Source organism: Halomonas smyrnensis AAD6 (genome assembly GCF_000265245.1).
In the GTDB taxonomy this organism is placed as follows: Bacteria; Pseudomonadota; Gammaproteobacteria; order Pseudomonadales; family Halomonadaceae; genus Halomonas; species Halomonas smyrnensis.
In genome coordinates this window covers 1-55,909 of sequence record NZ_AJKS02000017.1, presented here as the reverse complement: position 1 = coordinate 55,909, position 55,909 = coordinate 1, and the positions used below count along the sequence as shown (strand labels likewise).

Sequence of the window (55,909 nt, the reverse complement as noted above, 5' to 3'; positions counted from 1 at the left end):
AGCCGATGTCGCGATAGCCGGCGTTGGTCTCGGCCATCTTCTGCTTGACGATGTCGGCCTTGAGGGTCGCCGCCAGGTGGATGGCCTGGCCGGTGAGGTCGGCGGCGGTGTGGTAGTCCTGGCCCTCGTGCTTGAAGGCCGGGTTGCGCAGGTAGGCCCACAGCACCGTGACCATGCCCAGCTCGTGGGCGCGCTCGAAGGCCTGGCTGATCTCGCCGATCTGGCGGCGGCTCTCGGGCGAGCCGAAGTAGATGGTCGCCCCCACCGCCGCACAGCCCATCTCGAAGGCCTGCTCGACCTGGGCAAACAGCGTCTGGTCGTAGACCGCCGGATAGGTCAGCGTCTCGTTGTGGTTGAGCTTGAGCAGCATCGGGATCTTGTGCGCGTACTGGCGCGCCACCGAGGACAGCCCGCCCAGGGTCGAGGCCACGGCGTTGCAGCCGCCCTCGATGGCCAGCTCGACGATGTTGGCCGGGTCGAAGTAGAGCGGGTTGGGCGCGAAGGAGGCACCGGCGGAGTGCTCGATGCCCTGGTCCACCGGCAGGATGCTCAGGTAACCGGTGCCGCCGAGCCGCCCCTGGTCGAACAGGGCCTGCATGTTGCGCAGCACGTGGGGCCGGCGGTCGCCGTGGGCCATGACCCGATCGACGAAGTCCGGGCCCGGTGCGTGGATCGACGCGGCCGGAATGCCGCGGCACTGGTGGGTCAGCAGGCTGTCCGCCTCGTCGCCGAGGTGTTGGGCTATGTTGGTCATCGCCGCTTTCGCTCCTTGATGGCTGGTTGTCGGGGGAGTTCGCGAGTCCCTCCCTAGCCTAGAGCAAGCGACGCGCGGCGACAGCCCGTCCACGACACGAAAGGGCCGCCGTCTCGGCGACCCCGAACCCGACTTGTCGTCGCCTCCCGCCAGCGCCTGGCGCGAGACGGCGACGGATCTCACGACGCCAGCGGCGATTCCTCGTAGGTCGGATAGTCGATGTAGCCAACGTCCGTGCCGCCGTACATGGTGGCCGGGTCGACCTCGTTCAGCGGCCATCCCCGACGCAGGCGCGCCGGCAGGTCGGGATTGGCGATGAAGGGCCGGCCGAAGGCGAACAGGTCGCCATGGCCCTGCTCCCGCATCCATGTCGCCTTCTCCGGCGTGTAGCGGCCGGCGTAGAGCAGGCGGCCGGAAAAGGCGGCGCGCGCCTCGCGGTAGAAGGCGTCCGGCAGATCCGGGGCCCTGTCCCAGTCCGCCTCGGCGATGGAGACGTAGGCCACGCCGGCCTGCTCCAGCCGCTCGATGGCCGCGATATAGGTGGCCTGCGGATCGCCCTCGACCAGCCCCAGATAGACGCGATCCTCGTCGGTGCTCTCGAACAGCGGCGAGAAGCGCACGCCCAGGCGCTCGGCGCCGACCACGCCGGCAACCGCCTCGACGATCTCTTCCAGGAAGCGCAGGCGATTGGCCAGGCTGCCGCCGTAGCGGTCGGTGCGGACGTTGGTGTGCTCGGAGATGAACTGGTTCACCAGATAGCCGTTGGCGCAGTGCAGCTCGACGCCGTCAAAGCCGGCCGCCATGGCGTTGCGCGCCGCCTGGGCGTAGAGCGCGACGAGCTCCTCCACCTCCGCCGTGGTGAGCGCCCGGGGCTCGCTCGGCTCGGCCAGCTCGCCCTCGCCCGGCCCGGTCTCGACGAACACCTTGACCGCTTCGGCGCGGATCGCCGAGGGCGCGATCGGCGCCTCGCCTCCCGGCTGCAGCGAGCGATGCGACACCCGCCCGACGTGCCACAGCTGGCAGAAGATCACGCCGCCCTTGGCGTGCACGGCGTCGGTCACCGCCTTCCAGCCCTCGATCTGCGCCTGCGAGTGAATGCCCGGCGTCCAGGCATAGCCCTGGCCCCGTGGCTCGATCTGGGTGCCCTCGGTGATCATGAAGCCGGCACCGGCGCGCTGGGCGTAGTAGCGCGCCATCCAGTCGTTCGGCACGTTGCCGGGCTGGCTGCTGCGTGAGCGCGTCAGCGGCGGCATCACGATGCGGTTCGGCAGGGTAAAGGGGCCCAGGCGGACCGTCTCGAACAGTGGGGCGTGCTGCGTATCCATTCCAACCTCCTGGCGTCTTGTCGACTCGATTCGGGTTGGGAGCTTAGGGACGCACGGATACCATTAGAAACAAAGGTTTCTTGTAAAGGCTACCAATATGAATGGTATCAACCGCCTCGACGTGAAGCAGATGCGGGTGCTCGAGGCGCTGCTGCGCGAGCGCAACCTGTCCCGGGTCGCCGCCGACATGGGGCTGACCCAGCAGGCCATCAGCGAGCAGCTGCGCAAGCTGCGGGCGCTGTTCGACGACCGGCTGTTCCTGCGCCAGGGCAACGCCATGACCGCCACGCCGCTGGCCCTCGAGCTAGGCGAGAAGGTCAGCCGGATCCTGCGCGACATCGATGCCCTGCTGACGCCCGCCGACTTCACCCCGGCGACCTACGAGGGCGTGGTGACGATCAGCGCCACCGACTATGCCAGCCAGGCGATCCTGCCCGACTTCCTGCGCCGGGTGCGGCACCAGACCCCCTCGCTGAGGCTGATCGTGAAGAACGTCCGCACCGACCAGGTCGAGCGCCAGCTGATGACCGGCGAGCTGGATCTAGCGCTGTCGTTCCCGGACTTCCTGCCCCCCAGCCTGCCTTATCTCACGCTGTTCGAGGATCGCCACATCTGCGTGGCCAGCCCCTGCTCGCCACTGCACGGACGGACCCTCGACATCGCCGAGATCGCGGCGCTGCCTCAGCTGGTGATCTCGCCCTCGCGGGCGGACCTCAAGGGCTCCCACGACCAGTGGTTCGCCCGCCAGGGGCTCGAGCGCCACATCGTGATGTCGGTGCCGAGCTTCAAGGCGGCGCCGGACGTCCTCTACACCACTGACCTGATCGCCTTCTATCCAGCCAGCCTGCTGCCCAATCCCAAGGTGGCACCGCTCGAGGTCGACTTCGCCACGCCGACCTTCGAAGCGGCGGTGGCCTGGCATCCGCGCACCCAGAACAGCACCATCCACCGCTGGATGATCGAGCTGTTGAGCCGCCCGGCGTCCGATGCCGACGCACAGCCCCCCGGCGAACGTTCGGCGGATTTCCCCCCGCCGCTCTGGCATGATGACGCCTGAGCAAGAACATCAGTCAGGGAGAACGAGGTGATCGCAGTGCTGCGCGGGTTTCTGTGGCTCACGGGGGTATGGCTGGCCGGCGAGACGCTGGTCGTGCTGCTCGACCTGCCGGTCTCGGCCGGGGTGGTGGGCATGCTGCTGATGACCGCCCTGCTGATGTTGCGCATCGGCCGGTTCGATGACATCGCCGCCGCCGGCCAGCCGCTGATCGGTCTGCTGGCGATGCTGATCATGCCCGGCGTGGTGGGGGTGTTCTTCGTCGCCGACGACTTCGCCGGCCAGTGGCTGGCCGTCGCGGTGTCGCTGGTGGTCGGTACCCTGGCCAGCGTGCTGACCACCCTGCTGCTGATGCGCCGCTGCATGCCCGCCGAGCCCGGGACGGACGCGACGCCGGGGTCCCGCTCATGAGCGACGCCCTGATGGCGGTACGCGAGGCGCTGCTGGCCACTCCGCTGTCAACCATCGCCCTGACGCTGGCCGCCTATCTCGCCGCCCTGTGGGCCGTCGAGCGCCTGGGACGCCCCAGCTGGTGCCCGGCGGTGCTGCTGGCCGCGGTGCTGGTCGCCGCCACGCTGTGGGGGCTGTCCATCGACGTCGCCGACTACCGGCGCGGCGCCGACTGGCTGATGCTGCTGCTCGGCCCGGCCACGGTGGCGCTCGGGGTGCCCCTCTACCAGCAGCTGCCCCACATCCGCGCGCTGTGGAAGCCGCTGGCGCTGAGCCTGCCCCCGGCGGCGGCCCTGGCCTCGTGCTATTCGCTGGCGCTGGCCTGGGCGCTGGGCGCCAGCCCCGAGGTGCTGGCCTCGCTGGCGCCCAAGTCGGTGACCGCGCCGATCGCGCTCGGCATCGTCGAGGGGCTCGGCGGCTCGGTGCCGCTGCTGATGGGCGGGCTGCTGCTCACCGGGGTGATGGCGACCCTGGCGGTCAGCCTGCTGGCCCCGGCGCTGGGCATTCGCGACCACCGCATCCTCGGCTTCGCCCTGGGGGTCAACGGCCATGCCATCGGCACCGTGCGCGCCTTCGAGCTGAGCCCCGCCGCCGGCGCCTTCGCGTCGCTGGGCATGAGCCTGACCGGCATCCTCACCGCCCTGTGCCTGCCGCTGGCCTGGCGACTGCTGGGCCTCTAGACGCCTCCTTCGCCAGTGGGCGACTTTCGTCGCATACGCGTGCGAGGCCGGCGCTGGCGCGCATCTCCCGGGCGCCCCGACCGGCGACGACGATCGCGAAATAGGCTAGAATCGCCGCCTCTCGCCCACCGGACTCGGGAGCCTCGGACAGGCCATGGCCCTACGCATCGCCATCAACGGTTACGGCCGCATCGGCCAGTGCGTGCTGCGCGCGCTCGTCGAGCGTGACATGCCGGAGCTCGAGGTAGTGGCCCTCAACGAGCTGTCCGGGCTCGACACCATCGCCTACCTGACCCGCTTCGACACCACTCACGGCCGCTTCCCCGGCAGCGTGGAGGTCGACGGCGAGCAGCTGGTGATCGACGGCCACCCGATCCGGGTGCTCTCCGAGGCCGATCCGGCCGCCCTGCCCTGGGCCGAGCTCGAGATCGACCTGGTGCTGGAATGCTCCGGCAGCTTCAAGGAACGCGACATCGCCGAGGCCCACCTGGCCGCCGGCGCCGCGCGCCTGCTGTTCTCCCAGCCCGCCGAGAGCGACGTCGATGCCACCATCGTCAGCGGCATCAACGACGCCGACCTGACGCCCGCATGTCGGGTGATCTCCGCCGCCTCCTGCACCACCAACTGCCTGGTGCCGGTGCTGACGGTGCTCGACGAGGCGCTGGGCCTCGACCACGGCGTCACCACCACCATTCACTCGGCGATGAACGACCAGCCGGTGATCGACGCCTATCACCAGACCGACCTGCGCCTGACGCGCTCGGCGATGCACTCCATCGTGCCGGTGGACACCGGCCTTGCCCGCGGCATCAACCGCCTGATGCCGCACCTGGCCGACCGTTTCGAGTGCCTGCACGTGCGGGTGCCGACCATCAACGTCTCGGCCATGGACCTGGCGCTCTCGGTGCGCACCGATACCGACGCCGAGACGGTCAACGCCCTGCTGCGCGAGGCCAGCGCCCGGCGGCTCGCCGGGCTGCTCGGCTACACCGAAACGCCCATGGCCTCGGTCGACTTCAACCACGATCCGCGCTCCGGTATCGTGGACGCCACCCAGACCCGGGTGGCCGGCGGCCGCCTGATCAAGATGCTGTGCTGGTTCGACAACGAGTGGGGCTTCGCCAATCGCATGCTCGACGTTGCCGGCCGCATCGCCCGACTGGGCCCGGTGCCACCCTCCGATGCCTGAGACCCCTTCGGCTTTCCCAGACGAGGAATCTGCTTCCATGAACGTGCGCAAGATGACCGACCTCGACCTCGACGGCCAGCGAGTGCTGATCCGCGAGGACCTGAACGTGCCCGTCAAGAACGGCCAGGTGACCAGCGACGCCCGTCTGCGGGCCGCCCTGCCGACCATCCAGGCGGCGCTCGAGGCCGGCGGCAAGGTGATGCTGATGAGCCACCTGGGCCGTCCCACCGAGGGCGAGCCGGCCGAGGAATTCTCGCTGGCGCCGGTGGCCGAGCATCTGGCCGGCCTGCTCGGGCGCCCGGTGCGCCTGGTCGAGGACTATCTGGAGACGGCACCCGCCTTCGAGGCCGGCGAGGTCGTGCTGCTGGAGAACGTGCGCTTCAACCAGGGCGAGAAGAAGGACGACGAGGCCCTGTCCCGGGCCTACGCCGCACTGTGCGACGTCTACGTGATGGATGCCTTCGGCACCGCCCACCGCGCCCAGGCCTCGACCCACGGCGTGGCGCGCTTCGCCCCCGCCGCCTGCGCCGGCCCGCTGCTGGCCCGGGAGCTCGAGGCGCTGGAGAAGGCCCTGGCCACCCCGAAGCGCCCGATGACCGCCATCGTCGGCGGCTCCAAGGTCTCCACCAAGCTCGAGGTGCTCAACGCGCTGTCCGAGAAGTGCGACCGCATCATCGTCGGCGGCGGCATCGCCAACACCTTCATCGCCGCGGCCGGCTACAACGTCGGCAAGTCGCTGCACGAGGCCGACCTGGTCGAGGCCGCCAAGGCGCTGATGGACAAGGTCGAGATCCCGCTGCCCAGCGACGTGGTGGTGGCCACCGAGTTCTCCGAGCACGCCTCCGCGGTGACCAAGCCGGTCGACCAGGTGGGCGATGACGAGATGATCCTCGACATCGGCCCGGAGACCGCCGCCCGGCTCGGCGAGCAGCTCAAGGCCGCCGGCACCATCCTGTGGAACGGCCCGGTCGGCGTGTTCGAGATCGACCAGTTCGGCCATGGCACCGAGGCGCTGTCCTACGCCATCGCCGAGAGCGACGGCTTCTCCATCGCCGGCGGCGGCGACACTCTGGCGGCCATCGACAAGTACGGCATCGCCGAGCGGGTCTCCTACATCTCCACCGGCGGCGGCGCCTTCCTCGAGTACGTCGAGGGCAAGGTGCTGCCGGCGGTCGCGGCCCTCGAAGCCGCCGCCGAATAATCACGAACACTGCGACGCAGGCGGCGCGGCGCGCCGCCTCACACAACAAAGGGTGACTTCATGGCACTGATCAGCATGCGCCAGATGCTGGACCACGCCGCCGAGCACGGCTACGGCATCCCGGCCTTCAACGTCAACAACCTCGAGCAGATGCGCGCCATCATGGAAGCCGCCGACGAGACCGATTCCCCGGTGATCGTCCAGGCCTCCGCCGGCGCCCGCAAGTATGCCGGCGCACCCTTCCTGCGCCACCTGATCCTGGCCGCCGTCGAGGAATTCCCGCACATCCCGGTGGTCATGCACCAGGACCACGGCACCAGCCCCGCGGTGTGCCAGCGCTCCATCCAGCTGGGCTTCTCCTCGGTGATGATGGACGGCTCGCTCGGCACCGACGGCAAGACCCCGACCAGCTACGACTACAACGTCGACGTCACCCGTCGCACCGTCGAGATGGCCCACGCCTGCGGCGTCTCCGTCGAGGGCGAGCTGGGCTGCCTGGGTAGCCTGGAGACCGGCATGGCCGGCGAGGAAGACGGCGTCGGCGCCGAGGGCAAGCTCGATCACGACCAGCTGCTGACCGACCCGGAAGAGGCCGCCGCCTTCGTCAAGGCGACCCAGGTGGACGCCCTGGCGATCGCCATCGGCACCAGCCACGGCGCCTACAAGTTCACCCAGCCGCCCACCGGCGACACCCTCTCCATCCAGCGCATCAAGGAGATCCATGCCCGCATCCCCGAGACCCACTTGGTGATGCACGGCTCCTCCTCCGTGCCCCAGGAGTGGCTCGAGGTGATCAACGAGTTCGGCGGCGCCATCCCCGAGACCTACGGCGTGCCGGTCGAGGAGATCGTCGAGGGCATCAAGCACGGCGTGCGCAAGGTCAACATCGACACCGACCTGCGCCTGGCCTCCACCGGCGCGGTGCGTCGCTTCCTGGCCGAGAACCCGGCCGAGTTCGACCCGCGCAAGTTCCTCAAGGTCAGCACCGCGGCCATGAAGGAGGTCTGCAAGGCCCGCTACGAGGCCTTCGGCACCGCCGGCCAGGCCAGCAAGATCAAGCCGATCAACCTGGAAGAGATGTTCCTGCGCTACGAGCGCGGCGAACTGGACCCGCGCGTCAAGTAAGCGTCCCCGCCCCGCCGGCCTCCGTGCCGGCGGGCGTCATGCGAGCCCCGCCATGCACAACCTGTGGATTCCCGTGGCCGCCATCCTGCTCGTCGCCGGCCTGATCTTCGGCGGCCAGTGGATGGCCGACAACGACCGCGACGACCGGATCGCCGAGCGTATCGCCGAGCGCCTCGAGGCCCAGGACGACGTCGGGCTCGAGCGCCTGCTCGAGGTGAACAAGGGCTACGGCCTGTGCGGCGACGCCGTGCGCGCCGAGCGCCCCGTCCTGCCGTTCTACTACCACACCGTCACCGAGCAGCTGGCACTGGGCGCCGACGCCCCGGCCTACCGCGAGAACTGCGGCCGCCACGCCGCGCCCTGAGACGCGCGACCGCCGGTCTCGGCCTCACCCTGACGTGTCTGCCTAGAGATAGCGCGCCCGGAAGTGCCACTCTCCGGGGCCGATATCGTTATGGATCGCCGCCACGATATCGGGGTCGAGGGCCGGGTCGTCCAGGTCATAGAGGCCGCACTGCGCCAGCGCCTGGCGCGGGGTGACCGTGTCGGCGATGCGCTCGTAGACCACCCGCACGCCGCAGGGCATGCGCTCGCTGCTGTCGGCCACGCCCAGCTTGAGCCCGCTGAGACGCGAGACGTGACTCTTGAAGCTGGGGAAGAGGATGGTCTGGGTCATCTCGTGGCCGTTGAGCGACTCGTGGTCGGCCAGGAACAGGCGATCGGTCAGCAGCAGCGCCACGCCCTGGTAGCGGTTGTGCCAGTGGCGACCGCCGGCGCGGGGCGGCATGCGTTCGGTGCGCTGGTAGAGCACGTCCTCGCCGCGCCGCTCGAGGCAGACCAGGGTGCACAGCACCTGGCCGGGCCGCGACATGGCCAGGTAATACTCGTGGTAGCAGCCGAGATAGCGCGACATGCCCTGACGCCCCTGCTCGAGCAGCGCGGCGGGCAGCCCCAGCGACGGCGCTCGCTCGGGCGCCTCGCCGTCCGGCGTCGGCTGCAGCCGCACCAGCGAGCGGAACTCGTCGTGGGGCAGCAGGATTTCGTGCACCTCGACGCCGAAGAAGTCGCAGATGCGGCGCATGGTGTTGTTGGCGGGCTTGTAGCGGCCGCTGAGGTAGCGGTTGAACTGCGCCCGGTTGATGTCGAGCCGACGGCACACTTCGGCGATGGAGCGGTAGTAGCTGCACAGCAGCCGGAGGTTGGCCGCGAAGTCGTCATGCATGTCGGTGGGTTCCTCTGAGGCGCTCGCCCCGAAATGGTGCAGCCTGGTGCACTGGGTGCGGCGCATGGTGCGCCAGGGCGCACCATAGCGTCAAATCCCATCGCGCTTTGAGCCTGCTTAAATCCCACGCACCGCGAATAATGCCAAAAAGGAGACTTCTCGATGTTGGCTTTCCTCAACGACCTGCTATGGGGCAAGGTCCTGATCGTGCTGCTGATCGCCGTGGGCATCGGCTTCACCGTGGCCTCGCGCTTCGTGCAGTTCCGCTACTTCGGCCGCATGTTCCGCATCCTGGGCGCCAGCCAGGCCTTCAAGAAGGACAAGCACGGCCACCTGAGCTCCTTCCAGGCGCTGGTGCTGTCGGTGGCCGGCCGGGTCGGCGGCGGCAACATCGCCGGCGTCGCCGTGGCCATCACCCTGGGCGGCCCCGGCGCGGTGTTCTGGATGTGGGTCGTCGGCCTGATGGGGATGGCCACCAGCTTCCTCGAGTGCACCCTGGCGCAGACCTACAAGACCGCCGAGGGCGACGGCACCTATCGCGGCGGCCCGGCCTACTACATCTCCCGCGGCCTCGGCCGCCGGTGGAACTGGCTGGCCGGCATCTACTCGGCGCTGCTGCTGGTGACCTTCGGCTTCGCCTTCACCGCCCTGCAGTCCTATTCCGTGGCCACCTCCTTCGGCGATGCCTTCGGCGTGCCGGTGCTCTACAGCGGTCTCGGCCTGGCGCTGCTCGTTGGCCTGATCATCTTCGGCGGCATCAAGCGCATCGCCCGCATCTCCGAGTTCCTGGTGCCGATCATGGCCGGCGGCTATCTGCTGATCGCGCTGGTGGTGCTGGCCCTGAACATCACCCAGATCCCCGACGTGATCGCGCTGATCGTGAAGAGCGCCTTCGGCCTCGAGCCGGCCGTCGGCGGCGGCATCGGCGCGGCCATCATGATGGGCCTCAAGCGCGGCCTGTTCTCCAATGAGGCCGGCCTCGGCAGCGCGCCCAACGTGGCGGCCGTGGCCTACGTGCCGCACCCGGCCAACCAGGGCATCGTGCAGGCCTTCTCGGTGTTCATCGACACCGTGATCATCTGCTCCGCCACCGCCTTCGTGATCCTGCTGAGCGGCGTCTATGAAACGGGCGCCGGCGTCGACGTGGCGGGCATCGCCCTGACCCAGGCCGCCCTGGCCGACCACGTCGGCGAATGGGGCCGCACCTTCGTCAGCATCGCGCTGCTGCTGTTCGCCTTCAGCACCATCCTCTACAACTACTATCTGGGCGAGAACAGCCTGAACTTCTTCAGCCGCCGCAATCAGGGCCTGTTCAATGCCTTCCGCGTGACCATCGTGCTGCTGGTCTGCTGGGGCGCCACCACCGACCTGGGCACCGCGTTCGGCTTCGCCGACGTGACCATGGGCCTGCTGGCGGTGGCCAACCTGATCGCCCTGATCATGCTGTTCAAGCCGGGCCTGCGCATCCTGCGCGACTTCGACGGCCAGATGCGCAATGGCATCGAGCAGCCGGTGTTCAACGCCAAGGATCACCCGGAGATGGACCTGGATCCCAAGTCCTGGGAGCTCGAACCCGAAGACCTCGAGCGCGCCCACCGGGCGCTCGGCAACACCCCGGCCGGCGCCAGGGAATAATGCCCCGCGGCACCCGCCTGCCGGCTTCCCGGTAGCCCTCCGGCCCCGCCTGACCAGGCGGGGCCGGCTCGTTTCCGCCCCGTGAACGGCGCGGGTCGAGCGAGCGACATCCTTCGACACGCGGCTCGCTAACAGGGCGCCGCCCGGCGAGACCGGAGCCGGCATCCGGCCCCAGCGGGGCGAGGACAACGTCGAGATCAACGGCGTCGCGCCTGCCCGTCGCCGGGGCCCCGACTCACCGGGGCCCCCAGGCTAGTCCTTCAGGTGCTCCAGGGCGCGCCGGGGACGACGACGCTCGCCACGGCGGCGCTCCTCATCGCCCAGGCGGTTGCCGACCACCCGGGCCATCCCGACCAGGGCGCCGCTCGCCATGCCCCAGGCCAGGGCCTCCCGCCAGTGCGTGTCGCGACGCCCCGGATTCTCCGGCGGGGCCGCGCCGGCCGTCTTGCGGTAGGCCTCCCTGGCGGTGTGCCGGGTCAACAGGCTGGCGCCGATGACGGCCGTGTAGCCGGCCATCGACCAGAGCATTTTCCGTTTCATGACTTGACTGCCTCCGGTGGTACGCTGTGGACTAGCGGTCCCGTGCCGCCCCTCCTGAGTATCATGGCAGGGCGACGCCAGCATAGCCCACCCCTCTCGGCAGGAGCCGACATGCCCGACACCCTCAGCCCACCGCCGCCAGGCACCCGGCGACCGGCGTCGCGACGGCCCCGGACACCATCCCCCACGACGAGGGCCTTTCCTTGCTGGCAGATCTGACCCTCGGCAGCGCCGTCGTCCTGTTTCTCGGCTGCACCCTGGTGATCGGCGTGGCCGGCACGCGGCTGACGCACATCGTCGACGACCTGGCCGACCGTACCGGCCTCGGCGAGGCCATCGCCGGCGCCGTGCTGCTGGGCATGGCCACCTCGCTGTCGGGGCTGGTGCTATCGGTCTCGGCGGCGCTGGCCGATCGCCCCACCCTGGCGATGAGCAACGCCCTGGGCGGCATCGCCGTGCAGACGCTGTTCCTGACCATCGCCGACCTGACCCACCGCCGCGCCAACCTGGAGCATGCCGCCGCCTCCATCGGCAACCTGATGCAGGGCGGCCTGCTGCTGTGCCTGCTGGCGCTGGTACTGGTGGGCCGCTTCGCCCCGGAGTGGACGCTGTGGCAGGTGCATCCGATCACGCCGCTGATCGTGATCGGCTACCTGTTCGGGCTGCGGCTGGCCGATCGCACCCGGACTCGCCCCATGTGGCAGCCGGCCCAGACCCGGGAGACCACGCCGGACGTGCCGGACGATCAGGCGCAGACCCGCTCGGCGCGGCGGCTATGGCTGAGCTTCGCGGGGCTGGCGCTGGTGCTCGGCGCCAGCGGCTGGCTGCTGGAGGGCGTGGCCTCGGTGATCGCCGAGGACACCGGCCTCGGCCAGTCGGTGGTGGGCGTGTTGATGACCGCGGTGGTCACCTCGCTGCCCGAACTGGTCACCTCGGTGGCGGCGGTGCGCCGCGGCGCGCTGACCCTGGCCGTGGCCGGCATCATCGGCGGCAACGCCTTCGACACCCTGTTCGTGGCCGCCTCGGACATGGCCTACCGCGGCGGCTCGATCTACCACGCCATGCCCGACGGCGTGGCGCTGTGGGTGGCGATCTCGCTGCTGATGACCGCCATCCTGATGGTCGGCATGATCCATCGCGAGCGCCTGGGGCCCGGCCGCATCGGCTTCGAGAGCCTGGCCATCGCCGGCTGCTATCTGGCCGGGGCGGCGATGCTGGTGATGGCGCCGGGCTGATTCCGCCCGCTACGGGACGAATGTGCAGCAAAGATTGAATTGAAAAACACTGTTCACAAAGTCGCGGAAATGGTCTTAAACTAAAGGTGTACGCTGCCGATATGACACAATAGCGTTAAAGCCGAATGACACGCCCGCGAGGTTACCGGTGATGGCCCGCCCCCTCTGCCTACTCTTCGATTGCGATGGCACCCTGGTCGACAGCGAGCCCCTGCTCGCTGCCGAGATGGAAACCAGCCTGACCGCCGCCGGCCTGCCCTTCCAGGCCAGCGACTACGTCGGCGAGTTCCGCGGCGCCCGCTTCCGTCATATCGTCGCCGAACTGGAGAGCCGCCACGGCGCCGTCGACCCGGACCGCCTCGAGGTGCTGGAGCGCGACATGCGCGCCAACCTCAACCGCCGCCTGGCCACCGACCTGTTGCCGATCACCGGCGCCGCCGAGGCGCTGGTCGCCCTGTCCGGCCACCCCATGGGCGTGGTCTCCAACGGGCCGATCAACAAGATCCGCACCTCGCTGCTGGCCACCAATCTCGAGCCGGTTTTCGGCGATCACCTGTTCAGCGCCTACGAGGCGCAGTGCTGGAAGCCCGACCCCTGCCTGTATCGCCACGCCGGTGCCATGCTGGGCTACGCCCCCGAGGACTGCGTGGCCATCGATGACGCCCTGGTCGGCGTCCAGGCGGCGCTGAACGCCGGCATGACGGTGATCCATCTCAACCGCTTCCCCGACGCCGAAGAGACGCCGGAGGGCGCCATCATGATCACCAGCATGTTCCAGCTGCCCACCGTGATCGCCCGCCTGGAACACGACCGCCAGCGCTCGCTGTCGCGGGCCTGAGACGCACCTCTCTACCATGGTCTAATCGCGTCGGACTTGTCATGTCACGAGGCCTGCCACTAACGTTGGGAACGTTCCCATTTTTCCTGGTGCCTCTTCATGACCGCTCCAACACGCCGAACCGGCGCCACCATCCTGGAAGTCGCCCGCGACGCCGGCGTCTCCAAGACCAGCGTCTCCCGCTATTTCGGCGATGAGCGCAGCCGGCTGTCGCCCGACCTGCAGCGGCGCATCGCCGCCAGCGCCGGCCGGCTCGGCTATCGGCCCAACCGGATCGCGCGCGGGCTCAAGGGCGGGCAGTCGGGGCTGATCGGCATGCTGGTCGCCGACATCCGCAACCCCTTCTCGGTGGCGGTGATGCACGGAATCGAGCAGGCCTGTCGCGCCCACGGCTTCTCGCTGATGGTCTGCAATACCGACAACGACCCCGTTCAGGAGCGCGATCATCTGGCGCTGCTGGCGTCATACCGTGTCGAAGGGCTGGTGCTCAACGTCGCCGGCCACCCCGGCGAGGAGCTCGCGGCCCTGGCCGATCGGGACACGCCGCTGGTGCTGCTCGACCGCTCGCTGGGCGAGCTCGAGGCGGACATGGTCGGGCTCGACAACGACCGTGCCATCGACGCGGCCCTGGACCACCTGCACGGCCAGGGCTACGGCGAGCTGCTGTACGTCAGCGAGCCGCCGGAACGGGCCAGCTCGCGCCAGCGCCGCCTGGAGCGCTTCCGCGCGCGGCTCGACGCCGAAGGGCTGACGGGTGATGCCTGCTGCCTGCCGCTCGACGACACCCCGGCCCTGGAGCACGCCATCGCCGACTTCCTCGACCGCCCGGCCACCGCCCCCAGGGCCCTGTTGTGCGCCAACGGCAACGTCACCCTGGCGGTCATGCGCGTGCTGCAGGCCCGCGGCGACACCCTCGGCACCACCGGCCTGATGGGCATCGACGAACTCGACTGGTGCGGCCTGGTCGGCCCCGGCATCACCACCCTCGCCCAGCCCACCGAGGCGATCGGCCGGGCCGCCATGGACAGCCTGCTGGAGCGCCTGACCGATACCCGGCGCCCGCCTCGGCAGGTGCGTTTCTCGCCGACCCTGATCGCCCGCGGCTCGACCCGCCGCTGACACCAAGGAGACCTTCCACGTGACCGACTCCCCCGCACCCACTGCTCACCCGAGGATGGGAACGTTACCATCCGCCTTTCGGGCACATCCCGACATGCCATCCGTGCTGGTAGCCACCTCGGCCTTCGGCCATCGCATGATCGCCGAGCAGGGGCAGGCCGCCATGCTGCCCTGCCTGAGTGACGCTGGTGCCGACGGCGTCGAGATCCGACGAGAGCTGCTTCCGGAAGACTTCGATGACTTCGACGCGCTGGGGCGCGCCTGCAACGAACATGGGCTGACCGTGGTCTATTCTGCCGCCGACGAGCTCTGGTCGGGCGATATGCTCTCGCCGAGCCTGCCGGCACGGCTGGACGAGGCCGCGGCCCTTGGCGCCGTGGCGATCAAGCTGTCGCTGGGCCGCTATACCGGCACCACAACCGACACCTGGCAGCGCCTGTCGGCGCTGATCGCCGACAGCCCGGTCGCCTGGGTCATGGTGGAAAACGATCAGACCCGCGATGGCGGCATCGTCGCCCCGCTGCTGGCCTGCCTGGAAGATGCCGCAGGCGCCGGCTGCCCGCTCCACATGACCTTCGACATCGGCAACTGGCACTGGACCGGCGACGATCCTGTCCTGGCCGCCGACCGGCTGGGACGCTTCGTCGCCTACGTCCACTGCAAGGGGATCGTCTTCGAGCAGGGGCGTCCCCATGCCAGCGTGCCGGATCTTGCCGAGATGCAGGCCTGGCAGCAGCTGATGTCGCATTTCCCTCGTGGCGTGCCCCGGGCCATCGAATACCCACTGCAAGCCCCCGAGCTCACGGGCTTCGTGCGCGAGCAGCTGGAACGCCTGCGCGCCCTCTGACCCTCACTGGACATTTCCTGCCACATGACTGGAGAGCCTCGCATGTCGACACCCCAAGCCGCTCCCGAGATCCTCGCCTTCGGCGAGGCCATGACACTCTTCGTCGCCGAGGCCGCCGGCGAGCTGGCCGAGGTCGAGACCTTCCGGCGCCGCATCGCCGGCGCGGACACCAACGTCGCCATCGGCCTCGCCCGCCTCGGGTTTCACGTCGGCTGGCTGAGCCGGGTCGGCGACGACGCCTTCGGCCACTACATCCGTCGCACCCTGGAGGCCGAAGGCCTGGACTGCCGCCACCTGACACCCACGCCGGACGCCGCCACCGGGCTGGTGTTCAAGGAACGCGCCGAAGACGGCGCCGACCCCCACGTGGAGTACTTCCGGCGCGGCAGCGCCGCCAGCCGCCTGGGCCCGGACGATGCAAACGCGGTCGACTTCGCCGCCGCCCGCCACCTGCACGCCACCGGCATTCCCCCGGCGCTCTCGGCGAGCTGCCGCGAACTGACCTGGCACATGCTCGAGCGAGCGCGACAGGCCGGCGCCAGCATCTCCTTCGACCCCAACCTGCGCCCCTCGCTGTGGGCCAGCGAGGCCGAGATGCGCGACACCCTGAACGCCATGGCCGGCCATGCCGACTGGGTGCTGCCCGGCCTGGCCGAGGGGCAGCGGCTGACCGGACTGGAGACGCCCCACGATATCGCCGGCTTCTACCTCGATCGGGGCGCCCGGGCGGTCATCATCAAGCTGGGGCCTGAAGGCAGCTACTATCGCGGCAGCTTGGCCGGCAGCGACGAACAGTACAGCGTCCCCGGCGTCGACGTGCGCGAGGTCATCGACACCGTGGGCGCCGGCGATGGCTTCGCCGTCGGGGTGATCAGCGCCCTTCTCGATGGACGTTCCCCCCGCGAGGCACTGCAGCGCGGCAACCTGATCGGCGCCCTCGCCGTACAGGTGCCCGGCGACATGGAGGGGCTCCCCCATCGCGAGCGCCTGTCCACGCTCGAATCCGCATCGCTTACCACGACCTGAGGAGATTCCCATGCAGAAACGTATCGTCGTCTATCGCCGCCTGCCCGAGGCGCTGCTGGCCGAACTGAAGCGCGACTTCCATGTGGATGACTTCGGTCATCTCGAGAACTTCGAGGATCCGGCCTTTCGCGCCGCCCTGAAGGAAGCGCACGGGCTGGTCGGCGCCAGCCAGAAGATCACCCCCGAGATCCTCGACGCCGCGCCTCACCTGGAGGCCATCGCCAGCGTTTCGGTGGGCGTCGACAATTATCCGGTGGACGAGCTGACCCGGCGGGGCATCCTGCTGTGCAACACGCCGGACGTGCTGACCGAGACCACCGCCGACACCGGTTTCCTGCTGATCATGGCCACCGCACGCCGCGCCGTGGAGCTGGCCGATTTCGTGCGCCGCGGCGAGTGGCAGGCCAGCCTCGGCGCATCGCACTTCGGCAGCGACGTTCACGGCAAGACACTGGGCATGGTCGGCATGGGCCGTATCGGCGCCGCCATCGCCCGGCGCGGCGCCCTGGGCTTCGGCATGCGTATCCTCTATTCCAACGCCTCACCGAAGCCGGCGCTGGAAGAAGAACTGGGGGCCCGGCGCCGCGGGCTGGACGAGCTGCTCGGCGAGGCCGATTTCGTCTGCGTCACCGTCCCCCTTAGCCCCGAGACCGAGCGGCTGATCGGCCAGCGCGAGCTCGGTCTGATGCGCGATTCGGCCATCTTCGTCAACATCGCCCGCGGCGGGGTGGTCGACGAGGCGGCCCTGATCGAGGCGCTGGACGCCGGCAGGATCCGCGCCGCCGGGCTGGACGTCTTCGAGCGGGAACCGCTGCCGGCGGACTCGCCGTTGCCCCACATGGCCAACGTGGTGGCGCTGCCGCACATCGGCTCGGCCACCCATGAGACGCGCCACGCCATGGCCCGGCGCGCGGTGGACAACATCCGCCTGGCCCTCTCCGGCGAGCGCCCCCTCAGCCCCGTCAATGAAGACGCCCGGCCACTCTGACGCGTCATGTCTCCGTCGCCGGCCGCTCTTCGACGAAAGACGAGTTGGTGACGGACGCCTCATCCTCTAGATTTAGACCAATCCAAAAACAGCACTCCAGGGTCACCATGACGTCGAAGCGCCGCTCATCCGCCACTCACCGTGAATCCAGCGTGACGCTGCAGGACATTGCCGCCCACGCCGGCGTGTCGCGCTCCACGGTGTCGCTGGTGCTGCGCGGCAGCTCGCTGGTGGCCGAGCCGACCCGGCTCAAGGTGCAGGCCTCGATCAAGGCGCTGGGATACGTCTACAACCGCGGCGCCGCGGCGCTGCGCGGCCGCCGCACCTCCACGCTGGGCGTCGTGGTCTATGACATCGCCAACCCCTTCTTTGGCGCCATGGTCGCCGGCATCGACAACGCGCTCAGCCGCGAGGGATACGTCTCCTTCCTGGCCAACAGCGAGGATTCACCGAGGCGTCAGGAACGCTTCCTTGAACGCATGCGGGAGCATGCCGTCGACGGCATCCTGCTGTGTCCGGCCGAGGGAACCGATCCCACGCTGATCGACACGCTGAACGCGTGGGGCATGCCCTGTATCCAGATACTGCGCCACATCGGCGAGACGCCATTCGACTATGCCGGCCCCGACTTCCACCTCGGCGTCTGCCAGGCCGTCGACCACCTGGTAGGCCTCGGCCACGAACGCATCGCCTTCCTCGGCGGCCATGCCGAGCATTCGGCGACACGAGAGCGCTGGGAAGGCTATTGCGACTCGCTGGCCCGCCATGGCCTGGACTACAAGAGATTGCTGCGGGCTACCGTGACCCGTCGCGACGGCTTCGCGCTGATCCAGCAGCTGATGAGCGAGCCGACACCGCCGACGGCGGTGGTCTGCCACAACGACATGGTCGCCTTCGGCGCCATGTTCGGGCTCAAGCGACTGGGCCTGACCCCGGGCACCGACTGCGCCGTGATCGGCATCGACGACGTCGAGGAAGCCGAGCTGGTCGACCCGGCGCTGACCAGTGTGGCGACGCATCCCTATGCCATCGGCGAGGAGGCCGCACGGCTCGCGCTTCGCCGCATCCACGATCCCAAGGGAGCCCCGGAACAGGTGGTCCTGTCGCCGCGGCTTCAGGTGCGAGGATCCTGTGGCGCCCGGCTACAGCCTCGCACCGCCTCGGCACAGGCCGCTTCAGGCCAGATGCCATAACCCACGCCACTCACTTCTGCCGCGCTCAGGCGGCGACAACAACAATGAGGTCTTCACATGCGTCAAAAATGGATCGATCCAAAAACGCTCGGCCACATGACTTGCCACCTGATGGCCGGTGCCGCGCTGGCGGCCACGATGGGGCTGGCGAGCACCGCCCAGGCCTATGATCTGCGCTTCGGCCATGGGGGCACCGAGGACACCGCCTACCAGCTGGGCGCCGAGAAGTTTCAGGAGCTGCTCACCGAGAAGACCGACGGCGATCTCGGCGTACAGATCATGGGGAACTCGGTCCTCGGTCACGAGACCGAGATGTTCGAGCAGCAGATGGCCGGCGCGCTGGACATGTCGATCATCAACCCCGGCCTGATCACCGACTTTTCCTCCACCGCCAACGTGTTCTCGATCCCCTTCCTGTATCGCGACGTGCAGCACTGGCAAACGGTGCTCGACGGCGAGGTGGGTCGCGAGATCGCCGACCGCATCACCGACGAGACCGGCGTGAAGGTGCTGGCCTTCTTCGGCGGCGGCAAGCGCCAGATCGTCAGCATCCGCCCCCTCGAGAGCCTCGATGACCTGGAAGGCATGAAGCTGCGCACCAATCCGACCAAGCCGCTGATCGCCGCCTGGTCGGCCCTGGGCGCAGAACCCACGGTAATGGCCTGGAAGGAAATCTACACCGGCCTCCAGCTGGGCGCGATCGACGGCCTGCTCAACGAGGCCGAATGGATCCACCGCATGCGCTTCCACGAGGTCGCACCGCATATCGGCCTTTCTCAGCACGACATCACCGTGCGCCTGCTCACCATGTCCGAGATGACCTGGGAACGCCTGGATGACGAGCAGCAGCAGGCCGTGATGGCCGCCGCCCAGGAGGCCGCCGGCTACGCCCGCCAGATCCAGCTGGACCAGGACGCCGAGGCGCTGGACCAGCTGGTCGAGGAAGGCGCTACCCTGCACGAGCTCGATCGCGAGCACATGCAAGCCATCGTCAAGGAGCCGCTGGCAGACGTGATCGACGACATGGGCCTGACGGACCTGTATCGGAAGATCATCGACGCCAGCTAAGCCGATCGGGGACCCGACGGGTCCCCGTCTCTCCGAGACCTCGAGGACAGCCTCATGACGACTCTCCTGCACGGCCTCTCTCGGATGAACCGTCTGCTGGAACGCCTGTTACACCTGGTGTTGCTGGCCCTGCTGTTCGGCTTCATCACACTGATCATCTATCAGATCGTCAGCCGCAACCTCCCCCTGCTGCCGCGCCTCTACTGGACAGAAGAATTCAGCCGCTTCGCCTTCCAGTGGATGGTCATGCTGGGAACCGCCATCGGCGTCCTGCACGCCGACCACTTCGTGCTCGAGGCCTTCCCCCGCGGCTCCAGACTCGACCGGGTGACGCGCTGGCTCCGCGATCTGGCCTGTCTTACCGTCGGCGTGATCTTCGTCGTTCACGGCAAGGACTTCGCCCTCTCCGGGCTGCGTCGCAGTGCCACCGCCTCGGGGCTGTCGATGATCTACGTCTATTCGGCGTTCACCGTCTGCGGCGTTCTGATCGTGCTGTTCAGCGCCCAACGCCTGCTGCACGCCATCCTGCATGGCATGCCCCGCATGGAGGCCGCGCTCAACACGCCCAACGAAGTGGAGGAAGCCCTGCAGGCCGGCGACCACCAAGACGTTTCCCTGGGCGAGCCGGCGCCCGCCCAACCGGCCGACAGGAGGACCACCTCATGATGCCCATGGAATGGATCGATCTCCTGCCCTGGCTGCTGTTTACGCTGCTCGGGGTCCTGATCGTGGCCGGGGTGCCCATCGCCATGGCCCTGGTGCTGACGGCGGTCGGCATGATCCTGCTCGACCCACGCCTCACCTACTGGGTGATGTTCCAGCGCATGTACAACGGCATGGATTCCTTCGTGCTGTTGGCCGTGCCACTGTTCCTGCTGGCGGGCAACCTGATGAATGCCGCCCGTATCACCGACCGACTGATCACTCTCTGCATGCGCCTCGTCGGCCATATGCAGGGTGCCCTGGCACACGTCAACGTGATGGTCAGCATGCTGTTCGCCGGCGTTTCCGGCTCTTCCACCGCCGACAGCGCCGGCGTCGGCACCGTGCTGATTCCAGCGATGAAGCGCGAGGGCTATCCGGTCAACTTCGCCGTGGCGGTGACCGCCGCCTCTTCGGTGATGGGCATCATCATCCCGCCGTCGATCAACATGATCGTCTGGGGCGCCCTGACCAACACCTCCATCGCCGGCCTGTTCCTCGGCGGCATCCTGCCCGGGGTGATCATCGGCGTGGCCCAGCTGGCCCTCAACATGGGCTACGTACGCCGCTACAAGGTGCCGGTCAGGAAACGCGCCTCGCTGTCGGAACTGATGAGCTCCGGCAAGGACGGCCTGCTGGCGGCCGGCATTCCGGTGGTGATCATCGGCGGCATCACCCTGGGCCTGGTGACGCCGACCGAAGCCGCCGTCATTGCCGTGCTCTACGCCCTGGCGCTGGGCTTCCTGGTGTACCGTGAGCTCGATCTGCGCCAGGTGATCAATGCCTCGACCGACACCGTACGGCTGTGCTCGCTATCGCTGTTCAGCCTGGTCGGCGCGGCCATCTTCGGCTATCTGATCAGCTTCTATCAGATCCCTCCCAAGCTGATGGCCGGGGTAGAGATCACCGATCCGGTGACCCTGCTGCTGATCATGACCGCCGTGATGCTGATCATCGGCACCTTCATGGACTCACTGCCGGCGATGGCCATCATGGCACCGATCTTCCAGCCCCTGGCCATGCAGGCCGGCGTACATCCGGTGCAGTTCGGCGTGATCGGTGTAATGGCCCTGGGGCTGGGACTGATCACACCGCCCTACGGCCTGTGCCTGATGATCTCGGCCAAGATCGGTGGCATCCCGCTGCTCAAGGCCCTGGCCACCACCCTGCTCTACCTGGCCATCATGCTCGGCGTGATCGTCCTGCTGATCTTCTACCCCGAGCTGATCCTGGCGATTCCCCGCCTGATCACGCCGGACTTCGTATGAGCACGTCGCGGCTCCCCGAGGAGCCGCCTCCCTATCCCTGATAGACTTCCAGTCTTCCACGCCCCTACGCCACCACGAGGACACCATGACCGCTCCGCTCTGCCTGCTCTTCGACTCCGATGGCACCCTGGTCGACAGCGAGATCCTGCTGGCCGAGGTGATGGCGGAGATCCTGTCCCGCCACGGCCTGCCCTTCACCGCCCGCCAGTACATGGACGACTTCCGCGGCGTGCGCTTCCTGTCCATCGTGCAGGCGATGGAGGCCCGCCACGGCGCCCTCGACGACGCTCGCCGACAGGCGATGGAGGACGAGATGCGCGCACGGATGGAGGCACGCATGCGCGCGGAGCTGACCGCGATCGACGGCATGCCCGCGGCGCTTGAGGCCCTCGCCGACCATCCCCGCGCGGTGGTCTCCAACGGCCCGGAGCGCAAGATCCGCTGCGCCATGGAAAGCACCGGGCTCGGCCACCATTTCGGCGACCGCCTGTTCAGCGCCTACACCCTGGGCGTGTGGAAGCCCGACCCGGCCCTCTATCTCAAGGCCGCCGAGGCCATGGGCCATGCGCCCGAACACTGCGTGGTGATCGACGATGCGGCGGTGGGCGTGGCGGCCGGCCTGGAGGCCGGCATGCGGGTGGTGCACCTGAACCGCTTTCCCGGGGAGGAAACGACGCCCGAAGGCGCCGTGTCCATCGGTCATGCCGGCGAGCTGCCGGCGGCGATCGCCCGACTGAGCCGCTGACCGACCGACGCATCGACCGCCGCCGCCGGGCCTCGTATCATCTGAGGCCCGCTTGCATTGCCGAGGAGGCCCCATGGCATCCCTTCAGGACCAGCTGCGTGGCCTGGTCTACTCCACCGAACACGGCGACACCTGCCCCGAGTGCCGCCAGCCCGTCGACGACTGCCGCTGCGACGAACTCGCCGAGGACGCGCGCCTCGCCGGCCTGGACGGCATCGTGCGCCTGCGGCGCGAGACCAAGGGCCGCAAGGGCAAGGGCGTGACCCTGATCGAGGGCGTGCCGCTCAAGGCCGACGAGCTCAAGACCCTGACCAAGGAGCTCAAGAAGCGCTGCGGCACCGGCGGCGCGTTGAAGGACGGCGTGATCGAGATCCAGGGCGACCAGCGCGACCTGCTCAAGGGCGAGCTGGAAAAGAGAGGCTTCAAGGTCAAGCTGGCCGGCGGCTAGCGTCGTCCAGCCGCTCGATCAGCGCGGCCAGCCCGGCCTCGGCGCCGGCCGCCACCTTGAGCGTGTAGAGGTCGTCGGCGCGGGTCCGCCCGAGGTTGAGGCAGGCCAGCGGCTTGCCGGCCCGGGCGGCCTCTCGGGCGAAGCGAAAGCCCGAATAGACCATCAGCGACGACCCCACCACCAGCAGCCCGTCGGCGTCGTCCAGCAGCGCGAAGGCCTCGTCGACCCGGGCGCGCGGCACGCTGTCGCCGAAGAACACCACGTCCGGCTTCCAGATGCCGTCACCGCAGCGCGTGCAGTCCGGCACCCGGAAATCCGTGAAGTCCGCCTCCAGATCGGCGTCGCCGTCCGGGCCGGCCCTGGCGCCGGTGTCGAGCCAGTCGGGATTGCGGCTGGCCAGCTCGGCGTGCAGGTCATGGCGCATGCGCGTCGCCCCGCAGCCCATGCAGCGCACCAGGTTGGCGCGACCGTGCAGCTCGATCACCCGCCGCGATCCGGCGCGGCGATGCAGGCCGTCGACGTTCTGGGTGATGATGCCGGCCACCCGCCCCTCGGCCTCGAGCCGGGCCAGGGCGCGATGGGCCTCGTTGGGGCGCGCCTCCTGCAGGGTGCGAAAGCCGATCAGCGCCCGCGCCCAGTAGCGCTGGCGCGCCGCCCGACTGCCCATGAACACGCCGTGCTGCATCGGCGGCGAGCGCTTCCAGTCGCCGCTGTCGTCGCGATAGTCGGGGATGCCGCTGGCGGTGCTGATCCCGGCCCCGGTCAGCACCGCCAGGCGCGGCGTGTTCGCCACGAAGGCCGCCAGGGCATCGAGATCGGCCCCCGACGGCGCCGGATGATCGCTCATGTCACTCCTCGCTTCTCGGCGTATCGCGCCGAGCATGGCCCCCGGGCGTCACGCTGTCTACAATGGCCAGGATCTCCCACGGGCAAGGAATCCCGATGGCCTGGCTGGAATACCTGATTCCCCTCATCTTCCTGTTTCCCCTGGCGGCGACCGCGGTGATCGTGGTCGGGCTGCGCAACCTGCATGACGCCCGGGTCAGCTCGCCGTTCGACGCCCATCCGCTGCGCGAACCGGGCCAGTCGCTGCGCGACCGCCTCGACCGCGCCTTCGCCGGGCTGTTCCTCAACGGCGCGCTGGGGCCGATCGTGATCATGGCGCCGCTGGTCTACGGCATGGGCCGCATGCTGCTGGCGAGCGAGCAGAACTGGGTCGAGTGGACCCTCTATGGCGCCCTCTCCACGCTGCTGGTGCTGGTGTTCTGCTTCCGGCTGATCCGCGACTTCCAGCGCATCCGCCGCCTCAAGCTGGGGCTGGCCTGCGAGCTGGCGGTGGGCCAGGAGCTCGAGCGGCTGATCCGCCCCGAGTCGCATCCCTACTTCGTGTTCCACGACGTGCCCGGCGAGGGCGATACCCTCGATCATGTGGCGGTCACGCCCCACGGCGTGTTTGCCATCGAGACCTGGGCGCGCAGCCCGGCGGTGAAGCCCTCCGGCGAGGAGGACAACCGCGTCACGGTCGAGCGCGCCCGCCTGCGCTTCCCGGGCTGGATCGAGCGGCGCCCGCTGCGCGACACCCGCCGCGCGGCGCGCTGGCTGTCCGACTGGCTGGAGGGCGAACTGGGCCATCCGGTGCCGGTGCAGGGCGTGCTGGCCCTGCCCGGCTGGCGGATCGAGCATCCCGAGGCCGCCGACGACCTGCTGGTGGTCAGCGGCGACGCCCTGGCCGACCGGCTGCCCGAACAGCGCCTGGACGCACTCGACGAGGCCGCCCACGAGGCGGTGATCGCCGCCATCCATCGCCGCGCCCCGCACTGATCACCGGCGAGGCTTCCGGGCTATCCGTCGACGTCGGCGATGCTGACCCGCGTCGCACAGCGCCCGCGGCCGAGCCGCACCAGGCTGTCGGCGGCCGGAAAGCGCTCGAGCGCCTCGGCGTCGATGCCGATCCTCACCTCGGTCAGCAGCCGGTTGCCGCGTCCGCGGCACTCCAGCCGCAGCGCCCGCCCCGTGCCCTCGCCGAAGGCCGCCTCGAAGGCGTCGATCAGGGCGTTGCGCCCCACCACGCCGCCGCGATGCAGCGCCACGAAGTCGCCGAAGGCGCTGTCGTTGACCGCCTCGAGCAGCTCGAGGGAAGTGGAAAACAGCGCCTCGGCGGGCAGCGCCAGACAGGCCGCGTGCTTGGCGTACTGGTAGCGATCCAGGCAGCTCGCGCGCCCCGGCATGGCGCGGTCCAGCCGGCTCGCCAGGGGCTCGGGCAGCGCCAGCGGCGCGTGGGCGCGGCAGAAGCCGCCGTCCGGCCGCGGCGTTTCCAGGAAGCAGCCCTGCCGCCACCAGTCGCGGCGCGTCACGCCGCGCTCGCGGAGATCATCGGGCAGCGAGGCCCACAGCCCGTGCAGCACGAAGCCGTCCTCGGCCCCGCGTCGCAGCCGGGCCTCCCGGCACTCCCGCGGCGGCCGCGAACGGCTGGCGCAGAAGCCGGGGTGCCAGGTCAGTGCCAGGGTGTAATGATCGACCCCTTCCCGCGCCAGTGGCGATGACGCCAAGGCCGGCAGGGCCGAGGCCACGGCCAGCCAGCCGCCCACCAGTCCCAGCAGCAGCGCCCTCTTCGGCCGCCAATACGATCTCGATCGCTTCACCGTCGCGCGCTCCTCATCGTCATGCCTCCCTCAGGGACGCCCGGGGGGCCAATAACGCTTGCCAGAACCATGAAGTCGGATAATAATTCGCCGCCTTCGCAGGAGATACCCTTTTCACCACCATGAAACTCATCACGTTCGATGTTTTTCGCACCCTGGGCATTCCCGGCGTGCGCTATATCAAGCCGGAACGCATGTACGACCACCTGGAGGAGATCCGCCAGGCGGACTGGCTGCTGTTTCCCGAGTACTGGCAGGTCAATGCCCTGGTCTACGGCCTCGGCGCGCGCATCTTCCCGAGTCTCGCCAGCTATCACCTGGGCCATGACAAGGTCCAGCAGACCCGGGCCTTCCTGGCGCTGTGCCCCGAGCACGTGCCGCCCACCGAGATCCGCGGCACCTCCCGCGCCGTCCTGGACCGGGTCGAGGCGCGCTTCGGCTACCCCTTCATCGCCAAGCGCATCAAGAGCGCCATGGGCGAGGGCGTGCGGCTGATCGCCTCCCGCCGGGATCTCGACGACCACGTCGCCGAGGAGCCGGTGCTGTATGCCCAGGCGCGGCTGCCGATCGACCGCGACCTGCGCATCGTGCTGGTCGGCGGCGAGGTGATCGCCGCCTACTGGCGGGTCACCCCGCTCGAGGGCTACCGCGCCAACGTCAGCCAGGGCGGGCGCATCGACCACGCGGCGATTCCCGAGGCGGCCATCGACCTGGCCCGCCGCCTGGCCCGCGAGCTCGACATCGACCACGCCGGCTTCGACATCGCCATGGTCGACGGCCATCCCTACGTCTTCGAGTTCAACCGCCTGTTCGGCAACCAGGGCATCGCCGACAGCAGCCGGCGCATCGGCGCCGCCATCCGCCGGGTCATCGGCCTCGACGACGACGATCGCGATCCGGACGGCGAGCCGCCGCTGCAGCTGACGGCCTAGGCAGCAGCCCCCGCCGCTCAGTCGCCCCTCAGCCGCCCGCCCATCTCCTGGGCCAGATCCACCGCGTAGTGGTCGGTCATGCCGCCGATGAAGTCGAGCATGCGCCGGTAGCTGTCGTAGAGCGACCAGGAAGGCCGCGGGGTGTTCTCGCCGATCAGCGCCAGCACCCGCTGGTGCTTGAAGGTCGAGGAACCGGTGTGATGCAGCTCGTGGGCGGCGCCGATAAAGGCCTCCAAAAGAATCCCCAGGGTCGTATACGCGCCGATCTCCAGCTTGGCCTTGCGCTCGTTGCGGAAGATGCGCTCCCGCGCCAGCTGCTTGGCCGTCTTCACGCCCCAGTCCAGGTCCGGGTGACACAGCTCGAGCAGATCGTGACGCAGCCGGCCGCCGAGCAGCTCGGCCTCGTGCTGGACGAACGCCCCGGCCACCTCGGTCACCGCGCGCTCCATGGCCGCCCCGCGCAGCGCGGCGATCCGCCGCCGCTGGGACACGCCCTCCTCGCGCATGGTCGCGAAGTCGCCGGGCTCGCCGCCGGCGATCTGGGTCAGGATGCCGGCCACCTCGTCGAAGCCGAGGATGCCCATCTCCAGGCCGTCCTCCAGGTCGAGCAGCGCGTAGCAGATGTCGTCGGCGGCCTCGACCAGCCAGGCCAGCGGATGCCGGCTCCAGCGGTTCTCGCCCTGGGGCAGGAGCCCCAGCCGATCGGCCACCTCGGTCAGCAGATGCGCCTCGCTCTGGTAGCAGCCGAACTTGCCGGCACTGCCGCCGTGCTCGACGGTCCAGGGGTACTTGAGCAGGGTGCCCAGCGTCGCCGCGGTCAGGCGCATGCCGCCGCGGAACTGGTTGTATTCGATCTGGGTGACGATGCGGAAGCCCTGGGCATTGCCCTCGTAGGTCAGCAGGTCGGCGCGCTCGGCGTCGGACAGCCCCTCCAGCAGGCCGCTGCCGTCGCTCTCGGCGCGCTTGAACCAGTCGCGGATGGCGTACTCGCCGGCGTGACCGAAGGGCGGGTTGCCGATGTCGTGGCCCAGGCAGGCGGCCTGGACGATCACCCCGAGATCGGCCGGCGTGATGTCCTCGGGCAGCCGGTGGCGCAGCCCCTCGCCGACGCTCATGCCCAGCGAGCGGCCGACGCAGCCGACCTCCAGCGAGTGGGTCAGGCGGGTGTGGATATGATCGTTGTCGGTCAGCGGGTGCACCTGGGTCTTGCGCCCCAGGCGGCGGAAGGAGCCGGCGAAGACGATGCGGTCGTGGTCCTTGTGGAAGGGGCTGCGGCCGATCTCGTCGCGGGACGTGCCGCGCCGGTCGTGGAGCCGGGCGGGGTCGAGCAGCCGCTCCCAGGTCATCTGTGTCATGGGCGTTCCTCCTTGAGGGTTCCATTCTGGCACCGCCGCGCGCCGCTTTGCCATCGCGGGGCGATGCGGGAGGCCTGGCACCGCGCCCTACCGCTTCCGTCGTATTTCGTTGGCTAACAAAACACCATAGAATCCCCCGTCTGAACCGCGTCAGACAGAAAAAAGACCACCCACGCCGCCTCTCATTCAGCAGTAAACGCCAGCATATGGCGTCGTGGACTCCCGCCGGGCGCGGTTGGCAATGCACAAGCAATAAGGCAGACGCTTCATGACCTCCACCTCCGACGCCACGACCTCCCGACGGGATCGCGGCTTCTTCGGCCATCCGCGCCCGCTGGGGCCGCTGTTCTTCACCGAGATGTGGGAGCGCTTCTCCTACTACGGCATCCGCCCGCTGCTGGTGCTGTTCATGGCCGCCAGCCTGCTCGACGGCGGTCTGGGCTTCGATGAGAAGACCGCCTCGGCCATCGTCGGCCTCTACGCCGGTGCCATCTATCTGGCCGCCCTGCCCGGCGGCTGGCTGGCCGACAACTGGCTCGGCCAGCGCCGGGCGGTGTGGTACGGCTCGGTGCTGATCGCCCTGGGCCACCTGGCCATCGCGCTGTCGGCGCTGCTCGGGGCGCCGGCCTTCTTCGTCGGCCTGATCCTGATCGTGCTCGGCTCGGGGCTGTTCAAGACCTGCATCTCGGTGATGGTCGGCGGCCTCTATGACGACGGCGACGTGCGCCGCGACGGCGGCTTCGCCATCTTCTACATGGGCATCAACCTGGGGGCGCTGCTGGCGCCGCTGATCAGCGGCGTGATGCTGGAACACGGGGGCTGGCACTGGGGCTTCGGCATCGGCGGGCTCGGCATGCTGGCGGCGCTGCTGATCTTCCGCCTGTGGGCGGTGCCGTCCATGCAGCGCGCCGACCGCGAGCGCGGCCGCGAGGCGAGCTGGGATGCCCCGGCCCAAAGCCGCCGCCACGTCGGAAGCTGGGTCGCCGGCTTCATGGCGCTGATCGCCGGGCTGGTGGCCCTGAGCGCCACCGGCGTCATCCACATCGACGCCCGCGCCCTGGCCGAGGCCATGACCTCGGTGCTGATCGTGGTGGCGATCGGCTTCTATGCCTACCTGATGCTGTTCAACGGCCTGAACGGCGACGAACGCGCCCGGGTCACGGTGTGCTTCGTGCTGATCGTGGCCGCGGCCTTCTTCTGGGCCGCCTTCGAGCAGCAGCCCACCTCCTACAACCTGTTCGCCCAGAACTACACCGACCGCGGGCTGTTCGGCTGGGAGATTCCCACCGTCTGGTTCCAGTCGCTGAACCCCATCTTCATCGTGCTGCTCGGCCCGCTGTTCGGCTGGCTGTGGCCGGCGCTGGGGCGCCGCCGCCTGGAGCCCGGCAGCCCGATGAAGTTCGTGCTCGGCCTGCTGCTGGCCGCCGCCGGCTTCGGCCTGATGGTGCTGGCCGCCCAGCGGGTGCTGAGCGGCCCCGGGCTGGTCTCGCCGCTGTGGATCATCGCCAGCATGCTGATGCTGACGCTGGGCGAGCTGTGCCTAAGCCCGGTGGGCCTCTCCACCATGTCCGGCCTGTCGCCGCGGCGCACCCAGGGCCAGCTGATGGGGCTGTGGTTCACCGGCTCGGCGCTCGGCAACCTGGTGGCCGGCCTGATCGGCGGCCACGTCAATCCCGAGGAGGTCCAGCAGCTGCCCGAGCTGTTCGGCCGCTCGGCCATCGCCCTGGTGATCTTCGCCGCGGTGCTGCTGTTGCTCGTGCCGGTGTTCAAGCGCATGCTCGGACACCACCGCCTCATCGACCCGACCGCCGTCCATCGCGCGGACGCCACCGACCCGCAAGGAGCCTGAGCATGACCTCTTCCAGTGCCGCCACCGCACGCCAACGTCTCGACGCCCTGCGCGAGGTCATGCGCGAGCACGCCATCGATGCCTGGTGGCTGCCCTCCTCCGACCCGCACAACTCCGAATACCTGCCCGAGCACTGGGCCGGCCGCGCCTGGCTGTCCGGCTTCGACGGCTCGGTGGGCACCCTGGTGGTGACCCAGCATGCCGCCGGCGTGTGGGTCGACAGCCGCTACTGGGTGCAGGCCGAGGAGCAGCTGGCCGGCAGCGGCATCGCGCTGATGAAGCTCATGCCCGGCCAGGCCGACGCGCCGATGCGCTGGCTGGCCGAGCGGCTCGACGAGGGCGCCACCCTCGGCTTCGACGCCGACGTGATGTCGCTGGCCAGCGTGCGCCGGCTCGAGGATCATCTGACCCCGGCGGGCGTTCGCCTGCGCGGCGACGTCGACCTGCTCGACGCCATCTGGCCCGAGCGTCCGGCGCTGCCCGAGGCACCGCTCTACGCCCATCCGGCGGCCTATCTCGACGAGACCCGCGGCCAGCGCCTGGCCCGGGTACGCGAGGCCATGGCCGAGCACGACGCCGACTGGCACCCCATCTCGACCCTGGACGACATCGCCTGGCTGACCCAGCTGCGCGGCGCCGACGTCGAGTTCAACCCGGTGTTCCTCGCCCACCTGCTGGTGGGCCGCGACAGCGCCACGCTGTTCGTCGCCCCGGGCAAGCTCGACGACGAGCTCACGGCGGCGCTGGCCGAGGACGGCATCGCGGTGGCCGACTACGCCGACTGGCCACGCCGGCTCGGCGAACTGCCGGCCGACGCCCGGGTGCTGATCGACCCGGCCAAGCTGACCCTGGGCACCCGCGAGGCGCTGCCGGAAGGCGTGGCGCTGGCCGAGGCCTACCAGCCCAGCACCCTGGCCAAGGGCCGCAAGAGCGACGCCGACCTGGCCCACGTGCGCGAGGCCATGGAGGAAGACGGCGCGGCCCTGTGCGAGTTCTTCGCCTGGCTCGAGGCCGCGCTCGAGCGCGGCGAGACGGTCACCGAGCTGACCGTGGACGAGAAGCTCACCGCCGCCCGCGCCCGCCGCCCCGGCTTCGTCAGCCGCAGCTTCGGCACCATCGCCGCCTACAACGCCAACGGTGCGCTGCCGCACTACCACGCCACGCCGGAGGCCCACGCCACCATCGAGGGCGACGGCCTGCTGCTGATCGACTCCGGCGGGCAGTACCACGGCGGCACCACCGACATCACCCGGGTAGTGCCGGTGGGCAACATCACCGACGCCCACCGCGAGGACTACACCCGGGTGCTCAAGGGCACCATCGCCCTGTCCCGGGCGCACTTCCCGCGCGGCATCCCCTCGCCGCACCTGGACGCCATCGCCCGCGCCCCGCTGTGGGCCAGCGGCCGCGACTACGGCCACGGCACCGGCCACGGCGTGGGCTACTTCCTCAATGTCCACGAGGGCCCGCAGGTGATCGCCTGGTACGCCCCGGCCGCACCGCACACCGCCATGCAGCCGGGGATGATCACCTCCATCGAGCCCGGCGTGTACCGCCCGGGCCAATGGGGCATCCGCATCGAGAACCTGGCCGCCAACCGCCCCGCCGAGGCGAGCGAGTTCGGCGATTTCCTGCGCTTCGAGACGCTGACCCTGTGCCCCATCGACGCTCGCCCCATCGACGTCGGCCTGCTCGACCCCGCCGAGGCCGATTGGCTCGACGCCTATCACGCCGAGGTCCGCAGCCGGCTCGCGCCGAAGCTCGAGGGCGAGGCCCTGGCCTGGCTCGAGCAACGCACCCAACCGCTCGAGCGCGGCTGAGCGGAAGCGGCTTTCCCGAAGCCGAAACGGGAGAAGGGCGCCCCGCGGGGCGCCCTTCTTCGTGATTCCTCACTCTTTACCTCTGACTCCTAGCACCTCGCACTTAGCACCTAATCCTCCGCCATCTCCGGCAGCAGGGTCTTGAGCTTGCCGGCCCTTGAGAGWGCGSGTRTTGYGCCCCCWGCCCAAGGGCTCGGCGRCTCAGTCCTCCGCCATCTCCGGCAGCAGSGTCTTGAGCTTGCCGGCSCTCGAGAGAGSGCGTATTGCGCCCCCAGCCCARSGGCTCGGCGRCTCAGTCCTCCRCCATCTCCGGCAGCAGCGTCTTGAGCTTGCCGGCCCTTGAGAGTGCGCGTATTGCGCCCCCAGCCCAAGGGCTCGGCGGCTCAGTCCTCCGCCATCTCCGGCAGCAGCGTCTTGAGCTTGCGGGTCAGCGTATTGCGCCCCCAGCCCAGCAGCTCGGCGGCCTCGCCCTTGCGCCCGCCGGTGTGCTTGAGCGCGGTCTCGATCAGGATCTTCTCGAAGTCCGGCACGGCTTCTTCCAGCAGGTGGGTGTGGCCGGCGGCGAGCGCCCGGTCGGCCCAGTCGCGGAAGGCAAGGCGCCAGTCGCCGGCGGCGCCGCCCTCGTCGGCCTCGCGCAGCTCCGGCGGCAGGTCCTCGACCAGCACCTCGCGGCCCGAGGCCATCACCGTCAGCCAGCGGCAGGTGTTCTCCAGCTGGCGCACGTTGCCCGGCCAGGCCAGCCGCGTCAGGTGGGCCTCGGCCTCCGGCGTCAGCACCTTGACGTCGGTGGCGAGCTCCTTGGCGGCCTCGGCCAGGAAGTGGCGCGCCAGGCGCGGGATGTCCTCGCGGCGGTCGGCGAGCTTGGGCAGGTGGACGCGGATCACGTTGAGGCGGTGGAACAGGTCCTCGCGGAAGCGGCCGTCCTCGACCAGGCCCTCCAGGTTCTGGTGGGTGGCGGCGATGATGCGCACGTCGACCTTCACCGAGGTGTGGCCGCCGACGCGGTAGAACTCGCCGTCGGCCAGCACCCGCAGCAGGCGGGTCTGGGTCTCGGCCGGCATGTCGCCGATCTCGTCGAGGAACAGGGTGCCGCCGTCGGCCTGCTCGAAGCGCCCCTGGCGCTGGGCCGTGGCGCCGGTGAAGGCGCCCTTCTCGTGGCCGAACAGCTCGGATTCGATCAGGTCGCGGGGAATCGCCGCCATGTTCAGGGCGATGAACGGCTTGCCGCCGCGCGGGCTGTGCTGATGCAGCGCCTGGGCGACCCGCTCCTTGCCGGTGCCGGACTCGCCGTTGATCAGCACCGTGATGTGCGACTGCGACAGCCGGCCGATGGCGCGGAACACCTCCTGCATGGCCGGCGCCTCACCGATGATCTCGGTGTCCAGCCCCTCGGGCGCACTGACCGGGCGCTGGCGCTCGCGGGCGTGGGCCACGGCGCGGCGCACCAGCGCCAGGGCCTCGTCGACGTCGAACGGCTTGGGCAGGTACTCGAAGGCGCCGCCCTGGTAGGAGGCCACCGCGCTGTCGAGGTCGGAGTGGGCGGTCATCACGATCACCGGCAGCTCCGGATGCGCCTCGCGTACCTTCGCCATCAGGTCCAGGCCGTCCAGGCCCGGCATGCGGATGTCGGTGACCAGCACGTCGGGCGGATCCTCGAGCAGCCGCTCGAGGATCCGGTCGGCACGCTCGACGCTCTCGACCTCGAGGTCGGGCTGGGCCAGAGCGCGCTCCAGCACCCAGCGAATGGCGCGATCGTCATCGACGATCATGACGCGTGCGGCTTCAGTCATGGGATGTCTCCAGCGGTATCAGCAGTCGGAATTCGGTCTGGCCCGGCCGGGAGTCGCACTCGATCAGCCCCTGGTGACGGTGCAGGACCGACTGGGCGATCGACAGCCCCAGGCCACTGCCCTCGGCGCGGCCGGACACCATGGGGTAGAACAGCGTCTCCTTGAGCTCCTCGGGGATGCCGGGACCGTTGTCGATGAGGCTCACCTGGCAGACCAGGCGATGGCGCTCGGCGCCCAGGGTGAACTGGCGACGCGCGCGGGTCTTGAGCACCAGGGTGGGCCCCTCGGTCCCGGCCTCGGTCATCGCCTGCACGGCGTTGCGCGCCACGTTGAGGATGGCCTGGATCAGCTGGGACTCGTCGCCCATCAGATCGGGCAGGCTGGGGTCGTAGTCGCGGGTGAACGTCACCTCGGGATGCTCCACCGCCACCAGGGCGCGGACCCGCTCCAGCACCTTGTGGATGTTGAGCGGCTCGTGACGATTGAGGCGATGCGGGCCGAGCATGGCGTCCACCAGGTCGCGCAGCCGGTCGGCCTCCTCGACGATGATATGGGTGAACTCGGTGAGCCGGGAGTCGCCCAGGTCACGCTCCAGCAGCTGGGCGGCGCCGCGGATCCCGCCCAGCGGATTCTTGACCTCATGGGCGAGCCCGCGCGCCAGCACCTTGATCGTCTCCTGGCGGGTCTGCAGCGCCTCCTCGCGGGAGATGCGCAGCAGCCGGTCGCGGGGCTCCAGCTCCATCAGCAGCTCGTCCGCCGACAGCGGGGTGACGGTGTAGTCCACCGTCAGCGCGTCGCCGGTGGGCAGGGTCAGGCGCGCCTCGCGCTGGGTATAGGGATGGAACTCGTCGCGGGCCTTGGCCAGCAGCTCGCCGATGTCGTCCTCCGAGTTCACCAGCCCCGGCAGCGGCTGGCCGATCACCCGCGAGCGGCTCAACGCCAGCAAGGCCTCCGCCGCCGGATTCATCCAGCGCAGCCGCAGCTGGCCGTCCAGCAGCAGCACGGCGGTGGTGAGGTGTTCCATCAGGCGTTGATACATTGGTGCATTCCCGGCAGCGGAGTGGAGGGGCGCCTCCCTCAAGTTCTGCAAGAAGCGCGCCACTTTGGGGAAGACGACATGGCGTCGCCTCCCGGCTGATCCGACATGGGGATCATGCACCATGGTAGTGCACCAAGCTGGTGCACGCACTGCGAGGTCGCGCTTACTCCCGCTCGGGCGCCTTCCGAAGGTGCGCGCGCGGGTCGTGATGCGCTCGCCATGCCTCATGGTCGCGCCGGCGGCGATCGTCCCGGGGCGGACGGTCGCCGCGCAACGCCTCGGCATGGCGGAAGGCGCTGCCCTCGCTCACCCGGTCGGCGTGATCGAAGGCATCGAAGCGCCCGCCGTCACGCGCCGGGGGCGGGTCACAGGGCCTCGGGGAGCCGTCCGGACACAGCGGTCGATGTGGCCGGCGAGGGGGCAGCTAATGGTTGGCGGGGTTGTTGGGATTGCTCGGCAGATTGACGCTGGCCCGCTGGACGAAGAGCCTCAGCGGCGAGGTGCGGTGGCGCACCGCGCCGGAGCCGTCGAGCAGCTCGGCCTGCACCCGGTGCTCGCCGCGGTTGAGGTTGGAGAGCAGGAAGGTGTCGGTGTGCATGGCGGACTGGCTGACCTGGCCGTCCACCAGCAGCCGCACGCGATGGTCGTCGCGCAGGGCGGGGCGGATGGCGAGCCGCACCTGGGCGTTGCCCGCGGCGCCGGTGGGCAGGGTCGTCTCCTGCTCGGGGGAGGCGATCGCGAAGACGTCGTAGGGCATGAAGGGCTGGCCGGGCTCGCCATAGCGCGTGGTGCCGTCGGCCCGCCCGGGCGAGGCACTCGACAGCGGCTGCACCGGCCGCGACGGCACCACGGTGAGCGGATCGAGCTCCATCGCCTCGCCGCCGCGCTTTGGATCGTCGGTGAAGACGACGTTGCCCTGGGCGTCGGTGGTGCGATAGATGGTCTGTGCCGCCGCCGGCAGGCTCAGCGCCAGGCTCAGCGCCAGTGTCATGACAACCTTGTGCATGTGTCTCTCCCGGGTCCGTGACGGCCGTCCATGGCGCGCCTTGCGCCTGCCGTCGTCATGCTCCAAGCCTAGACCAGGGCGGCCCCGGAACGGAATCCACGTTCGCGGGCCGAGCGAATGCGAGTAGGATGATCCTGCGACACGACAAGCCAAGGAGCGAGCGGCATGGACGCGTGGGAGAAGGTGATAGCGCTGACCCTGATGGCCGGCATGGCGATGCCGCTGGGCGGCTGGGTGGCCAAGGAGGAGCGCATCCGGCCGAACTGGCTGGAGAACGAGCTGCGCCACGGCATCATCGCCTTCGGCGGTGGCGCGCTGCTCTCGGCGGTGGCCCTGGTGCTGGTGCCGAACAGCTTCGAGGCCCTGGACCTGGCGCCGGCCATGGCCTGGTTCCTCGCCGGCGGCCTGACCTTCATGGCGCTCGATATCGCCCTCTACCGCAACGGCACCCCCGCCAGCCAGCTCACCGCCATGCTCGCCGACTTCCTGCCGGAGGCCCTGGCCCTGGGCGCGGCCTTCGCCTACGGCGGCGGCAGCGGCGTGCTGCTGGCGCTGCTGATGACGCTGCAGAACCTGCCCGAAGGCTTCAACGCCTATCGCGAGCTGCGCGAGAACACCCACTACTCGACCCGGCGCCTGCTGACGATGTTCTTCGCCATGGCCTGGCTGGGGCCGCTGGCCGGCCTGAGCGGCTACTGGTGGCTGGCCGCCTACCCGTCCGCGGTGGCCGCGATCATGCTGTTCGCCGCCGGCGGCATTCTCTATTCGGTGTTCCAGGACCTGGCGCCCCAGGCCCGACTCGAGCGCCACTGGGGCCCGCCGCTGGGGGCGGTGTTCGGCTTCGCCATGGGCATCGGCGGCCATATGCTGATCTACTGATCCCGGGCGGAGACCCCGGGAGAAAGACGCACAAAAAAGGCACGCCCATGGGCGTGCCTTTCGCGTGCCGGAGCGCGGCGCCGGGCGCCGCGCGGCATCAGCAGCTGTAGTACATGTCGAACTCGACCGGATGAGTGGTCATGCGCAGGCGCTCGACGTCCTCTTCCTTGAGCTCGATGTAGGCATCGATCATCTCGTCGGTGAACACGCCACCCTCGGTCAGGAAGGCGCGGTCCTCGGCCAGCGCCTCGAGGGCCTGGTCCAGGCTCTCGGCGACGGTCGGGATGGACTTGCCTTCTTCCGGCGGCAGGTCATAGAGGTTCTTGTCCATGGCGTCGCCGGGATGGATCTTGTTCTTGATGCCATCGATACCGGCCATCAGCATCGCCGCGAAGCACAGGTACGGGTTGGCGGTCGGGTCGGGGAAACGAGCCTCGACGCGCTTGCCCTTCGGGCTGGCGGTGTAGGGGATGCGGATGGACGCGGAGCGGTTGCGGGCGCTGTAGGCCAGCATGACCGGCGCCTCGAAGCCCGGCACCAGACGCTTGTAGGAGTTGGTGGAGGCGTTGGTGAAGGCGTTCAGGGCACGGGCGTGCTTGATGATGCCGCCGATGTAGTAGAGCGCCATTTCGGACAGGCCGGCGTACTCGTCGCCGGCGAACTGGTTCTCGCCGTCCTTCCAGAAGGACTGGTGGACGTGCATGCCGGAACCGTTGTCACCGACCAGCGGCTTGGGCATGAAGGTGGCGGTCTTGCCGTAGGCGTGGGCGACGTTGTGCACCACATACTTCATTTCCTGAAGTTCGTCGGCCTTCTTCACCAGGGTGTTGAACTTGACGCCGATCTCGTTCTGGCCGGCGTTGGCGACCTCGTGGTGGTGCACCTCGACGGACTGGCCGATGGCCTCGAGGGTGTTGCACATGGCGCCACGGATGTCGTGGAAGCTGTCGACCGGGGGCACCGGGAAGTAGCCGCCCTTGACGCGCGGGCGGTGCGCCAGGTTGCCGCCCTCGACCTGACGGTCGGTGGCCCAGGCGCCTTCCTCGGAGGTGATCTTGTACATGGCGCCTTCGATGTCGGCCTTCCAGTGCACCTCGTCGAAGATGAAGAACTCGGGCTCCGGACCGAAGAAGGCGGTGTCGCCCAGGCCGGTGGACTGCAGGTAGGCCTCGGCGCGCTTGGCGATGGAGCGCGGATCACGCTCGTAGCCCTGCATGGTGGCCGGCTCGATGATGTCGCAGCGCAGGATCAGGGTGGCGTCTTCGGTGAAGGGGTCGAGGAAGCCGGTGCCGTCTTCCGGGCGCAGAATCATGTCGGACTCGTTGATGCCCTTCCAGCCGGAGATGGAGGAGCCATCGAACATCTGGCCGTTCTCGAAGAACTCTTCATCGACGTCACGGGCCGGAATGGTGACGTGCTGTTCCTTGCCTTTGGTGTCGGTGAAGCGCAGGTCGATCCACTTCACGTCGTGTTCTTCGATCAGGGCGAGAGTCTTCTCGGACATGAGGTCCTCCAGGGTACAGTGGCTGGTTATGATATTCCGCTGAATCTGTCTGTCGTCGGTCGCGGGTGTGTCCAGTCGACGTTGTAGCATGACGTCGGTGCGATGCCCACGCCGCCATGCACGACCATGGCATTGCCCCAAATAATGCAGATGGCGTGCCAAAATGGCGACATTCGCCGAAATCACTTCCATAAACGACTGAGAAGAAAGAAGAAAAAAACCTGCTTCATGAGAGTGCAGAGTCACCAATCTGCATCATGCCCGCTCATGGCACCTTCTCGTCCGCCGGAATGCGCCCCAAGATGACGCTCGCACGCCCCCGATGCACCAAATATGTGCACATCGTCTTTTCTAGCGCACCAGCCCGACGCCTCCGCCGCCCAGCCGCCGCGCCAGGCGCCGCGCCAGGCGCCCCGCGGCGACGCGCGGGCGAAAAACACCGCGACGATCCGGATTCCGGAGGCCACAAGGCTGGTAGCGTCGAGGTCCTGACCCTATAATGCCACCCCAATTTTCCCAGCAGGATCCCGTCGTGATCGAGAATCTTCGCAACATCGCCATCATCGCTCACGTCGACCACGGCAAGACCACCCTGGTCGACAAGCTCCTCCAGCAGTCCGGCACCCTGGACCGCAAGGCCGAAGGCCAGGAGCGCATCATGGACTCCAACGACCAGGAGAAGGAACGCGGCATCACCATCCTGGCCAAGAACACGGCGATCCGCTGGGATGACGGCAACGGCCGCGACTACCACATCAACATCGTGGACACCCCGGGACACGCCGACTTCGGTGGCGAAGTCGAGCGCGTGATGTCCATGGTCGACTCCGTGCTGCTGATGGTCGACGCCGTCGACGGCCCGATGCCGCAGACCCGCTTCGTGACCCAGAAGGCCTTCGACCAGGGCCTCAAGCCGATCGTCGTGGTCAACAAGATCGACCGCCCGGGCGCCCGCCCCGACTGGGTCATCGACCAGATCTTCGACCTGTTCGACAACCTCGGCGCCTCCGACGAGCAGCTCGACTTCCCGATCGTCTACTGCTCCGCGCTCAACGGCATCGCCGGCACCGAGCCGGAAGAGCTGAGCGACGACATGCGCCCGATGTTCGAGGCCATCGTCGACATCGTCGAGCCGCCCAAGGTCGAGCTGGAAGCCCCGTTCCAGATGCAGGTCTCCGCGCTGGACTACAACAGCTACGTCGGCGTCATCGGCCTGGGCCGCATCACCCGCGGCAGCGTCAAGCCGAACCAGCAGGTCACCGTCGTCTCCAAGGAAGGCAACACCCGCCGCGGCAAGATCGGCCAGGTGATGACCCACCTCGGCCTCGAGCGCGTGCAGACCGACGAAGCCACCGCCGGCGACATCATCTGTATCACCGGCATCGAGGATCTGGCGATCTCCGATACGCTGTGCGACCCGGCCGCCGTCGAGGCGCTGCCGGCGCTGACCGTCGACGAGCCGACCGTGTCCATGACCTTCCAGGTCAACGACTCGCCGTTCGCCGGCAAGGACGGCAAGTTCGTCACCAGCCGCAACATCAAGGATCGCCTCGACCAGGAGCTGATCCACAACGTGGCGCTGCGCGTCGAGCAGGGCGACTCCCCGGAGAAGTTCATCGTCTCCGGCCGCGGCGAGCTGCACCTCTCGGTGCTGATCGAGAGCATGCGTCGTGAAGGCTTCGAGCTGGCCGTGGGCCGCCCCGAGGTCATCATCCGCGAGATCGACGGCCAGGAGCAGGAGCCCTACGAAGAAGTCATCATCGACTGCGAGGAGCAGCACCAGGGCGCCATCATGGAAGAGCTCGGCTACCGCAAGGGCGAGCTCAAGAACATGAACCCCGACGGCAAGGGCCGGGTGCGTCTCGACTTCATCATCCCGGCGCGCGGCCTGATCGGCTTCCGCGGTCAGTTCCTGACCCTGACCTCCGGCACCGGCATCCTGACCAGCCGCTTCGACCACTACGGCGACCTCAAGCCGGACGCCTCGGTCGAGCGTCGCAACGGCGTGCTGGTGTCCATGGTCTCCGGCAAGGCCCTGGCCTACGCGCTGTTCGCGCTGCAGGATCGCGGCAAGCTGATCATCGAGCACGGCACCGAGGTCTACGAAGGCATGCTGATCGGCATCAACAGCCGTGCCGAGGACATGGTCGTCAACCCGACCAAGGCCAAGAAGCTCGACAACATGCGCGCGTCCGGCAACGACGAGAACCTGGTGCTGACGCCGCCGATCCGCTTCACCCTGGAGCAGGCGATCGAGTTCCTCGACGACGACGAGCTGGTCGAGATCACCCCGAACCACATTCGTCTGCGCAAGAAGCTGCTGTCCGAGAACGAGCGCAAGCGTTCCAAGAAGAAGTAAACCGCATCGACGCACCGCGACTCGTTGCGCCCCAGAGCCCGCCATCATGGCGGGCTCTTTCGTTTCCACCTTCTGCGTCCGTGTCGGCCACTGCGCCGTTGGCCTCGCGCCCCGGCCGGGGGCTATGCTGAGACCTCCGCTCACCAAGGAGACCGCCCGATGCACAAGCACGTCGAATGGGACGATCCCGGCAGCGCCAGCGTGCTGCGCTACTATCAGGACCATCCCCAGGACTACCCGGAGCCTCACGAGGGCAGCATCATCAGCGCCCATTTCCGCGGCTTCACCGTGCGGGTGCGGGTCGATGCCCACGTCGAGGACACCAGCATCGGCGAGGTGGTGGCGCTGATCGCCGATGACAACGGCCGCCGCGAGCAGCACGTCGGCGACCTGGCGCTCGGCGACACCGTGCGCCTGCCCGATGCCCTGCGCGCTCTCGAGCCGCGTCACCCCGAGGCAAACGACGACCGAGACTGAGCCGGCGCCCGGATTACCATCCGCTATCGCCAACGGCTCCTAAACGCTAGCCATCTGGTCAAGGGACCCGCGTCTGGCGCACAGTGACGGCCATGGGGCATACCGCCCAGCGCAGCAACCCATGGCCCGCTCGCGAGGCCTGGGTCCGAGTCACCAGGTCGCCAACGCCGGGTACCGATGAGCACGAACAACGTCTGGACGCACAAGGGCACCTTCCTGCTTGCCGCCGTCGGCTCGGCGGTGGGGCTCGGCAACCTGTGGCGCTTTCCCTACCTGGCCGGCGAGAACGGCGGCGGCGCCTTCCTGCTGGTCTACGCCCTGACCATCGTCGCCGTCGGCATCCCGATCCTGATCGCCGAGACCATGCTCGGCCGCAACAGCCGGCGCAGCCCGATCATGGGCATGCGTTTCCTGACCCGCACCCACCGGGCATCCCGCGGCTGGGAGTCGATCGGCTGGCTGGGCGCCGCCTCGGCCTTCATCATCTTGAGCTTCTATTCGGTGATCGCCGGCTGGGCGATCCACTACACCGGGCTGATGCTCACCGGACGCCTCAGCCACGCCGGCGCCGAGGCCGTGGCCGCGAGCTTCGATGACCTGCTGGCCTCGCCGCCGCTGCTGGCGCTCTACCACAGCCTGTTCATCGGCGCCTCGGCGCTGATGGTCGGGCTCGGCGTCCACCGCGGCATCGAGAACGGCCTGCGCATCCTGATGCCGGCACTGTTCGTGATCCTGATGGTGGTGCTGGCCTACGCGGCCATGATCGGCGACCTGGCCGGCGCCGCGGACTTCCTGTTCACCTTCAACGTCGCCGACCTGAGCCTCGAGGGCTGGCTGGAGGCCATGGGCCAGTCGTTCTTCACCCTGAGCCTCGGCATGGGCGCGATCATGGCCTACGGCGCCTACATGTCCGGCGACGCCTCGCTGACCGGCACCGCCTTCACCGTGGCCCTCGTCGACACCGCCGTGGCACTGATCGCCGGCCTGGCGATCTTCGCCCTGGTGTTCGGCGCCGGGCTGGATCCCGCCGAGGGCCCGGGGCTGATGTTCGTCACCCTGCCGCTGGCCTTCGGCGAGATGCCGGGCGGCACGCTGCTCGGCGCCATCTTCTTCCTGCTGGTGCTGGGCGCGGCGCTGAGCTCGGCGATCTCGCTGATCGAGCCGGTGGCCGCCTACCTGGTCGAGCGCTTCTCGCTCAGCCGCCCCCAGGCGGTCTCCGCCATGGTGGTGGCCAGCTGGGCGCTGGGCCTGCTGACGGTGTTCAGCTTCAACGCCTGGGCCAGCGACTCGCCCTTCCACGGCTGGTTCGGCCGCAGCCCCTTCGAGCTGCTGGAGCTGGCCACCAACATCTTCATGCCGCTGGGCGGCCTGTTGATCGCGCTGTTCGCCGGCTGGGTGCTGACCCACGGCGAGGTGATGAAGGAGATGCGCACCGGCGAGGGCTGGTTCCGGGTCTGGCGCCTGCTGGTGCGCTTCGTGGCCCCGGCCGCCGTCGCCTTCGTGTTCCTGCGCAGCCTTCCTCAGGTGCAGGGCTACTGGATACCCACCATCGGTGCGGTGGTGATCGTCGGCGCCTTCGCCGCCGGTCGCAGCTTCCTGAGCGAGCGACACGCCTCATGAGCGTCGTCGCCCGACCCATAACAACAACCCAATGCTCACAGGTGTGACATGTCAGCCATCATCGACGTCCGACACGTCAACAAGGCCTTCGGCGGCCTGCAGGTCATCAACGACTGCTCCCTCCAGGTCGAGGAAGGCTCGATCACCGGCCTGATCGGCCCCAACGGTGCCGGCAAGTCGACGCTGTTCAACATCATCGCCGGCGCCCTGCCGCTGGACACCGGCCAGATCGTCTTCGACGGCGAGGACATCACCAACCGCCCCGCCGACGCGCTGTTCCACCAGGGCCTGCTGCGCACCTTCCAGATCGCCCACGAGTTCTCGAACATGACGGCGCTGGAGAACCTGATGATGGTGCCGCCCGCCCAGGCCGGCGAGAACCTGTTCGCCACCTGGTTCAAGCCGGGCCAGGTGCGCCGCGAGGAGGCCGAGGTGCGGCGCCGCGCGCTGGAGGTGATCGACTTCGTCGGCCTGCACCACGTGCGCAACGAGCTGGCCGGCAACCTCTCCGGCGGCCAGAAGAAGCTGCTCGAGCTCGGCCGCACCATGATGACCGACGCCAAGGTGGTGCTGCTCGACGAGATCGCCGCCGGGGTCAACCGCACCCTGCTGGGCGATCTGATCGGCAACATCGAGCGCCTCAACCGCGAGATGGGCTACACCTTCCTGGTCATCGAGCACGACATGGACATGATCGCGCGGCTCTGCGACCCGGTGATCGTGCTCGCCCAGGGCAGCGTGATGGTCGAGGGCAGCATCGAGGAGATCCAGAACAACCCCGAGGTCATCGAGGCCTATTTCGGTTCACCGGCGGCCTAGGGGTCGCCGGCAGCGGCACACGACAACAACGATGGGCGGCCGGATCCCGCCCGATAACGACAACGCAGAGAGCCAGCTATGCCACTACTCGACGCACGCGACGTGCACGGCGGCTACGGCGGCATGAACATCCTCAACGGGGTGGACATGGCCATCGAAGCAGACGAGATCGGCGTCATCGTCGGCCCCAACGGGGCCGGCAAGTCGACCATGCTCAAGGCCGTTTTCGGCCTGCTCCGCGTCAGCCAGGGCGAGATCCTGCTGCGCGGCGAACCCATCCACAACCTGCCGCCCAACCGGCTCGTGCAGAAGGGCATGGGCTTCGTGCCCCAGGAATACAACGTCTTCCCCAGCCTCTCGGTGAAGGAAAACCTGCAGATGGGCGCCTACCTCAAGCCCGGCAACGTCAAGCGCATGCTGTCCCGGGTCTACGAGTTCTTTCCGCCGCTCAAGGACAAGCGCCACCAGCCCGCCGGCGAGCTCTCCGGCGGCCAGCGGCAGATGGTCGCCATGGGCCGCGCGCTGATGGCCGAACCCGAGGTGCTGCTGCTCGACGAGCCCACCGCCGGGCTCTCTCCGCGGTACATGAACGAGATCTTCGAGCGGGTGAAGGAGGTCAACGCCGCCGGCGTCGGCATCCTGATGGTCGAGCAGAACGCCAAGCAGGCGCTGGCCATCGCCGACAAGGGCTTCGTGCTGGCCGCGGGCCAGAACCGCTTCACCGACACCGGCGCGGCCCTGCTGGCCGACCCGGACGTCGCCAAGAGCTTCCTCGGCGGCTGAGCCCGCCCCGACGGCACATCGGAGAGACCCCGTGAACGAACTCGTCTTCTTCATCAACAACGTGGTGATCGCCGGCAGCGTGGCCGGCTCGATCTACGCCATCGGCGCGGTGGGCGTGACGCTGATCTTCAGCATCATGCGCTTCGCCCACTTCGCCCACGGCGACATGATGACCTTCGGCGCCTTCATGGTGCTGCTGCTGACCACCCTCTTCCCGCAGGCAGGCGCCGCCCTCGGCGTGCCCACGCCGCTGATCATGCTGCCGCTGGCGATGGCGCTGACCGCGCTGCTGGCGGTGGGCATCGACCGCACCTTCTACAAGCCGCTGCGCGCCCACGGCGTGAAGCCGATCGTCATGGTCATCGCCTCGCTGGGCGTGACCCTGATGCTGCAGGGGCTGATCCGGCTGTTCGCCGGCACCGGCGGCGAGAGCCTCTACGTCGACGACCGCAAGGAGATCTTCCGCATCCCGCTGCCCATCGAGGGCGTGCGGGTGCCAGTGGTGATCACCGAGCCGCAGCTCTACCTGTTCGCGCTGACGCTGATGAGCGTGGTGGCGCTGCACTTCTTCCTGTCGCGCTCGCGGCTGGGCAAGGCCATGCGCGCCATGTCCGACAACCCGGACCTGGCGCGGGCCTCGGGCATCAACACCAACACCATCGTCGCCGTGACCTGGGTACTCGCCGGGGGCCTGGCCGCCATCGCCGGGACCCTGCTGTCGCTGGACGTGACCTTCAAGCCGGACCTCAGCTTCTTCCTGCTGCTGCCGATCTTCGCCGCGGCCATCGTCGGCGGCGTGGGCCACCCCTACGGCGCCATCGCCGGCGGCTTCGTGGTCGGCTTCGCCGAGACGCTGGCGGTATTCAACTGGGGCATCCTGCTCCGCCCCTTCCGTGACAGCCTGCCCGAGTGGCTGTCGCTGCCCGGCAACCTGGCCTTCGTCGGCACCGAGTACAAGATCGTGGTGCCCTTCTTCATCCTCGTCGCCATCCTGGTGTGGCGCCCCACCGGCATCTTCAAGGGCAAGGTGATCTGATGAGCACGACACGCACCGATACCGTCGCCGCCCCGCGCCGCTTCCCGCTGCGCGAGGTGGTCATCTTCGTGGCCCTGCTGGTCGCCGTGCTCGGCGTCTACGGGATCATGGGCGCCGCCTACAGCACCCGCATGCTGGTGGAAGCCTCGTGCTACGCCATCCTGGCCCTGGGCCTGACCATCCAGTGGGGCTATGCCGGCCAGTTCAATGCCGGCGTCATGGGCTTCGTCGCCCTGGGCGGCTTCTGTGCCATGTTCTTCAGCGTGCCGGTCAACGAGGCCTTCTGGGACTCCGAGCTGCCCGGCGAGCTCGCCGTGGTGCTGGGCTATATCGTCGGCGCCGCGCTGGTGGTGTTCGGCGCCTCGCGGCTCGACCGCCTCGGGGTGCCGAAGAAGCTGCGCACCGTCATCACCGTGGCGCTGGCCGTGGTGCTCTACCTGGTGGTGATCAGCGCCTTCCGCGGCGTGGCCGGGCAGATCGAGTCCCAGGCCGGCTTCGTCGGCGGCCTGGGCCTGCCGTCCTGGGTCGGCTGGATCGTCGGCGGCGTGCTGGCCGGCGGCGTGGGCTACTTCATCGGCCACGTCTGCCTGGGCCTGCGCAGCGACTACCTGGCCATCGCCACCATCGGCATCGCCGAGATCATCAAGGCGTTCCTCAAGAACTCCGACTGGCTGACCCGCGGCACCGCCACCGTCTCGCCGCTGCCCTGGCCGGTGCCCGGCCCCGCCGAGGTCGGCTTCACCCTGGCCCGCGCGCTGTACCTGTCGGTGACGGCGGTGCTGATCGCGGCGATCTTCTTCCTGCTGCACCGCGCCTACCACGCCCCCTGGGGGCGGATGATCCGCGCCATCCGCGACAACGAGATCTCGTCCGCGGCCATGGGCAAGAACATCAACCGGCGCCGGCTGGAGATCTTCGTGCTGGGCTGCATCCTGATGGGCATCGGCGGCGCCGTGCTGGCGAGCTTCAACAGCCTGTTCGACCCCCAGGGCTACCTGCCGCTGAACCACACCTTCCTGGTGCTGGTGATGGTCATCCTCGGCGGCCCCGGCAACAACCTGGGCACCATCTTCGGCGCCGTGGCGGTGTACATCATCTGGCTGATGTCGGAGCCGCTGGCGCTGTTCTTGATGGAGCTGGCGGTGAACTTCGGCGAGAGCACCTTCGGCTGGGACGCCCCGGCCAGCCTCGACAGCCGCGCGCTGCAGGCCCGGGTGTTCGTGATCGGCCTGCTGATCACCCTGGTGCTGCGCTTCGCGCCCAAGGGGCTCTTGCCCGAGAAGACCAAGCACGTGGATTGATGGGGCGGTGAAGGGTGAGGGGCATAAATTCCGCCCCTCGCCTACTTACCTTCTTACCTCCTGACTTCCCTACTTCCCTACTCCCTTACCTTCTTATCTTCTTACCTCCTCGCCAATGCCAGGGCCGATCTTGAGTGATCGCTCAAAAGCATATTGAGCGATCACTCAAAAACTTTTAGGGTGACCGTCGTCACACGCCGCAAGCCGTGACACGGCTTGCCGAAAAGCGATGCCATCGCGCAGAAGACGAGGTTGAGATGAGCCACGTGACCACCCGAATGGAAAACGTCGAGACTCGCCACGCCAGGATCGAGGGCCACCGTATTGCGTATCGGGAAATGGGCGAAGGCAGCCCCCTGATCCTGATTCACGGCATTCCGACCAACAAGCTAATGTGGCGCGACGTCATGCCCAGGCTCGCCGAGCATTACCGCGTCATCGCGCCGGACATGCTCAACTATGGCGAATCCGACATGCCGCCGGATGCCGATGTGTCCATCAACGCCCAGGCACGCATCATCGTCAAGCTGATGGATGCCCTCGGCGTGTCGAGCGCCGATATCGTGTCGCATGACATCGGCGGCGGCATCGGCCAGCTGCTCGCCGTCAACCACCCGGAGCGGGTGCGCCGCCAGGTGCTGATCGACAGCGTGTGCTTCGATTCCTGGCCGATTCCGGAGTTCAAGCGCCTGCTGGAACCGGGGGTGGAGGAAGCGACCAGCGTCGAGTCCTTCATCGGCACCATGCGCGACTTCATGCCCAAGGGCGTGCACGATCCCGAGGTGATGACCGAGGAGCTGCGCGAGATCTACGTCAAGCCGTGGAACAGCGCCGAAGGCAAGGCGGCCTTCTTCCGCAACATGCGCCGTCTCAACAAGGAATACACCGAAGCGATCGCCGGTGAGCTCAAGCATATCCCGCACCGGACCCTGGTGCTGTGGGGCGATCAGGACAACTTCCAGAAGCCGGACTATGCGCCGATGCTGGCGGATGCCATCCCCGGTGCGGAGCTGGTCTGGGTCAAGGATGCCGGCCACTGGGTGACCGACGAGCAGCCCGAGGAGACCTCGCGCCAGATCCTGGCGTTCCTGGCCGCGTGAAACGCCGCCTCGCGAAGCGGCGAAGCCAACACGGAGGACCGGCCGCCGTGGCACCCTGCCCGGCCTGAGTGGCCAGCCGCATCGCCGCAATGAAAAGCCCCCGGCGGGTCACCGCCGGGGGCTTCTTTATCGCCGTCTTTGCGGCGCCTACTCCTCGGCGTCGACGTAGCCCTGGATGGTGAAGGTGCCGTCCTCGACCAGCATCTCCTGCACCACGCCCGGCACGTCGCCGTTGTCGTCGAACTCGTGGGTGCCGGAGGCGCCCTCGTAGTTGATCTCGGTGCCGGCGGCGATCAGCTCCTTGGCCTTCTCCCACTCGCCGGGCAGGACCACCTCGCCCGGGGCGCTGGCGACGCTGCGCAGCGCCTCGTTCAGGCCCTCGCGGTCGGCGCTGCCGTTCTGCTCGATGGCCAGGCCGAGCAGGAAGGCGGCGTCGTAGGCCTGGGCGGCGAACACCGCGCTGGGGTCGATGCCGGCCTCGTTGGCCTGCTGGTTGAACATCGCCGTGCCCGGCAGCTCCGGGCTGCCCGGACGGGTGGCGATCATGCCGTTGAGCACGTCGGCGCCGATGGCCTCGACCAGGCTGTCGCCGACCATGCCGTCGCCGCCCACGTACTGGGTGAACATGCCGCTCTCGTAGGCCTGGCGGACCACGGTCTGGCCGGAGGTATCGGCGTAGGCCAGCACCACCAGGGTCTGGGCGCCGGTGGCGGCCAGCGAGCCGAGCTCGGAGCGATAGTCGGCGCGGTTGTCCTCGTGGGCGAGGTTCTCCAGCACCATGCCGCCGCCGTTCTCGTAGCCGGCCACGAAGGCGTCCGCCAGGCCACGGCCGTAGTCGTTGTTGACGTAGGTGACCGCCACTTCCTGGATGCCCTTGTCGAGCAGCAGCTTGGCCAGCATCTCGCCCTGGAAGGCATCGGAGGGCACGGTGCGGAAGACCAGGTCGTTGTCGTCCAGTTCCGTGACCGCCGGCGCGGTGGAGGCCGGCGAGACCATGGTCACGCCGCCAGGGATCGCGGCATTGTTGGCCGCGGCCACGGTGGCGCCGGTGCACAGGGCGCCGACGATGGCGGTGACCTGCTCGGTGTTGACCATGCGGTCGGCCGCGTTGGAGGCCGCCGAGGCGTCGGAGCAGGTGGTGTCGCCGGTCGGCATGACGATGTCCTCGCCGTCCAGCAGCCCGCCCTGGGCGTTGATCTGCTCCACCGCCAGGTTGGCGCCGTCGAAGATCGGCGGCGTCAGGCTCTCGATGCCGCCGGTGAAGCCGCCGAGGAAGCCGATCTTGACCTCGGCCTGTGCCATGCCGGACAGGGCCAGGGTGGTCGCGGCCACCGCCGATGCTAGAACGCGTTTCTTCATGATTGTTGGTCTCGCTCTGGTTGCTCGAATCATCCACTGCGCGAATCACACCCTTCCAATCTGGAAGGCCGACGCCCAAAACACAACCCGCGGCTGCCAACGCTGGGCGGCCCCGAGCGGCTTCCAAGCCTTTGATGTCAAAGCGCCGTTTCGGGTACATCGGCGTTCGAACGAGCGCTTCAACGCTGACCTCGCTCGGCCGCCTATACTGAGGGCCCTCACACCACCATCGCCGAGGACCGCATGATACGACCGCTGACGTTTCTCACCCTGGCCGCGCTGGCCGGCACCGCCCAGGCCGACGGCCGCGAGATCGACTATCGCGTCGACGACGAGGCCTTCACCGGCTACTTCGCGCCGGCCGACGACGAACCCCGCGGCACGGTGCTGATCATCCACGACTGGGACGGCCTGACCGACTACGAGCGCCGCCGCGCCGAGATGCTGGCCGAGCGGGGCTATGACGCCTTCGCCCTCGACCTCTACGGCCAGGGCAACCGCCCGGTGGAAACCGAGGCCAAGAAGGCCGAGACGGCGAAGCTCTATCAGGACCGCGAGCGCATGCGCGCGCTGACCCTGGCCGGGCTGGCCGAGGCCCGCGCCCGGGGCGCGGCGGCGCCGACCGTGGTGATGGGCTACTGCTTCGGCGGCGCCGTGGTGCTGGAACTGGCCCGCAGCGCCGCCGCCGAGGACGTGCACGGCTACGCCACCTTCCACGGCGGCCTGGCCACCCCCGAGGGGCAGAGCTATGCCGATGACACCGCGCCGATCCTCGTCGCCCACGGCGGCGCCGATGCGTCGATTCCGCTGGAAGACGTGACCGCGCTGTCGCGCCAGCTGGAAGACGCCGGGGTCGACTACGAGATCGAGATCTACTCCGGCGCGCCCCACGCCTTCACCGTCTTCGACAACGACCGCTACCAGCAGCGCGCCGACGAGCGCTCCTGGTCGGCCTTCCTGTCGCTGCTCGACGAGGTGCTGCCGCGGCAGTGAGTCACTGCCGCACTTACGCAAGTTTTTAATCTCTCCTTTCTGTAGAATCGCGCTCCGGCATGATTTCCTGCTACCAAGAGCCGATATAACAGAAAGGAGCCATCCCCTTGTCCGATTCCACGACGTCCGCCGGCGGCGGCCTCTGGCGGCGCATCCCGCTGTGGCAGAAGATCCTCGCCGGCCTGGCGCTCGGCGTGCTCACCGGCGCCCTGCTCGGCGAGGACGCCAGCGTGTTCAAGCCGCTCGGCGATATCTTCATCAACGCCATCAAGATGCTGATCGTGCCGCTGGTGTTCTCGACCCTGGTGGTCGGCATCACCGCCATGCGCGACCCGCAGAAGATGGGCCGCATCGGCGCCCGCACCATCGCCCTCTACCTGCTGACCACGGCCTTCGCCATCGCCATCGGCCTGTTCGCCTCGTGGCTGTTCCAGCCCGGCACCGGCCTGGAGATGAGCTTCGACTCGGCCGTCGAGGCCAAGGAAGCGCCCAGCCTGCGCGAGATCCTGGTCAACCTGGTGCCCCAGAACCCGATCGATGCGCTGGCCAACGGCAACATCCTGCAGATCATCGTGTTCGCCATCGGGCTCGGCATCTCGCTGACCCTGATCGGTGACAAGGGCGAGCCGGTGGTGCGCGTGTTCGAGAGCTTCGCCGAGGCCATGGTCAAGCTGACCAACATCGTCATGGCCTTCGCGCCGATCGGCGTGTTCGGCCTGATCGCCCACGTCGCGGGCAGCTACGGCCTCGAGGTGCTGCTGCCCCTGGCCAAGGTGATCGGCGTGGCCTACCTGGCCAGCGCCCTGCACGTGCTGCTGGTCTACTCCGGGCTCCTGGCGCTGCTCGGCCGGCTGAACCCGCTGCGCTACCTGCAGGGCATCCTCGACGCCCTGGTGGTGGCCTACTCCTCGGCCTCGTCGTCCGGCACCCTGCCGGTCTCGCTGCGCTGCGCGCGCAACAACCTCGGCGTCTCCGAGGGCGTGTCCGGCTTCGTGCTGCCGGTGGGCGCCACCATCAACATGGACGGCACCGCCATCTATCAGGGCGTGGTCGCGGTGTTCATCGCCCAGTTGATCGGTGTCGACCTGAGCCTGGCCGACTACGGCATGATCATCGTCACCGGCACCCTGGCCTCGATCGGCACCGCCGGCGTGCCCGGCGCGGGCCTGGTGATGCTGTCCATCGTCATGGCCCAGATCGGCCTGCCGCTGGAGGCCATCGCGGTGATCGCCGGCATCGACCGCCTGCTCGACATGGCGCGCACCAGCGTCAACGTGGCCGGCGACCTGATGGTCACCACCCTGGTCGGCAAGAGCGAAGGCGAGCTGGACGAAAGCGTCTACAACGCCCCGCGCAAGAGCTGATACCGCCCCGCTGCCCAGCATGAAACGGGGCGCCGGGGACAGGTCACAGAGGGGGTTTTTGCCATGGGTGAGGCGAGTCTCGCCGAACGGGCTGGCCACGGATGGCCAGCACCGGTCCTGCAAGCGAAGCAGGATGCGAGAGCGTCGCAGGGCAAAAGTAGCGCCCATGGACGGGTTCACAGCGCCCCTCGTCGACCTGTCGACGGATCAGCCCCGTACCACATAGCGGCCGGACGAGGCCTCCGCCCGGCGCCCCTCTCGTCCCTGCTAGGCTGAGCGCATTCCCTCTCTCGCTCTGGAGGTCATCATGCTCAGCGTCTTTTCCGGCTCCCGCGCCGAGATCGGCGAGGCCCACGGCCGCACCCATGCCGCCCTGATCACCTCGAGCCTCGAGGTCTACGACCGGCTGTTCCACGACTTCGTCGGCCTGCACTGGGCCGAGGCCCGCCGCGTCGCCGAGCGCTTCGTGCCGATGATCGAACGCGGCTTCCCCGAGATGCTCGACGAGATGGCCGGCATCGCCCGCGGCGCCGGGCTCGATCTCGAGGACATCCTCACCCTCAACTGCCGCAGCGAGATCTCGCTGACCCAGGCCAGTGGCGGCTGCACCGCGCTCTCGATCAACCGCGACGGCACCCAGTGGCTGGCCCAGAACTGGGACTGGCGCAGCGACCAGCTGCACAACGTGGTGGCGATGGAGCTGCGCCCGACGGACGCGCCACGGCTGGTCAGCGTCGGCGAGGCGGGCATGGTGGCCAAGATCGGCCTGAACGAGCACGGGGTCGGCGTGTGCCTCAACGCCATTCGCTCGCGGACCCTGGGCGAGGGGCTGCCGATCCACGTGGCGCTGCGCAAGATTCTCGAGGCCGAGTCGTTCGACGCGGCGAGCCGGGTGGTCACCCGCGACCGGGTCTGCTCGCCGACCCACTTCCTGATCGCCAGCGGCGACGGCCGCTCCGCCGGCTTCGAGGTGCATCCCGGCCTGCCCGGCGTACTGGAGCCCCGCGGCGGCGCGGTCACCCACACCAACCACCTCTACGCCGAGACCGCCACCTGCCAGGTGGAGGACTTCCCGCGGCCGGACTCCGGCACCCGGCTCAGCCGCATCGACCAGTTACTGCGCGAACGGCTGCCGCTGGGCGCGGCGGTCGACGCCGAGGCGCTGTTCGCCATGCTCGCCGACCACGACAACGCCCCGCTCTCGATCTGCCGCCACTTCAACCCCGACCAGCCGGCCGAGGAGCGCATGGAGACGCTGTTCGCGGTGGTCATGAACCTGCGCCAGCGGCGCCTCGTGCTGCGCCACGGCAAGCCCTGCGAGAGCGAGGACACGCTGACGGTGACGCTCGGCGACGCCTGAGCGCCGGCTCGGCCGCTCGCTCAGCTTCGCCGCCAGGCGCCCAATCGAGGTATGCCATCCAACTCGCCCTTGAGATAGCGCTCGGTGGTGCGCAGGAAACGGCGCAGGTGTTCGGCGATGGCCTCATCGCGGCGCAGCGCGTCCAGCTCGGCCTCGTCTTCTTCCTTGCCCGACGACACGCAGGGCTGCCAGGCCATGCGCACCGAGCAGGCGCTGACATCGCAGATCTGCAGGCTGGGGGTGGTACCGCGAGACGCCGCTCGGATGTGATAGGCCATGTCACCCTCCCGATAGAGCCATTTAATGATAACGATTATCAAATGCAAATATGAGGAAGGAGGGGGCGATCTGTCAAGCGCCGGCACCGAAGGCATGACGCGGATCAGGGTCGCCGCGGTGTCACACGACTGCCAAGCCGGCGTCATCGACCGCCGTCATCCTCGGGGTCCCCCCCTGAGGAGAGACGAATCATGCGCATGACGCGACGCGGCGTACTCAAGCTCGGCCTGGCCGGTGGCGCCACGCTGGGCACCGGCCTGGTCGCCCCCGGCATCGTGCTGGCCGAGGGCCGGCGCCCGATGGTCGACGGCGGCGTGATGAGCGGCGACATGCTCGCCGACCGCGCCATGCTGTGGTCGCGGGTCGACCGCCCGGCGCGGATGCTGCTCGAGATCGCCGACAACCCCGAGTTCCGCGCCGCCCGCCAGCTGCACGGCCCCGAGGCGCTGCCGGCCGGCGGCCTCACCGCGAAGCTGGACGCCACCGGGCTCGGCGGCATGGACGAGGTGCACTACCGGGTGCGCTTCGCCGCCCTGGGCGACCACCGCGCGATCAGCGAGCCAGTCACCGGCCGGCTGCGCCTGCCGCCGCAGACGCCCCGCGACGTGCGCTTCGTGTGGTCCGGCGACACCGTGGGCCAGGGCTGGGGCATCGACGAGGCGCGCGGCGGCATGACCACCTACGCCACCATGCTCGACCAGCGCCCCGACTTCTTCATCCACTCCGGCGACACCGTCTACGCCGACGGCCCGCTCGAGGAGAGCGTCGAGCTCGCCGACGGCAGCCTGTGGCGCAACCGGGTGACGCCGGAGAAGCTCAAGGTGGCCGAGACCCTGCAGGAGTTCCGCGGCCAGCACGCCTACAACCTGCTGGACGCCAACGTGCGGCGCTTCAACGCCGAGGTGCCGATGCTGGCCCAGTGGGACGACCACGAGACCACCAACAACTGGTATCCCGGCGAGCTGCTGGAAGACGACCGCTACACCGAGAAGAACGCCTCGCTGCTGGCCGCCCGCGGCCGCCAGGCCTTCCTCGAGCACATGCCGCTGCGCCAGCGCCCCGAGGCGCCCGGACGCATCCACCGCCGCTTCGCCTACGGCCCGGGCCTGGAGGTGTTCATGCTCGACATGCGCACCTTCCGCGGCGCCAACGACCGCAACCGTCAGGCGCGCGGCGCCGACCTGCTCGGCGCGGAGCAGCTGCGCTGGCTGCTGAATGCGCTGCGCGATTCCACCGCCACCTGGAAGATCATCGCCTCCGACATGCCCATCGGCCTGGTGGTGCGCGACGGCGATCGCTTCGAGGCCGTGGCCAACGACGAGCCGGGCCAGCCGCTGGGGCGCGAGCAGGAGATCGCCAAGCTGCTCAAGGCGATCCGCGATGAAGATATCCACAACGTGGTGTGGCTGACCGCCGATGTGCACTACACCGCGGCGCACCACTACTCGCCCGAGCGCGCGAGCTTCCAGGACTTCGCCCCGTTCTGGGAGTTCGTCAGCGGCCCGCTGCACGCCGGCACCTTCGGGCCCGGCGAGCTCGACGCCACCTTCGGCCCCGAGGTGGTGTTCCACAAGGCGCCGCCGGAAGGCCAGGCCAACCTGCCGCCCTCCGACGGCTACCAGTTCTTCGGCCAGGTCGACCTGGACGGCGAGAGCGAGACGCTGACCGTGACCCTGAAGGACGCGGCCGGCCAGTCGCTGCACCGCCAGGTGCTGGAGCCCCAGCGGGCCTGAGCCCTGCGCCGCCGCCGGGCATGCCGGCGGCGGCGCCCCCGTGTCGGCTGGCCGGCGCTCAGCCCGCCAGCGCCTCCTCCACCAGCCGCCGCGCCTCGTCGCTCATCGGCAGCGCCAGGGCCTGCTCGTGGGCCCCGGGCGACATCTTCTTCCAGGTCTTCTGCACGATGCGGATCAGGTGGTCGTGATCGACCTGTTTCGAGAAATCGGCGAAGTAGTTCTCCAGGAACACCAGGCAGGCGCAGTCCTCCACCGCCTGGGTGCCCGCGTCGCGCCCCAGGCCCTGCTTGCGGATCATCGCCGCCACCCGCTCGGCGTCTTCCTCCGCGTAGCCGGCCTCGCGCATCGCCCGGGCGGTGGTCTCGCCGGCGCGCTTGCCCTGGTCGCGGCGCCAGGTCAGGTAGCCCACCCGGCCCTCGGGATAGTCGCCCCGCGGCACCTGCCAGCGCTGCAGGTGCTGGTTGTGCACCGCCAGGCGCACCAGCTCGTCCGGCGCCTCGTCGAGCACGTTCAGCCAGTCGCTCATGCGCCCCGCGTGCCACAGCTCCAGCGGCAGCGTTTCCCCCGCCACCTCCACCCGGCGCGGGTCCTCGGCGTGCAGGGCATCCAGCGCGGCCTGGGTCCGCTCATAGGGTGACGAACCGGGGGACGAACAGGGGGACGAATCGCTCATGGTGTCTCCTCGTGGTGATGGCAGGGGGATGAAAGCGTGATGGCTGGCATCGAACGGTCATCTTCCCATGGAAGCATGTCGAGGCGGCGTTGACAGCCCGTCCTCGAACGGCCGTTTACCCCAAGGCTCCGGGCGCGCTACGTTATTGCACGTTCATTCAATAAAAGGATTCCCATGACGATCGCCATCCGCCTTCCCCTCGCCACCGCCCTGGCGCTCGGCCTCGCCGCCCCGCTCGCGGCCCAGGCCGACGCCCTCCAGCAGCAGCTCGACGACCTGCAGGACTTCCAGATCATCGCCCACCGCGGGGCCAGCGGCCACGCGCCGGAGCACACCTGGCCGGCCTACCAGCAGGCCCGCGAGATGGGGGCCGACTACCTCGAGCTCGACCTGCACATGAGCGCCGACGGCGAGCTGATGGTGATCCACGACGACACCCTGGACCGCACCATCGACGGCAGCGGCAAGGTGAAGGACCACAGCCTGGCCGAGCTCAAGGCGCTGGACGCCGGCAGCTGGTTCAACCAGGCCCACCCCGAGCACGCCGACGACGCCTACGCCGGCGCCGAGCTGCTGACCCTCGACGAGGTGATCGACCGCTACGGCAGCGACGTTCGCTACTACATCGAGACCAAGTCGCCGGAGCGCTACCCCGAGCTGCAGCGCGCCCTGGTCGAGACCCTCGAGGCCGAAGGCCTGGTGGCCTCCGGTTCGGTGGTGATCCAGTCGTTCAGCCAGGACAGCCTCGAGCAGGTCCACGCGCTCAACGCCGACATCCCGCTGGTGCAGCTGGTGTGGTACTCCCCCGCCGAGGACGGCGACGGCCTGACCGAATGGACCGGCGTGACCCCGCCGCCCGCCGAGATCGGCGACGCCGACTTCCAGGCCATCGCCGACTACGCCGTGGGCATTGGCCCCAACGTCGTCTACGACGGCGAGGACGTGATCGATGCCGGCTTCGTGGAACAGGCCCACGACAACGGCCTGCTGGTGCACCCCTACACCATCAACGATCCCGAGCAGATGCAGCGCCTGCTGGACTGGGGCGTGGACGGGATGTTTACCAACTTCCCGGATCGGTTGAGTGGGCTGGTGGAGTAACGACGGCCCAGCTTGGAAGGAAGATCGGAGAGGGCCAACAGGGTTGGCTTTCTCCGTTTGATCAAAAAGTGTGGAAAATTACTT

At 68.9% G+C, this 55,909-nt stretch carries 52 protein-coding genes (1 of these 52 cut by a window edge); 38 read left to right on the top strand and 14 right to left on the bottom strand.

Annotated elements, in window-relative coordinates; all coding sequences use genetic code 11:
- Positions 1–754: the 5' portion of a class I fructose-bisphosphate aldolase gene (locus UYS_RS0214660; RefSeq protein WP_016856276.1), read on the bottom strand. Its footprint begins 299 nt before the window's first position; the window shows 754 of its 1,053 coding nt (coding positions 1–754); the start codon lies at positions 752–754; its stop codon lies beyond the left edge, outside the window.
- A gap of 179 nt (positions 755–933) precedes the next feature.
- Complete coding sequence (locus tag UYS_RS0214655) at positions 934–2,079, bottom strand: alkene reductase (protein ID WP_016856275.1); 1,146 nt, start codon at positions 2,077–2,079, stop codon at positions 934–936.
- Between the two features lie 97 nt (positions 2,080–2,176).
- On the opposite strand from UYS_RS0214655, the gene UYS_RS0214650 reads away from it, so the two are divergent.
- From UYS_RS0214650 to UYS_RS0214620, 7 genes are all read left to right on the top strand, one after another.
- Positions 2,177–3,136: a LysR family transcriptional regulator gene (locus tag UYS_RS0214650; RefSeq protein ID WP_016856274.1), complete on the top strand. Its 960-nt coding sequence runs from the start codon at positions 2,177–2,179 to the stop codon at positions 3,134–3,136.
- Positions 3,137–3,166: 30 nt separating this feature from the next.
- Positions 3,167–3,544, top strand: coding sequence for a CidA/LrgA family protein (locus UYS_RS0214645; RefSeq protein ID WP_040478631.1), 378 nt, complete (start codon positions 3,167–3,169; stop codon positions 3,542–3,544).
- Positions 3,541–4,263, top strand: a complete 723-nt coding sequence (locus UYS_RS0214640) for an LrgB family protein (RefSeq protein ID WP_016856272.1) — start codon at positions 3,541–3,543, stop codon at positions 4,261–4,263. The genes UYS_RS0214645 and UYS_RS0214640 overlap by 4 nt, the downstream gene beginning before the upstream one ends.
- A gap of 154 nt (positions 4,264–4,417) precedes the next feature.
- Positions 4,418–5,452 carry a type I glyceraldehyde-3-phosphate dehydrogenase gene (locus UYS_RS0214635; protein WP_016856271.1) on the top strand — a complete coding sequence of 345 codons (1,035 nt, stop codon included), beginning with the start codon at positions 4,418–4,420 and terminating at the stop codon, positions 5,450–5,452.
- Positions 5,453–5,489: 37 nt separating this feature from the next.
- A complete protein-coding gene (locus tag UYS_RS0214630) occupies positions 5,490–6,653 on the top strand; it encodes a phosphoglycerate kinase (protein WP_016856270.1) in 1,164 nt (387 codons plus the stop codon).
- A 60-nt stretch (positions 6,654–6,713) separates the two neighbouring features.
- Positions 6,714–7,778: a class II fructose-bisphosphate aldolase gene (fba, locus tag UYS_RS0214625; RefSeq protein WP_016856269.1), complete on the top strand. Its 1,065-nt coding sequence runs from the start codon at positions 6,714–6,716 to the stop codon at positions 7,776–7,778.
- A gap of 52 nt (positions 7,779–7,830) precedes the next feature.
- Positions 7,831–8,142 carry a hypothetical protein gene (locus UYS_RS0214620; protein ID WP_016856268.1) on the top strand — a complete coding sequence of 104 codons (312 nt, stop codon included), beginning with the start codon at positions 7,831–7,833 and terminating at the stop codon, positions 8,140–8,142.
- Between the two features lie 42 nt (positions 8,143–8,184).
- On the opposite strand, the gene UYS_RS0214615 is transcribed toward UYS_RS0214620, so the two are convergent.
- The gene (locus UYS_RS0214615) at positions 8,185–9,000 is read right to left on the bottom strand and encodes a helix-turn-helix transcriptional regulator (RefSeq protein ID WP_016856267.1); all 816 of its coding nucleotides are present in this window, start codon (positions 8,998–9,000) and stop codon (positions 8,185–8,187) included.
- Between the two features lie 162 nt (positions 9,001–9,162).
- On the opposite strand from UYS_RS0214615, the gene UYS_RS0214610 reads away from it, so the two are divergent.
- Positions 9,163–10,635 carry an alanine/glycine:cation symporter family protein gene (locus UYS_RS0214610; protein WP_016856266.1) on the top strand — a complete coding sequence of 491 codons (1,473 nt, stop codon included), beginning with the start codon at positions 9,163–9,165 and terminating at the stop codon, positions 10,633–10,635.
- Positions 10,636–10,887: 252 nt separating this feature from the next.
- Here the strand turns inward: UYS_RS0214610 and UYS_RS17525 are convergent, their stop codons facing one another.
- Positions 10,888–11,175 carry a DUF4235 domain-containing protein gene (locus UYS_RS17525; protein WP_202802785.1) on the bottom strand — a complete coding sequence of 96 codons (288 nt, stop codon included), beginning with the start codon at positions 11,173–11,175 and terminating at the stop codon, positions 10,888–10,890.
- A 203-nt stretch (positions 11,176–11,378) separates the two neighbouring features.
- On the opposite strand from UYS_RS17525, the gene UYS_RS0214600 reads away from it, so the two are divergent.
- The 12 genes from UYS_RS0214600 (at position 11,379) to UYS_RS0214545 (ending at position 22,652) form a co-directional block, all read left to right on the top strand.
- Positions 11,379–12,410, top strand: a complete 1,032-nt coding sequence (locus tag UYS_RS0214600; protein WP_016856264.1) for a sodium:calcium antiporter — start codon at positions 11,379–11,381, stop codon at positions 12,408–12,410.
- A gap of 151 nt (positions 12,411–12,561) precedes the next feature.
- Complete coding sequence (locus UYS_RS0214595; protein ID WP_016856263.1) at positions 12,562–13,248, top strand: HAD family hydrolase; 687 nt, start codon at positions 12,562–12,564, stop codon at positions 13,246–13,248.
- Positions 13,249–13,347: 99 nt separating this feature from the next.
- Complete coding sequence (locus UYS_RS0214590; RefSeq protein ID WP_016856262.1) at positions 13,348–14,367, top strand: LacI family DNA-binding transcriptional regulator; 1,020 nt, start codon at positions 13,348–13,350, stop codon at positions 14,365–14,367.
- A 94-nt stretch (positions 14,368–14,461) separates the two neighbouring features.
- Complete coding sequence (locus tag UYS_RS0214585) at positions 14,462–15,214, top strand: sugar phosphate isomerase/epimerase family protein (protein ID WP_016856261.1); 753 nt, start codon at positions 14,462–14,464, stop codon at positions 15,212–15,214.
- A gap of 42 nt (positions 15,215–15,256) precedes the next feature.
- Positions 15,257–16,240: a sugar kinase gene (locus UYS_RS0214580; RefSeq protein ID WP_016856260.1), complete on the top strand. Its 984-nt coding sequence runs from the start codon at positions 15,257–15,259 to the stop codon at positions 16,238–16,240.
- 10 nt (positions 16,241–16,250) lie between these two features.
- Positions 16,251–17,228, top strand: coding sequence for a 2-hydroxyacid dehydrogenase (locus UYS_RS0214575; RefSeq protein WP_016856259.1), 978 nt, complete (start codon positions 16,251–16,253; stop codon positions 17,226–17,228).
- Between the two features lie 107 nt (positions 17,229–17,335).
- Positions 17,336–18,421, top strand: coding sequence for a LacI family DNA-binding transcriptional regulator (locus UYS_RS0214570; protein WP_051008841.1), 1,086 nt, complete (start codon positions 17,336–17,338; stop codon positions 18,419–18,421).
- A 96-nt stretch (positions 18,422–18,517) separates the two neighbouring features.
- Positions 18,518–19,489 (top strand): TRAP transporter substrate-binding protein, encoded by a 972-nt coding sequence (locus UYS_RS0214565; RefSeq protein ID WP_237738476.1) that lies wholly within the window; start codon positions 18,518–18,520, stop codon positions 19,487–19,489.
- Positions 19,490–19,543: 54 nt separating this feature from the next.
- Positions 19,544–20,155, top strand: coding sequence for a TRAP transporter small permease (locus tag UYS_RS17520; protein WP_051008840.1), 612 nt, complete (start codon positions 19,544–19,546; stop codon positions 20,153–20,155).
- A complete protein-coding gene (locus tag UYS_RS0214555) occupies positions 20,152–21,459 on the top strand; it encodes a TRAP transporter large permease (protein WP_016856255.1) in 1,308 nt (435 codons plus the stop codon). The genes UYS_RS17520 and UYS_RS0214555 overlap by 4 nt, the downstream gene beginning before the upstream one ends.
- Positions 21,460–21,544: 85 nt before the next feature.
- A complete protein-coding gene (locus UYS_RS0214550) occupies positions 21,545–22,204 on the top strand; it encodes an HAD family hydrolase (protein ID WP_016856254.1) in 660 nt (219 codons plus the stop codon).
- A 73-nt stretch (positions 22,205–22,277) separates the two neighbouring features.
- On the top strand, positions 22,278–22,652 hold the full coding sequence (locus UYS_RS0214545) for a translation initiation factor Sui1 (protein WP_016856253.1): 375 nt from the start codon (positions 22,278–22,280) through the stop codon (positions 22,650–22,652).
- Here the strand turns inward: UYS_RS0214545 and UYS_RS17515 are convergent.
- The gene (locus UYS_RS17515; protein ID WP_016856252.1) at positions 22,633–23,499 is read right to left on the bottom strand and encodes an NAD-dependent protein deacetylase; all 867 of its coding nucleotides are present in this window, start codon (positions 23,497–23,499) and stop codon (positions 22,633–22,635) included. The genes UYS_RS0214545 and UYS_RS17515 overlap by 20 nt on opposite strands.
- A gap of 95 nt (positions 23,500–23,594) precedes the next feature.
- On the opposite strand from UYS_RS17515, the gene UYS_RS0214535 reads away from it, so the two are divergent.
- Positions 23,595–24,473 (top strand): nuclease-related domain-containing protein, encoded by an 879-nt coding sequence (locus UYS_RS0214535; RefSeq protein ID WP_016856251.1) that lies wholly within the window; start codon positions 23,595–23,597, stop codon positions 24,471–24,473.
- 20 nt (positions 24,474–24,493) lie between these two features.
- On the opposite strand, the gene UYS_RS17510 is transcribed toward UYS_RS0214535, so the two are convergent.
- Positions 24,494–25,294: a ribonuclease T2 family protein gene (locus tag UYS_RS17510; protein WP_156821635.1), complete on the bottom strand. Its 801-nt coding sequence runs from the start codon at positions 25,292–25,294 to the stop codon at positions 24,494–24,496.
- A gap of 122 nt (positions 25,295–25,416) precedes the next feature.
- Here UYS_RS17510 and UYS_RS0214525 point away from each other — a divergent pair, with 122 nt between their 5' ends.
- A complete protein-coding gene (locus UYS_RS0214525) occupies positions 25,417–26,226 on the top strand; it encodes an ATP-grasp domain-containing protein (protein ID WP_016856249.1) in 810 nt (269 codons plus the stop codon).
- A gap of 17 nt (positions 26,227–26,243) precedes the next feature.
- On the opposite strand, the gene UYS_RS0214520 is transcribed toward UYS_RS0214525, so the two are convergent.
- Positions 26,244–27,581 carry a deoxyguanosinetriphosphate triphosphohydrolase gene (locus UYS_RS0214520; protein ID WP_016856248.1) on the bottom strand — a complete coding sequence of 446 codons (1,338 nt, stop codon included), beginning with the start codon at positions 27,579–27,581 and terminating at the stop codon, positions 26,244–26,246.
- Between the two features lie 268 nt (positions 27,582–27,849).
- Between UYS_RS0214520 and UYS_RS0214515 the strand changes: the two genes are divergently transcribed.
- Both UYS_RS0214515 and UYS_RS0214510 read left to right on the top strand, forming a co-directional pair.
- Positions 27,850–29,430, top strand: a complete 1,581-nt coding sequence (locus tag UYS_RS0214515; protein WP_016856247.1) for a peptide MFS transporter — start codon at positions 27,850–27,852, stop codon at positions 29,428–29,430.
- A gap of 2 nt (positions 29,431–29,432) precedes the next feature.
- Complete coding sequence (locus UYS_RS0214510) at positions 29,433–31,250, top strand: aminopeptidase P family protein (RefSeq protein ID WP_016856246.1); 1,818 nt, start codon at positions 29,433–29,435, stop codon at positions 31,248–31,250.
- 383 nt (positions 31,251–31,633) lie between these two features.
- Here the strand turns inward: UYS_RS0214510 and glnG are convergent, their stop codons facing one another.
- The 3 genes from glnG to UYS_RS0214495 all read right to left on the bottom strand — a co-directional run bounded on the left by glnG (position 31,634) and on the right by UYS_RS0214495 (position 35,085).
- Positions 31,634–33,040 (bottom strand): nitrogen regulation protein NR(I), encoded by a 1,407-nt coding sequence (gene glnG, locus UYS_RS0214505; RefSeq protein WP_016856245.1) that lies wholly within the window; start codon positions 33,038–33,040, stop codon positions 31,634–31,636.
- On the bottom strand, positions 33,033–34,079 hold the full coding sequence (glnL, locus tag UYS_RS0214500; protein ID WP_016856244.1) for a nitrogen regulation protein NR(II): 1,047 nt from the start codon (positions 34,077–34,079) through the stop codon (positions 33,033–33,035). The genes glnG and glnL overlap by 8 nt, the downstream gene beginning before the upstream one ends.
- A 424-nt stretch (positions 34,080–34,503) precedes the next feature.
- Entirely contained in the window at positions 34,504–35,085 is a 582-nt protein-coding gene (locus UYS_RS0214495; protein ID WP_016856243.1) for a DUF4124 domain-containing protein, read from the bottom strand.
- A gap of 165 nt (positions 35,086–35,250) precedes the next feature.
- Here UYS_RS0214495 and UYS_RS0214490 point away from each other — a divergent pair, with 165 nt between their 5' ends.
- The gene (locus tag UYS_RS0214490) at positions 35,251–35,964 is read left to right on the top strand and encodes a ZIP family metal transporter (protein WP_016856242.1); all 714 of its coding nucleotides are present in this window, start codon (positions 35,251–35,253) and stop codon (positions 35,962–35,964) included.
- Between the two features lie 97 nt (positions 35,965–36,061).
- Here UYS_RS0214490 and glnA read toward each other — a convergent pair whose 3' ends face one another.
- Positions 36,062–37,468, bottom strand: coding sequence for a glutamate--ammonia ligase (glnA, locus tag UYS_RS0214485; protein ID WP_016856241.1), 1,407 nt, complete (start codon positions 37,466–37,468; stop codon positions 36,062–36,064).
- A gap of 532 nt (positions 37,469–38,000) precedes the next feature.
- Here glnA and typA point away from each other — a divergent pair.
- The 8 genes from typA (at position 38,001) to UYS_RS0214445 (ending at position 46,963) form a co-directional block, all read left to right on the top strand.
- Positions 38,001–39,827 carry a translational GTPase TypA gene (gene typA, locus UYS_RS0214480; RefSeq protein WP_016856240.1) on the top strand — a complete coding sequence of 609 codons (1,827 nt, stop codon included), beginning with the start codon at positions 38,001–38,003 and terminating at the stop codon, positions 39,825–39,827.
- Positions 39,828–39,986: 159 nt separating this feature from the next.
- Positions 39,987–40,304 (top strand): hypothetical protein, encoded by a 318-nt coding sequence (locus UYS_RS0214475; protein ID WP_016856239.1) that lies wholly within the window; start codon positions 39,987–39,989, stop codon positions 40,302–40,304.
- Positions 40,305–40,481: 177 nt separating this feature from the next.
- Positions 40,482–41,924, top strand: coding sequence for a sodium-dependent transporter (locus tag UYS_RS0214470; RefSeq protein WP_016856238.1), 1,443 nt, complete (start codon positions 40,482–40,484; stop codon positions 41,922–41,924).
- A 48-nt stretch (positions 41,925–41,972) separates the two neighbouring features.
- Positions 41,973–42,743, top strand: a complete 771-nt coding sequence (locus tag UYS_RS0214465; RefSeq protein ID WP_016856237.1) for an ABC transporter ATP-binding protein — start codon at positions 41,973–41,975, stop codon at positions 42,741–42,743.
- 78 nt (positions 42,744–42,821) lie between these two features.
- Positions 42,822–43,526, top strand: a complete 705-nt coding sequence (locus UYS_RS0214460) for an ABC transporter ATP-binding protein (RefSeq protein WP_016856236.1) — start codon at positions 42,822–42,824, stop codon at positions 43,524–43,526.
- A gap of 31 nt (positions 43,527–43,557) precedes the next feature.
- Entirely contained in the window at positions 43,558–44,562 is a 1,005-nt protein-coding gene (locus UYS_RS0214455) for a branched-chain amino acid ABC transporter permease (RefSeq protein WP_016856235.1), read from the top strand.
- Positions 44,562–45,863: a branched-chain amino acid ABC transporter permease gene (locus tag UYS_RS0214450; protein WP_016856234.1), complete on the top strand. Its 1,302-nt coding sequence runs from the start codon at positions 44,562–44,564 to the stop codon at positions 45,861–45,863. The genes UYS_RS0214455 and UYS_RS0214450 overlap by 1 nt, the downstream gene beginning before the upstream one ends.
- A 257-nt stretch (positions 45,864–46,120) precedes the next feature.
- Entirely contained in the window at positions 46,121–46,963 is an 843-nt protein-coding gene (locus UYS_RS0214445; RefSeq protein WP_237738475.1) for an alpha/beta fold hydrolase, read from the top strand.
- A 147-nt stretch (positions 46,964–47,110) separates the two neighbouring features.
- Here UYS_RS0214445 and UYS_RS0214440 read toward each other — a convergent pair whose 3' ends face one another.
- Complete coding sequence (locus tag UYS_RS0214440; protein ID WP_026068581.1) at positions 47,111–48,325, bottom strand: ABC transporter substrate-binding protein; 1,215 nt, start codon at positions 48,323–48,325, stop codon at positions 47,111–47,113.
- 240 nt (positions 48,326–48,565) lie between these two features.
- Here UYS_RS0214440 and UYS_RS0214435 point away from each other — a divergent pair, with 240 nt between their 5' ends.
- The 3 genes from UYS_RS0214435 to UYS_RS0214425 all read left to right on the top strand — a co-directional run bounded on the left by UYS_RS0214435 (position 48,566) and on the right by UYS_RS0214425 (position 52,039).
- The gene (locus tag UYS_RS0214435; RefSeq protein ID WP_016856231.1) at positions 48,566–49,315 is read left to right on the top strand and encodes a dienelactone hydrolase family protein; all 750 of its coding nucleotides are present in this window, start codon (positions 48,566–48,568) and stop codon (positions 49,313–49,315) included.
- A gap of 107 nt (positions 49,316–49,422) precedes the next feature.
- Entirely contained in the window at positions 49,423–50,679 is a 1,257-nt protein-coding gene (locus UYS_RS0214430) for a dicarboxylate/amino acid:cation symporter (RefSeq protein WP_016856230.1), read from the top strand.
- 307 nt (positions 50,680–50,986) lie between these two features.
- A complete protein-coding gene (locus tag UYS_RS0214425; RefSeq protein WP_016856229.1) occupies positions 50,987–52,039 on the top strand; it encodes a C45 family autoproteolytic acyltransferase/hydrolase in 1,053 nt (350 codons plus the stop codon).
- Between the two features lie 20 nt (positions 52,040–52,059).
- Here UYS_RS0214425 and UYS_RS0214420 read toward each other — a convergent pair whose 3' ends face one another.
- A complete protein-coding gene (locus tag UYS_RS0214420; RefSeq protein ID WP_016856228.1) occupies positions 52,060–52,317 on the bottom strand; it encodes a hypothetical protein in 258 nt (85 codons plus the stop codon).
- A 192-nt stretch (positions 52,318–52,509) separates the two neighbouring features.
- Between UYS_RS0214420 and UYS_RS0214415 the strand changes: the two genes are divergently transcribed.
- A complete protein-coding gene (locus UYS_RS0214415) occupies positions 52,510–54,051 on the top strand; it encodes an alkaline phosphatase D family protein (RefSeq protein WP_016856227.1) in 1,542 nt (513 codons plus the stop codon).
- 58 nt (positions 54,052–54,109) lie between these two features.
- On the opposite strand, the gene UYS_RS0214410 is transcribed toward UYS_RS0214415, so the two are convergent.
- Positions 54,110–54,724 carry a DUF4202 domain-containing protein gene (locus UYS_RS0214410; RefSeq protein WP_016856226.1) on the bottom strand — a complete coding sequence of 205 codons (615 nt, stop codon included), beginning with the start codon at positions 54,722–54,724 and terminating at the stop codon, positions 54,110–54,112.
- Positions 54,725–54,898: 174 nt separating this feature from the next.
- Between UYS_RS0214410 and UYS_RS0214405 the strand changes: the two genes are divergently transcribed.
- Complete coding sequence (locus UYS_RS0214405) at positions 54,899–55,825, top strand: glycerophosphodiester phosphodiesterase (protein WP_016856225.1); 927 nt, start codon at positions 54,899–54,901, stop codon at positions 55,823–55,825.
- Positions 55,826–55,909: the final 84 nt, after the last annotated feature.

What these genes read in the sequence shown, in the direction of transcription:
- UYS_RS0214655 (WP_016856275.1), bottom strand. Translation starts at nt 2,079, where the DNA reads ATGGATACGCAGCACGCCCCACTGTTCGAGACGGTCCGCCTGGGCCCC.
- UYS_RS0214650 (WP_016856274.1), top strand. Translation starts at nt 2,177, where the DNA reads ATGAATGGTATCAACCGCCTCGACGTGAAGCAGATGCGGGTGCTCGAG.
- UYS_RS0214640 (WP_016856272.1), top strand. Translation starts at nt 3,541, where the DNA reads ATGAGCGACGCCCTGATGGCGGTACGCGAGGCGCTGCTGGCCACTCCG.
- UYS_RS0214635 (WP_016856271.1), top strand. Translation starts at nt 4,418, where the DNA reads ATGGCCCTACGCATCGCCATCAACGGTTACGGCCGCATCGGCCAGTGC.
- UYS_RS0214630 (WP_016856270.1), top strand. Translation starts at nt 5,490, where the DNA reads ATGAACGTGCGCAAGATGACCGACCTCGACCTCGACGGCCAGCGAGTG.
- fba (WP_016856269.1), top strand. Translation starts at nt 6,714, where the DNA reads ATGGCACTGATCAGCATGCGCCAGATGCTGGACCACGCCGCCGAGCAC.
- UYS_RS0214620 (WP_016856268.1), top strand. Translation starts at nt 7,831, where the DNA reads ATGCACAACCTGTGGATTCCCGTGGCCGCCATCCTGCTCGTCGCCGGC.
- UYS_RS0214615 (WP_016856267.1), bottom strand. Translation starts at nt 9,000, where the DNA reads ATGCATGACGACTTCGCGGCCAACCTCCGGCTGCTGTGCAGCTACTAC.
- UYS_RS0214610 (WP_016856266.1), top strand. Translation starts at nt 9,163, where the DNA reads ATGTTGGCTTTCCTCAACGACCTGCTATGGGGCAAGGTCCTGATCGTG.
- UYS_RS17525 (WP_202802785.1), bottom strand. Translation starts at nt 11,175, where the DNA reads ATGAAACGGAAAATGCTCTGGTCGATGGCCGGCTACACGGCCGTCATC.
- UYS_RS0214595 (WP_016856263.1), top strand. Translation starts at nt 12,562, where the DNA reads ATGGCCCGCCCCCTCTGCCTACTCTTCGATTGCGATGGCACCCTGGTC.
- UYS_RS0214590 (WP_016856262.1), top strand. Translation starts at nt 13,348, where the DNA reads ATGACCGCTCCAACACGCCGAACCGGCGCCACCATCCTGGAAGTCGCC.
- UYS_RS0214585 (WP_016856261.1), top strand. Translation starts at nt 14,462, where the DNA reads ATGCCATCCGTGCTGGTAGCCACCTCGGCCTTCGGCCATCGCATGATC.
- UYS_RS0214580 (WP_016856260.1), top strand. Translation starts at nt 15,257, where the DNA reads ATGTCGACACCCCAAGCCGCTCCCGAGATCCTCGCCTTCGGCGAGGCC.
- UYS_RS0214575 (WP_016856259.1), top strand. Translation starts at nt 16,251, where the DNA reads ATGCAGAAACGTATCGTCGTCTATCGCCGCCTGCCCGAGGCGCTGCTG.
- UYS_RS0214570 (WP_051008841.1), top strand. Translation starts at nt 17,336, where the DNA reads ATGACGTCGAAGCGCCGCTCATCCGCCACTCACCGTGAATCCAGCGTG.
- UYS_RS0214565 (WP_237738476.1), top strand. Translation starts at nt 18,518, where the DNA reads ATGACTTGCCACCTGATGGCCGGTGCCGCGCTGGCGGCCACGATGGGG.
- UYS_RS17520 (WP_051008840.1), top strand. Translation starts at nt 19,544, where the DNA reads ATGACGACTCTCCTGCACGGCCTCTCTCGGATGAACCGTCTGCTGGAA.
- UYS_RS0214555 (WP_016856255.1), top strand. Translation starts at nt 20,152, where the DNA reads ATGATGCCCATGGAATGGATCGATCTCCTGCCCTGGCTGCTGTTTACG.
- UYS_RS0214550 (WP_016856254.1), top strand. Translation starts at nt 21,545, where the DNA reads ATGACCGCTCCGCTCTGCCTGCTCTTCGACTCCGATGGCACCCTGGTC.
- UYS_RS0214545 (WP_016856253.1), top strand. Translation starts at nt 22,278, where the DNA reads ATGGCATCCCTTCAGGACCAGCTGCGTGGCCTGGTCTACTCCACCGAA.
- UYS_RS17515 (WP_016856252.1), bottom strand. Translation starts at nt 23,499, where the DNA reads ATGAGCGATCATCCGGCGCCGTCGGGGGCCGATCTCGATGCCCTGGCG.
- UYS_RS0214535 (WP_016856251.1), top strand. Translation starts at nt 23,595, where the DNA reads ATGGCCTGGCTGGAATACCTGATTCCCCTCATCTTCCTGTTTCCCCTG.
- UYS_RS0214525 (WP_016856249.1), top strand. Translation starts at nt 25,417, where the DNA reads ATGAAACTCATCACGTTCGATGTTTTTCGCACCCTGGGCATTCCCGGC.
- UYS_RS0214520 (WP_016856248.1), bottom strand. Translation starts at nt 27,581, where the DNA reads ATGACACAGATGACCTGGGAGCGGCTGCTCGACCCCGCCCGGCTCCAC.
- UYS_RS0214515 (WP_016856247.1), top strand. Translation starts at nt 27,850, where the DNA reads ATGACCTCCACCTCCGACGCCACGACCTCCCGACGGGATCGCGGCTTC.
- UYS_RS0214510 (WP_016856246.1), top strand. Translation starts at nt 29,433, where the DNA reads ATGACCTCTTCCAGTGCCGCCACCGCACGCCAACGTCTCGACGCCCTG.
- glnG (WP_016856245.1), bottom strand. Translation starts at nt 33,040, where the DNA reads ATGACTGAAGCCGCACGCGTCATGATCGTCGATGACGATCGCGCCATT.
- glnL (WP_016856244.1), bottom strand. Translation starts at nt 34,079, where the DNA reads ATGTATCAACGCCTGATGGAACACCTCACCACCGCCGTGCTGCTGCTG.
- UYS_RS0214495 (WP_016856243.1), bottom strand. Translation starts at nt 35,085, where the DNA reads ATGCACAAGGTTGTCATGACACTGGCGCTGAGCCTGGCGCTGAGCCTG.
- UYS_RS0214490 (WP_016856242.1), top strand. Translation starts at nt 35,251, where the DNA reads ATGGACGCGTGGGAGAAGGTGATAGCGCTGACCCTGATGGCCGGCATG.
- glnA (WP_016856241.1), bottom strand. Translation starts at nt 37,468, where the DNA reads ATGTCCGAGAAGACTCTCGCCCTGATCGAAGAACACGACGTGAAGTGG.
- UYS_RS0214475 (WP_016856239.1), top strand. Translation starts at nt 39,987, where the DNA reads ATGCACAAGCACGTCGAATGGGACGATCCCGGCAGCGCCAGCGTGCTG.
- UYS_RS0214470 (WP_016856238.1), top strand. Translation starts at nt 40,482, where the DNA reads ATGAGCACGAACAACGTCTGGACGCACAAGGGCACCTTCCTGCTTGCC.
- UYS_RS0214465 (WP_016856237.1), top strand. Translation starts at nt 41,973, where the DNA reads ATGTCAGCCATCATCGACGTCCGACACGTCAACAAGGCCTTCGGCGGC.
- UYS_RS0214460 (WP_016856236.1), top strand. Translation starts at nt 42,822, where the DNA reads ATGCCACTACTCGACGCACGCGACGTGCACGGCGGCTACGGCGGCATG.
- UYS_RS0214450 (WP_016856234.1), top strand. Translation starts at nt 44,562, where the DNA reads ATGAGCACGACACGCACCGATACCGTCGCCGCCCCGCGCCGCTTCCCG.
- UYS_RS0214445 (WP_237738475.1), top strand. Translation starts at nt 46,121, where the DNA reads ATGAGCCACGTGACCACCCGAATGGAAAACGTCGAGACTCGCCACGCC.
- UYS_RS0214435 (WP_016856231.1), top strand. Translation starts at nt 48,566, where the DNA reads ATGATACGACCGCTGACGTTTCTCACCCTGGCCGCGCTGGCCGGCACC.
- UYS_RS0214425 (WP_016856229.1), top strand. Translation starts at nt 50,987, where the DNA reads ATGCTCAGCGTCTTTTCCGGCTCCCGCGCCGAGATCGGCGAGGCCCAC.
- UYS_RS0214420 (WP_016856228.1), bottom strand. Translation starts at nt 52,317, where the DNA reads ATGGCCTATCACATCCGAGCGGCGTCTCGCGGTACCACCCCCAGCCTG.
- UYS_RS0214415 (WP_016856227.1), top strand. Translation starts at nt 52,510, where the DNA reads ATGCGCATGACGCGACGCGGCGTACTCAAGCTCGGCCTGGCCGGTGGC.
- UYS_RS0214410 (WP_016856226.1), bottom strand. Translation starts at nt 54,724, where the DNA reads ATGAGCGATTCGTCCCCCTGTTCGTCCCCCGGTTCGTCACCCTATGAG.
- UYS_RS0214405 (WP_016856225.1), top strand. Translation starts at nt 54,899, where the DNA reads ATGACGATCGCCATCCGCCTTCCCCTCGCCACCGCCCTGGCGCTCGGC.